The organism is Rhodococcus sp. Z6_132 (assembly GCF_058133635.1).
This window is the reverse complement of sequence record NZ_JBYUNP010000001.1, coordinates 736,933-791,938: the sequence shown is the minus strand read 5'-3', so window position 1 is coordinate 791,938 and position 55,006 is coordinate 736,933. Positions and strand designations below refer to the sequence as shown.

The following is a 55,006-nucleotide window of genomic DNA, read 5'->3' as shown; positions in this document are numbered from 1 at the left end:
CACACGCTGGTGGCCTTGGCGAGGGTGAGCGCGAGAGCCGCGCCGCCGGCCACTAGGCCCACGCCGGTCCAGCTGGTGGCGGCGGTGGCGGCGGCCTCGGCGGCGGCGGCGATGAGCAGGTCCAGCAGCGTGGAGAAGAGCCCGCTGATGGCGTTGGCGGTCTCGTACATGCCGGTGGCCATGGTGATGAGCTCGTTGCCCATGGCCTTGAGGTCCGGCGCCTGCGACTCGACCGCGTCGCCCAGGGTGGTGAAGTAGGTGCTGGCCGAGCCCGCCGCCTTCCCGTCCCAGGTGCCGGACAGGGTGCTCATCCCGTTGCGCAGGGCCACCCCGTACCCGGTGTTGAACTCACCCAGGTTCTCCAGGGCCTTGCCCGCCTTCTGCACCGCCTGCCAGTCGCCGGCGTACTGGTCGGCGATCCATTGCCAGGGGTTGGTGCCGGTGGCCTGCTCGGCCACCCAGCCGAGCCAGTAGGCCGGGCTCACGTAGTCGGAGACGCCGAGAATCTTCTCGACGAGGTCGGGCACCGGGTCGTGCGCGACCGGGGGCACCAGCTCGTCAACGGGTTGGGGGGTCATCGTCACTCCTGGAGGGGGGAGAAGTGCAGGGGAGGGTCGGGCTCAGTAGCGGGAGTCGAGGTCGGCGGCCGTGGCGGTGTCGGTGCTGGCGTAGAAGACGCTCGCCTTGTCCAGCTCCACGGCGGCGTCCGCGCTCAGCCGCTCCATGCTGGTGTAGTTGGGCGGCAGCTCGCGGCAGACCTCGTCGGCCGCGGCGACCACGGTGGCGAACATGCGGCCCTCGTTGGCCGTGAGCGACACGTGCTGGAGCAGGTAGGTGCCCGCCTGCTGGGCCTGGCTGGCGAGGTCGTCGAGCTGGGTGGCGTAGCTCTCCACGTCCTGGGGGACGACGGCGAAGGGCATGAGGACTCCTCTCGAGGGGGCGATCGCGGGGACGGTCGGGATTCTGACGCTGCCCACCCCGAAAGGGTTCCTGCGGCAAGATGATTCGTCATGACTGAGCTGAAGGTTCCCGTGGCCGTCCCCGCTGAGGGGCCGCCACGGCTGGACGCGACGCAGCTCCCGGTGTGCTCGCGCCACGGGGCGCCCGCGGCGCGGCGGGTGGACCTGGCCGCCAAGTGGCTGCCGGCGCCAGGAGAGCTCCCCGACCTGCCGGCCTCGCCGCGATGGATGCCGCTGACCCGCATGGGTGACCTCGCCGGCCGGATGGGCGCTGCCACCTACGTGCAGCTGGCCGGGTGGCCGCTGTGCGCGGACTGCGCCCGCACCCGCCGCAGGTGGAGCGCGCTGACCCGGGCGGTGCTCGGCCTCGGGGTGGTGCTGCTGCTCGCGGTGGTGGTGCTCCGGGTGTCGCTGGGCGAGCCCGTCGGGTGGCTGATGGCCCCGCTCCTGAGTGGCGCTGCCCTGGTGCTGCTGTCGGTGCTGCCGTTCTCCCGGGGCAGCCTGGCCACGCTCACCGGCACCACCTGCACCCGTGACACCTCCGCGGTGCTGGTGCAGGACCCGCACCCCGCGTTCGTCGCCGCACTGCAGGGCGACCTGCGGTAGAAAGACGGGCATGGCTGACGCGCGCACGGGCGAGGTACGAGGAAGCACCCAGAGTCTCGCCACCCGCACCTGGCCCAACCCCGACGCCACCTACGTCGCGGTGCTGGCCCACGGCTACGGCGAGCACGTGGGGCGGTACGAGCACGTGGCCGACGCGCTGGTGGCCCACGGCGCGGTGGTCGCCGGGCTGGACCACCAGGGCCACGGCCTCAGCGGCGGCGAGCGGGCGGTGATCACCGACTTCGAGTCCGTGGTGGCCGACCTCGACCAGCTGGTGCGCCAGGCCGGCGAGGACAACCCCGGCCTGCCCACCGTGCTCGTCGGCCACTCCATGGGCGGGTTGATCGCCGCGCGGTACGCCCAGCGCTACGGGCACTCCCTGGCCGCGCTCGTGCTGTCCGGACCGGTCCTCGGCAGCTGGCCCACCGTGGAGCACCTGCTCGGGCTGCCGGAGATCCCGGACGAGCCGCTGGACGTCACCACCCTCTCCCGCGACCCCGCCGTCGGAGCTGCCTACACCGAGGACCCGCTGGTGTGGCACGGACCCTTCAAGCGGCCGACGCTGGAGGCCCTCGCCACCGCCATCACCGCTGTCAACGACGGCCCCGACCTCGGCGGGCTGCCCACCCTGTGGCTGCACGGCGAGGACGACCAGCTGGTACCGCTGGCGGCCACCCGTTCCGGGGTGGAGGTGTTGCGCGGCACCCGCTTCGAGGCACTGGTCTACCGCGGTGCCCGGCACGAGATCTTCAACGAGACCAACCGCGACGAGGTGCTGGCCGACGTCACCGACTTCATCACTCGGGCGCTCAACCCCGGTGAGTGAGGCGGCGCACCAGGTACGGGTGGGGATCTCCGGGTGGCGCTACCCGCCGTGGCGCAAGGTGTTCTACCCCGAGGGGCTGGTCCAGCGCCGCGAGCTGTCCTACGCGGCCAGCAAGCTGCGCACCATCGAGATCAACGGGTCCTTCTACTCGCTGCAGCGACCCACCAGCTACCAGCAGTGGTACGCCGAGACCCCCCGACGACTTCGTCTTCTCGGTCAAGGGGCCGCGCTTCGTCACGCACATGAAGAAGCTGCGCGACGTGCAGACCCCGGTGGCGAACTTCCTGGCCTCGGGCGTGCTGGCGCTGGAGGACAAGCTCGGCCCGCTGCTGTGGCAGCTGCCCCCCAACCTCGGCTACCACGCCGATCGCCTCGCGGAGTTCTTCGCCCTGCTGCCCCGCACCACCTTCGCCGCCGCCGAGCTGGCCCAGCGGCACGACGAGCGGATGGACGGCCGCAGCTGGACCACGCCCAGCCAGGACCGGCCGCTGCGCCACGTGCTGGAGGTGCGCCACGCCAGCTTCACCACCCCCGAGCTGCCTGCGCTGCTGCAGGAGCACCAGGTGGGCCTGGTGGTGGCGGACACCGCGGGCAAGTGGCCGCTGCTGGAGACGGTGACCGCCGACGTGGTCTACGTGCGCCTGCACGGTGCCGAGGAGCTCTACACCAGCGGCTACACCGACGAGGCCCTGCAGGCGTGGGCGCGCAAGATCCGGCGCTGGGCCGAACAGGCCGACGTGTTCGTCTACTTCGACAACGACGTCAAGGTGCACGCCCCGTTCGACGCCATGGCGCTGGCCGAGCGGCTGGGCGTGGCGGCGGCTGCGGCCACCTGGGCCGAGCCCGGCTAGGCCTGCTCGCGCGAGCACCAGTAGGTGGTGCGCCCGCCCACGGTGGCCCGTTCCATCGGCGCCCCGCAGCGCGGACAGGTGCCGTCCCGCTTACGGGCGGCGACCACCTCACCGGTGTGCACCCCGCCCATCGCGATGGCGGACTCGATGGCCCGGCCCAGGGCCTCCCACAGCCGGTCCAGCTCGGGCGCGGTCACGTCCCTGGCCGGTCGGCTGGGCCGGATCATCGCCTGCCACAGCACCTCGTCGGCGAGCAGGTTGCCGATGCCCGCGACCACCGTCTGGTCCATGAGCCGCGCCTTGATCGGAGCCAGGCTGGCGCCCACCCGCTCGCGCAGCTCCTCCCGGCCGATCTGCTGGGCGTCCGGCCCCAGCAGGTGGATGTCCGGCTCCAGGCGCACCCGGCCCAGGCGGCGCTTGTCGAACAGGGTCAGCTCGCCGCCGTCGGCGAAGGTCATCCGGAAGCGGGTCCACACCGGCTTGTCGTTGTCGCCGGCGACCAGGAACGGCTCCCCGCCGCCGTAGCGGCCGCCGGAGACGTGCGGGCCCTCCGGGTCGAGCACGTAGATGCGCCCGCTCATGCCCAGGTGGATGCCCAGCCGAGGGCCGGCGTCGCCGTCGGCGGTCGTGGTCTCGCACCACAGCGACTTGCCCACGCGGTGGGCGGCGACGAGCTCGCCGCCGCGCAGGGCGGCTGCGATCTCGCCGGGGACGTGCGGGCGGCAGACGTAGGTATCGGTGTCGTCGACCTCGGTGATGCGCCGGTGCAGCGCACGCTCCAGGACCTGTCGGGCGCTCTCGACCTCGGGCAGCTCAGGCACCGGGTCAGTCTGGCAGCCCGCCGACTCCGCCAGGCCGCCGGTGTCAGGAGCCCTCGGCCCGGCCCAGCCGCCAGTAGCCCATGAACGCCACGTCGGTGCGGTCCACCCCGAGGTCGCGCACCAGGTGCCGGCGCAGGTCACGCACGGTGGCGGCCTCGCCGGCGATCCAGGCGTAGAACGACGACGAGCCGTCCTCGTCGTTGGCGGCCTCCCACAGGATGTCGCGGTCGATGTCCACCTCGGGCAGCACGTCGGCCGGCGGTGCGTCCCGGCTCGCGGTCGCGGGTGGGACGTCGGCCAGGGCGGCGCGCACCGCCGTGGCCAGCGCAGCGCCGTGCGGCCGGCCGTCCCGGGGCAGCCACACCACCTCCACCTGGGAGGGAGTGGTCACCGCGAAGGTGTCCTCGGCGCAGGGCACCTCCAGGATGGCCTGCCCGTGGTAGCCGGCGGGCAGCGTGGCCAGCACCGACGTCACCGCGGGCACCGCGGTCTCGTCGCCGGCCAGCAGCACCCGCACCGGGTGCTCCTCGCCGGCCCGCGGCGGGTGCCACTCGATGCCCCCGGGAACCCCGCCGGTGGCCTGGTTGGGACCGAGGATGGTGATCGGGTCGCCCACGGCGGCCGCGGCCGCCCACTGGGTGGCCGGGCCGCCGTGGCCGTCGGCGTCCAGGTGCAGCACGAAGTCCAGGTCGAGCTCGGGCACCGGCAGGTCCAGCCGCAGCCCACGGACGGTGTAGGTGCGCATGCATCCCCGCACCCGCGGGTCGGTGGCCAGCCAGCGCGGGTACCAGCCGGGCGAGAGGTCCAGCGGCGCCCACGGGTCGCCCAGCTCGCCGGGCACGATCACCTTCACCCGCAGGTCGCGGGTGCCCAGCGGTCCGCCGCGGTGGAACTGCGCCAGGTCAGCACCTCGGAAGGTGATGCGCAGGTAGCTGGGGGAGAGGCGCTGCACCGCGGCCACCGTCACCGGGAAGGCGAGCAGCGTGGGCACCTCGACCGGGGCGGTCATCGGCGCACCGGGGCGGTCGTCGCGCCGGAGCGGTGCCGGCCCAGCGGCACCACCATCGGCGTGCCGGTCACCGGGTCGGGCACCACGGTGGAGCGCAGCCCGAAGACGGTGCGCACCATGTCCTCGGTGACCACCTCCGCCGGGCTGCCGCTGGCCACCACCGCGCCCGCCTTCATGGCCACCAGGTGGTCGGCGTAGCGGGCGGCGAGGTTGAGGTCGTGGAGGACGATCGCCACGGTGGTGCCTCGTTCCTGGTTGAGGTCGGTCAGCAGGTCGAGCACCTCGACCTGGTGGGCCACGTCGAGGAACGTGGTGGGTTCGTCGAGCAGCAGTATGTCGGTGTGCTGGGCCAGCGCCATGGCGATCCACACCCGCTGGCGCTGTCCGCCGGAGAGCTCGTCCACGCTGCGCCCGGCCAGCTCCAGGGTGTCGGTGGTGGCCATCGCCTGGGCCACGGCCTCCTCGTCGGCGTCGGACCACTGCCGGAACCACCCCTGGTGCGGGTAGCGGCCACGGCCGACCAGGTCGGCGACGGTGATGCCCTCCGGCGCCACCGGCGACTGGGGCAGCAGGCCCAGCGAGCGGGCCACCGTGCGGGTGGAGAGCTGGTGGATGGCGCGGCCGTCCAGCAGCACCGCCCCCGAGGCCGGCTTCAGCAGTCGCGCCAGGCCGCGCAGCAGCGTCGACTTCCCGCAGGCGTTGGCTCCCACGATCATGGTGACCTGCCCCTGCGGCAGCGTCAGGGACAGGGCGTCCACCACCGTGCGCTGGTCGTAGGCCAGGGTCAGCGACCGCGCCTCGAGCGTGTGTTCGCGGTTCACGGTCATCCTCCTCGGCCCACCCGGTTGGCGGTGATCAGCAGGTACAGCAGGAACGGGGCACCCAGCGCACCGGTGACCACGCCGACCGGCACGGCCGCCCCGGGCAGCAGGTTGGCAGCCACGTAGTCGCCGGTCAGCACGATGAGCGCACCCACGGCGGCGGCGACCGGCAGTGCCACCCGGCCGCCCAGCAGCCGCCGGGCGATGGGGCCGGCGAGGAAGGCCACGAAGGCCACCGGCCCGGCTGCTGCGGTGGCCACCGCGGCCAGCGCCACGCCGATGAGCAGCAGCAGCAGGCGGGCGCGGGCCACCGGCACCCCCAGCCCGGCGGCGGTGTCGTCGCCCAGGGCCAGCCCGGTCAGGTAGCGCGCACCCAGCACCGCGGCCGGCAGCAGCACCACCAGGGCGACAGCCAGCGGTGCGGCGCGGTCCCAGCTGCTGTTGTTCAGCGACCCGTTGAGCCACCGCACCACGTCCGAGGCGGACTGGATGCTGGTGCGGGTGAGCAGGAACGAGGTGACCGCCTGCAGCACGGCGGCGATGCCGATGCCCACCAGCACCAGTCGCTGCCCGCCGAGGCCACCGGAGCGCGACAGTACGTGGATGGCCAGCGCCACGGCGCAGGTGCCGACGAACGCGGCCAGCGACACCGCGGTGCCGGTGGCGCCCAGCACCACCACCGCGAACACCGCCGACGCGCTGGCCCCGGCGGTCACGCCGATCACGTCGGGACTGGCCAGCGGGTTGCGCAGCATGGTCTGGAAGATGGTGCCGCTGATGCCGAAGGACGCGCCCACCAGCACGGCGATGACCGCGCGGGGCAGCTTGTCCTCCATCACGATGAAGGTGGCGCCGGGGATGGTCTCGCCGAGGAGGATGCGGAAGAAGTCCGGGATGGTGACGGTGTAGGAGCCCAGCAGCACGTCGACGAAGAACATCACCAGCACCGCCAGCGCCAGGGCGCCCGCGGTGAGGGTGGTGCGGCGCCGGTCACCGCGGCGGACCGCGCGCACCGTGGCGCGGGCCTCGGTCAGCGCCTGCTGGTCGGCTCCGGTGCCGGTGTGGAGGCTCACGAGGTGGCCACGGACTTGCGGCGACGGACCAGCCAGACGAACACCGGGCCGCCGATCACGGCGGTCATCACCCCGGCCGGCACCTCGCCAGGGGGCAGCGCCACCCGGCCGATGATGTCGGCGCCCACCACCAGCACCGCGCCGAGCAGCGCCGAGCCGGGCAGGATCCACCGGTAGTCCCCGGCGACGAAGCCCCGCAGGATGTGCGGCACCACCAGCCCGACGAAGCCGATGGGTCCGGCCAGCGCAGTGGCGCCGCCGCACAGCAGCACCACGCCCAGCCCGGTGACCACGCGGGTGAGCCCGACCCGTTGGCCGAGGCCCCGCGCCACGTCGTCGCCCAGTGCCAGGGCGTTGAGCACCCGGCCGGTGGCGAGGGTGAGCAGCAGACCCACCAGCAGGAAGGGCGCCACGGTGCGCACCTCGTCCCAGCCGCGGCCGGCGACGGCGCCGACCTGCCAGAACCGGAAGGTGTCCAGCGTCTGCCGGCTGCTCACCAGCACGGCGCTGGTGAGGGAGACGATGCCGGCGTTGAACGCGGCGCCGGCCAGGGCCAGCTTCACCGGGGTGGCGCCCTCGCGGCCGATGCTGGCGACGGTGTAGACCACCACCCCGGCGACGGCGGCCCCGGCCAGGGCGAACCAGATGTAGGCCTGCAGGGAGCTGAGGCCGAAGACGAAGAGGGCGATCACCACGGCCAGCGAGGCACCGGCGTTGATGCCGAGGATGCCGGGGTCGGCCAGGGGGTTGCGGGCCAGGCCCTGCATGGCCGCGCCGGCCAGGCCCAGTGCGGCGCCGACCGCGACGGCGACCACGGTGCGCGGCAGCCGCGCGCGGACCACGGTGTGGTCGGTGTCGGCCGGGTCGTGGTCGGTCCAGGCCTGCCAGACCGTGCTCCAGGCGACCGTGCGGGCGCCGTACTTCAGGGACAGGACGCAGACCACCGCCAGCACGAGCAGGGCCAGCACGAGCGCGGCCGAGCCGGCCACGCGGGATGCGCGTGGCCGGCTCGGGGTGCTCGCGGCGGTCGCCGCGCGGGTGGGGGTCTGCGTCACCGTCAGGAGGCCTTGCCGGCGGCGTCCGCCAGCAGCGGGAGGTACTGGTCCAGCGCCCACGGGATGCTCAGCACGCTGGCCGCCGAGAGCGACAGGGTCAGCGTGTTGTCGCTGGTGGTGACCAGGGCGCCGTTCTGCACCGCGGGGATCTGGCTCAGCAGCGGGTCGGCCTTGATGGTGTCCACGGTCTTGGCGTCGGCGACCCAGCTGACGAAGACGTCGGCGGCGAGCTGGTCGGCCCGCTCCGGGGACCAGCTGACGTAGAACTCCTCGCCCTTGGCGTTCTGGGCCACCACCGGGGCCAGGGTCATGCCCAGCGAGGAGAGGAAGCGCGGCCGGTTGTCCACGTCGGTGTAGAGGTAGATCTTCTCCGCCGCAGACGGGTCGAGGTTGCCGTAGATGAAGGTCTTGCCCTTCAGCTGCGGGTACTGCGCGACCTTCTCGGCGATGAGCTTCTCGTTGTCGGCGATCAGCGTGTCGGCCTCGCTGGACTTGCCCAGTGCCTGGCCGATCATCTTGGCGGAGTCCTGCCAGGAGGTGCCGTAGGCGACACCCGGCGGGGCGATCACGGGGGCGATCTTGCTCAGCTTGTCGTACTCCTCCTGGGTGATGCCGGAGTAGGCGGCCAGGATGACGTCCGGCTGGGCCTTGGCGACCTCGGTGAAGTTGATGCCGTCGGTCTCGGAGTACTGCGCCGGCGCCTTGCTGGTGCCGATCTCCGCGCCCGCCTTCTTCAGAGCCTCGTCCTTCCAGGGGGTCGAGCCCTTGTCGTTGCCACCGAACTCGTCCTTGGACATCCCTACGGGGACGACGCCCAGCGCCAGCGCCACGTCGGCGTTCACCCAGGAGACGGCGGCGACGCGGGTGGGCTGCTTGGCGAGGGTGGTCTCACCGAAGGAGTGCTTGATGGTGACCGGGTAGGCCGTGGACGAGCTGGTGGTGGGCTCGGTGGCGGCGCTGTCGTCGGAGGTTCCGGTCGAGCATCCAGCCAGGGCGAGTCCGAGCACCACGGACACGGCGGCGATCGCGCGTGTGCGGCTCCAAAGGGACATGGTTCTCCTCAGACGACGGTTAGGTAAGGGGAACCTAACAGCAGGGGTGGGTCGCTGCCTACCGGGGCGGCACCAGCGCTGCCTGCAGCGTTGCTGTGGACGGTGAGGGAGCCCACGGTCGGAGGAAGTGGGCGAAGACGGACAATGGACCCGTGGGTTCCTCGAGCAAGAAGCGTCCGGGTGCCCAGCGCACCTCCCGTCTGGCCCCCGAGCCGGCTGCCGACGCGTCGGTGGCCGAGCTGCTGCACGCCGCGGCGGCCCTGGTGGGCGGCACCCGCACCGAGACCCGTCGCCTCGACGGGTACGTGCAGCGCCTGGCGCGGCTGGATGCTGAGGCTGAGGGCGCCTGGCCGGTGCTGCAGCCGGTGCTGGAGACGCTGTGGGAGCACGGGTGGCAGCCCGCCGACGTGGCCCACGTGGTGCGGCGTGACTGGCCGGCCACCGTGGTCGACCTGGCCGTGGGGCTGGTGGCGCGCGACGTCCGGGCCCGGCCGGACCTGCCGGAGGAGTGGTCGGTGCAGCTGCACACGATCGGCGCCGAGACGGCTGCTGCGGACACCGCGGCGTGGAGCAGGCGCCACCTGCTCTCACCCACCGAGGCTTGGTACGACGTGGCGTGCCTGCTGCACCGCCTCACCACGCTGCCCACGCTGCAGGTGCTCAGCCCTCCGCCGTCACAGTGGTCCACCGGCCCGGTGCTCACCCCGGTGGCGGGCAGCGGAGGCGCTGGCGAGCCGAAGATGCTGGCCCGCATCCGGGCCCTGCTGGCCAAGGCGGAGTCCACCGACTATCCCGAGGAGGCTGAGGCGCTCAGCGCCAAGGCCCAGGACCTGATGACGCGCTACGCCATCGACGTGGCCGTGCTGCGGGCCGGTGCCGGCAGCGGGGTGCTCGGCCAGGTGCGCGCCCGCCGGGTGCACGTCGAGACCCCTTACCCCGACGGCAAGGCACAGCTGCTCAGCGTGGTGGCCGAGGCCAACGGGGCCCGGCTGATCTGGGCGGAGAGCCTGGGCGTGGCCACCCTGGTGGGTCTGCCCGAGGACCTCGACCTGGTGGAGCTGCTGTTCACCTCGCTGCTGCTGCAGGCCACCCGGGCGATGACCGAGCCGGGGCAGGGCAGCGAGAACCGCTCGCGCTCCTTCCGGCGGGCCTTCCTCATCGCCTACGCGGTGCGGGTGGGCGAGCTGCTCGAGCGCAGCAGCCGCCACGCCCAGGACGAGGCCGCGCAGGCCTACGGCGCGGAGCTGGTGCCGGTGCTGCGCGAGCGCGGCGAGGCGGTGGCGGAGGTGTTCACCCAGCTGTTTCCCGACGTGGTGGTGCGCCGCAGCCGGCCGGTGGACGCGCAGGGCTGGCACGCCGGTCGCGCGGCTGCCGACTCCGCTGACCTGGGCGCCAACCGCACCCGCCTGGCCCAGTAACCCACCGCGCTCGCCTGGACGGGCGCTGCCGGGCTGCGTAGCGTCGGGTCCTGGCCCCGGTCGGCGGCTGCGGGGAGGCGTGGGTGTCCACAGGTCGCTCCTACGCACAGCTCAGCGCGGCGCAGCGCCGCTCGCTGCTGCGTCGGGCGGTGGTGTGGCCCACCGGCACCGCGGTGGTGCTGGTGGTGGCGTACTTCGTGCTTCCACTGCGGCGGGTGGACGACGTGCGCACCTGGGTGCTGCTGGTCGCCGTGCTCGTCGTCGTCGTGGTGGTCGCGGCGTGGCAGGTCTACCGGATCACCCGGGACCGGTACCCGGTGGTGCAGGCGGCGGAGGCGCTGGCCGCGGTGGTGCCGACCTACCTCGTGGGGTTCGCGATGGTCTACCACCTGATGAGCGAGGCCAGCCCGACCAGCTTCGCCGAGCCGCTGTCCCGGATGGCCGCGCTGTACTTCACCGTCACGGTGGCCAGCACGGTCGGCTTCGGCGACATCACCGCTGACACCGACGCGGCCCGTGCGGTGGTGACGGTGCAGATGCTGGCCAACCTGGTGCTGCTGGGCCTGGGCGGGCGGTTGGTGCTGCTGGCGGTGCGCGCCGGGCGCAGCCGGTCCGCCGCCGGGGACGCCCCGCCGTCCTAGCGGAGCTGGCGCTGGATCTCCTCGGCCACCGCCGGTGAGAACGCCACCAGCGTCACCTCGTCCACCGTGGTGGGTGCGTTGCGGATCGCGGTGATCGCCTGGCTCACGGCGTCCTCCAGCGGCCAGCCGTAGGCCCCGGCGGAGATCAGCGGGAAGGCCACGCTCGTCGCGCCCAGCTCGTCGGCCACGGCGAGGCTGGCGGTGTAGGCCGAGCGCAGCACAGCTGAGCGGTCCTGGCTGCGGGAGTACACCGGGCCCACGGTGTGGATGACCCACCGGGCCGGCAGGCGACCCGCCGTGGTGGCCACCGCCTGCCCGGCCGGCAGCCCGTCGGGCAGGCTGCTCGCGCGCAGCTGCCGGCACGCCGCGAGGATCTCCGGTCCGCCGGCACGGTGGATCGCCCCGTCCACCCCGCCACCGCCGAGCAGCCCCGAGTTGGCTGCGTTCACCACGGCATCCACCGGCAGGGCGGTGATGTCGCCCTCGACCACCCGCAGCTCGGTCACGGCTGGTCCTCCGCCCCGGGGGCTCCGGTGGTGCCCACCGCCCGCCCGTCCAGCAGCCGGTGGCAGGCCAGCCGCAGGTCGTACTCCGCCTCCGCGGTGGTGAACCGGGCGTTCAGGCTGGACTGCAGGATGCCGAACCACATCATGATGAGGATGCGGATGACCGCGGCGGTGTCCTGGTCGGGGTCGTCGGTGCCCAGCACCCGGGCGAGCGCCTCCCGGATGGAGGTGTCGATGACGCGCACCTCGGGCACGGTCTCGGCGTTGGCCGACTGCACCGCCTGGATCATCGCCGACGCCAGCGTGGGGTTGTCCAACAGGTAGCCGTGGATGCCCCAGAGCGTGTCGAAGATGCGCGAGGCGGGGGTGCCGCCGGTGGGGGGGTTGCGGGCGAAGCCCTCGCTCAGGCCCTGCACCTGCCGGGCCATCACGCCGACGAACAGGTGGGTCTTGGACGGGAAGTAGCGGTACAGCGTGCCGATGGCGACCTCGGCGGCCTCGGCCACGTCGTGCATCTGCACCCGGTCGAAGTCCTTGGCCATGGCCTGCTCGGTCGCGGCCTGCAGGATGCGCACCCTGCGGGCACGTTGCGGCTGGGTGGTGGGAGCGGCCGCTGACCTGCTGTCGGCTACACGAGGCATCTGCCTACCCTTCCACCGTCCTGGGTGGTACACAATTAGAATACATACTAGTTTCCCTGCCCGTCCGGGCGAACAGCCCCGAGAGGCAGAATGCAGATGACCCAGGCAGACACCGGCTTCGGCTCGGCCAGCCCCAACGGCCAGAGCCCGACCGGCCACCCGGTGGCAGTGGTGGAGGCCACCCGGCGCGTGGGGGAGGCCCTGCTGCGCACCGACCTGCCGGCCGAGGAGCTGCAGGACATCGCCGCCCAGCTCGACGCCATCGCCGCCCGCCTGGCCGTGGGCGCCCCGAGCCACGAGCAGGTCGCTGACGAGCTGCGCGGGTGGAAGCGCCCGCCCGAGCACGACCCGGCCTCGGGGGCCCGCAACGTGGTGGCCCCACCGATGCGGCTGGTCGGCGACGGCCCCCGCACGATGATCGGCGAGGTCACCCTGAACTGGCTGCACCACGGGCCGCCGCACCACGCCCACGGTGGGGTGAGCGCGCTGATCCTGGATCACGCCCTCGGGGTGTGCAACGGCTGGGCGGGCAAGCCCGGAGTGACCGCGTCGCTGACCATGACCTACCACCGGATGACCCCGCTGAACGTCCCGCTGACGGTGCGCACCGAGTGCCTGAGCATCGAGGGCCGCAAGATCCGCACCGTCGGTAGCATCGAGCACGAGGGTCAGGTCTGCGTCTCCGCGGAGGGACTGTTCATCGCGCTGCCGGGCATGCAGCAGCCGGAGCAGGACTAGCGCCACGGCGGCCTATCCGGTGGCCGGGGCGGGCTGCTCACCGCCGGGCTCGGTCGCCCCGCCGCCCTCAGCCTCGGCGTTGCCGAACACCGCCACGGCCACCGCGCCCACCACCGCGAAGACGAAGCCCAGCGCCGCCAGCCACTGCAGCCCGGGCTTGGCGGCGTCGCCGAGCAGCCACACGCCCACCACCCCCGGGATCACCGTCTCGCCCACCACCAGCGCGGCGGTGGCCCCGGTGACCGAGCCCAGCTGCAGGGCGACGGTGAACAGGTAGTACCCGCCGATGCCGCCCAGGGCGATGGTCCAGGAGGCCGGGTCGCTGAGCAGCACGGGAACGTCCAGCGGGTCCAGCCCCTCGGTCACCCGCACCGCGATGGCCAGCACCCCGAACGCCAGCCCCGCGAACAAACCCGCGGCGATCGATCCACGGCTGCCCAGCCGGCGCACGGTGAGCTGGCCGATCACCAGCAGCGCCACGGCGATCCCCAGCAGGCTCCAGTGCAGCACCGGGTCGACGTCGCCGCCGCCCTCCTTGCCGGCCGAGACCCCCAGGGCCAGCAGCGAGGCCACGACCACCGCGATGGCCACCCAGTCCCGCCGGTGCAGCCGGGTGTGCAGCACCACCACGGCCAGCAGCGCCGTCACCACCAGGTTGGAGCTCATGATCGTCTGGGACAGGAACAGCGGGATCAGCCGGGCCGAGACGGCGTTGCTGGCGAAGCCCAGCACGTCGAGCAGGGTGCCGGCGACGTACCAGAAGCTGAGCACCGCGGCGAGCGTGGCGGCCAGGGTGGGGGCGCCGGAGCTGGTGGCCTGGTTGGTCGCACCCTGCGCCTTGGCCCGGGCGGCGGAGCGGCGGGCGGCGTAGGCCTGCAGCACCGACGAGGTGCCGTAGCTGATGCAGGCGAGCAGGGCGCAGAGCAGGCCGACCAGCATGGATGCCCCTGCCTCTCAGCGAGCGCGGCAGCGATGGTTCTGCTCACCGACGATAGAGGAACCAGACCGGTGGGGCGTGCGGTCTCATCGCCGGGGTGCGCGGGGCTCACCCAGGTTCAGGGATCAGGTCAGCCGTCGGGGAGCTCACCGCCGTGGAACAGCAGCTCGGTCAGCGTGTCGACGTAGGCGTGAAACTCGGCGGTCCGCATCGTCGCCGCGGTGCGGGGACGCGGCAGGTCGATCGGCACGACCTCGATCACCCGACCGGGCCGCGCGCTCATCACCGCCACGGCGTCGGACAGCAGCACGGCCTCGCTGATGCCGTGGGTGACCATGAGGGTGGTTGCCGGCTTCTCGGTCCAGATGCGCTGCAGCTCCAGGTTCAGCCGCTGGCGAGTCATGTCGTCGAGCGCACCGAAGGGTTCGTCCAGCAGCAGGACCGACGGACGGAGCACGAGGGCTCTGGCGATCGAGACCCGCTGGCGCATGCCGCCGGACAGCTGCGCCGGCTTGGCCTTCTCGAAGCCGCTGAGGCCGACCAGGTCGATCAGCTCCCGCACTAGCTCCGGTTCGGCTGCCAGACCAGCCGCCTGCCGCGGCAGCGCGATGTTCGCCTCGACGGTGCGCCAGGGCAGCAACGCCGAGTCCTGGAATGCGACCCCCAGCTCGTGCGCCGTGCGCAGCTCTCGCGGGCTCATGCCGTGGACGAGGGCCTGCCCCGCATCGGGCTGGTCCAGTCCCGCGAGGATGCGGAGAACGGTGGACTTGCCGCAGCCCGAGGGGCCCAACAAGGACAGGAACTGGCCCTCCGAGGTGCGTAGGTCCACGTTGTCGAGGGCCGCGACGGAGGTGCGCCCAGACTTGAAGGAACGGGTCAGGCCGGTCACGTCGAGGCCCGTGCCGAGCGGGCGCTGGGGACGGGCAGCGGCGGTGCTGTGCTCCGCGGGTGAGCGAGTGGCAATCACGTTGTCGGAGCTCCGATCGGTGGGCACGGAAGGGGGCTGGGAAGAATGGCCGAGACAGCATCCGGAAATGGTGACCTGGCGAAAGCACACGCTCCGGCAGATGATTGCGCTGCGCTTGCCGAGCGCTCACCGTGCCCGGCCGCAACATCTGCTGTCAAGCGGCAGTGGTGCGTTACGCACCGTTAACGCGACAGCAACCACGCCGTTGTTCGCCGCGCGTAGCTTCCTTTCTGCGAGGGCGTGAACCACTGGCCCGAGCAGTCCGTCCGGCTCAGCCGGCAACGAGCTGGAGCTCCCCTCCAGCGGAGGACGTCATCTCCAGTGATGGGCGCGAGGGCCATCGCAGACACACATTCGTCTGTCTGTGGGAGGTACCTCATGCACGACCTGGTCATTCGCGACATCGGCCACCTCGTCCTCGAGCCCGGGTCTGAGCTCAGCAACGCCTGGTTGGCGGTGACGTCCGGCCGTGTCGCGGCAGTGGGCGAGGCTGGCACGGAACCTGCTGCGGAACAAGTGGTTTCGGTGGGTGGGCGAACGGTCACGCCCGGCCTGGTGAACACCCACCACCACATGTACCAAAACCTCACTCGCTCCTACGGGCCGGTGGTGAACGGATCGCTCTTCGACTGGCTGACCGGGCTCTACCCGATCTGGGCGGGCCTGGACGAGGAAGCGGTCTACGTCTCCACCTACGTCGGGATTGCCGAGCTGCTGCTGGGCGGGTGCACGACGTCCACCGACCACCTCTACGTGCACCCCCGCCCCAATCTCGTCGACGCACAGATCCGAGCCGCCCGCGACATTGGTTTTCGCTTTTATCCGACCCGCGGCTCCATGTCATTGTCGGTGAAGGATGGCGGATTGCCGCCGGACAGCGTCACGCAAGACACCGACACCATTATTGCGGACAGCCAGCGACTCATCGATGCGTACCACGACCCCGCGCCTGGGGCGATGACCAGAATTGCGCTGGCGCCCTGCTCGCCATTCTCTGTGGACGACACGCTGATGCGGCAGACCGCGGAGCTCTCCGAACGGACGGGGGTGCGAATGCACACCCACCTCGCCGAGGACGTCGACGAGCACACCTTCTGCTTGGAGCGGTACGGACGGACCCCGGTCGAGCACTTCGAGGACGTCGGCTGGGCCGGTGACCGCTCGTGGGTCGCGCACTGCATCTACCCGTCCGCCGACGAGATCCAGCGGCTGGCGAACGCCGGCGTCGGTGTGGCGCACTGCCCGAGCTCCAACATGCTCATCGGCAGCGGGACGGCGGGCGTGGCAGCGATGCGCCGGGCCGGAGTGCCCGTCGGACTGGGGTGTGACGGCTCCGCCTCCACCGATCACGCGTCCCTGTGGCTGGAGGCGCGGACCGCACTGCTGCTGGGGCGCTTCGCCGGTGGTCCGACCGCCATGACTGCGCGCGACGCGCTGGAGATCGCCACCGTCGGCTCGGCACGGTGCCTCGGCTGGGAGGACGAGCTGGGCAAGCTCGTCCCGGGTTCGGTCGCTGACCTGGTCGCCTGGCACATGGACCCGGTCTCGCTCGCGGGTGCGCACAGCGACCCCGTGGAGGCGCTGCTGCGGTGCGGCCCTGCGCGCGCCTGGACGACCGTGGTGAACGGCCGGATCTTGGTCGACTCCGGTCAGCTGGTCCTGCCTGGCCTGGCGGATGCGCTGACCGACCACCGCCGCATCGCCACCCGCCTGCAGCACGCTCTCGTGCACTGACGTCTCGCCAGCCGAGCCAGATCGGAGGTTCTGCACGTGATGGTGATCAGCAAGAGTCACAAGCCCCGTGTTGTTCCCGCCCACCTGGCGGGTGCGCTGGAGAACCCGCCCCTGCGCGCGAAGGGGTGGGCGCGATGACCGCGGTACCGATGGCCGGCGCGGGCCGCACGGCGGCCCCCGGGGCGGCTGTCGGCCTGCTCCGTCAACGGGGCGGAGGGCTGCTGCGGCGGGCCGGCGGAGTCGTCGCGGTGCTCGTGGTGTGGCAGGTGCTTGCCGCCACGGTGTTCTCGTCCTACTACGCGTTGCCCGCTCCGACCGCGATTCTCACGCAAGCAGTGGCTGACTGGTCGCTGGTGCAGCCGAACCTGGTGCAAACGGCCAAGGAAGCCGGCCTGGGCTGGCTCTTCGGCAACGGCTTGGCGTTCGCGCTGGCGCTGGTGTTCCTCACCGTGCGTCCGGTCGAGAAGATTGCGACGCAGGTGGCCCTGGCCCTGTACTGCCTTCCGGTCATCGCGATCGCGCCGATCCTCACCGCCGTGCTCGACGGTGATCGCCCCCAGATCGCGATCGCCGCGCAGAGCGTGTTCTTCACGACGCTGGTGGCGCTGATGCTGGGCGCGAAGTCGGCAGATCGCTCGTCCCTGGACGTGGTGGACTGCGCCGGCGGCTCCCGGTGGCAGCAGTTCCGCCGAATCCGGTTGCCCGCGGCGCTGCCCGCGACGTTCGGCGGACTGAGGATTGCGGCTCCCGCAGCGGTGCTGGGGGCGATCATCGGCGAGTACCTGGGCGCGCAGTCCGGGCTGGGCGTCACCATGGTCTACGCCCAGCAGTCCCTCGACGTGGAGCGCACCTGGGCGCTGGCGCTGTACGCCACGCTCCTTGCCGGAGCCGCCTACGCCGCCACCGCCCTGGTCGAGCGGAAGGTCTGCTACTGGTCGGCGGACATGGCCAACGGCGCAGGGGCGGCCCCGGCGCCGCAGTCGATGCTGAAGCGGGTCGCCACGACCACCGTCACCGCGGTCGGTGCCACGGCGGGCGCAGCCGTGCTGTGGCAGCTGGCGATCGGGGGCCTGGACCCGTACTTCGCCAAGGGTCCCGCAGACGTGTGGACCTACCTGACCACGCCCGGGGAAGACCGGACGCAGCTGTTCGAAGCCCTCGAGACGACGGTGGTCCACGCCTTGGGCGGATACGTGCTCGGCACCGCTGCCGCGCTCGCCACTGCGGTGGCCATCCTCGTGTGGCCGGCGGTGGACGCCGCCGTGATGCCGTTGGCCATCGCGCTGCGGGCGGTACCCCTGGTGGCGATGACCCCGCTCATCGCGCTGGTCTTCGGCCGCGGTCTGGTCACGGTGCTGGTGATCGCCGGCATCGTGACCTTCTTCCCCTCGCTCGTCACCATCGTCACGGGCATGCGCACGGTCCCGCAGGGCGCGGTCGACCTGCTGACCGCGTACGGGGCCTCCACGCTCGGCGTCATGGCTCGGGCTCGAGTCCCCTACGCGCTGCCCAGCGTCTTCGCCGCCGCCCGGATCGCTGCTCCCTCGGCGGTGATGGGGGTGCTGCTCGCTGAGTGGCTGGCGACCGGGGACGGCATCGGTTTCCTCATGCTCCGCGCGTCCATGAATGCCAGCTACGACCGACTCTGGGCTGCGGTCGTGCTGATGACAGTCGTCTCCCTCACCGCTTACGCGCTCGCCGCCGCTGCCGAGAACGCGCTCACCCGCATCCGCTTTCACTAAGGAGCCATCAATGACCCCTGCAACATCTCCGCTCTCACGCCGCACCCTGCTTCGGGGCGCACTGGGGCTGGGCGCCCTCGCCCTCGGCGGCCCGGCCGTCCTGTCGGCGTGCGCGTCCGGCGCCACGAACCAGGTGGCCGCGGACGGCACCAGGGCGATGACCTACCAGCTCAGCTGGTTGCCGACCACTGAGCACTCGGGAAGCTGGATCGCCTCCGACCGTGGCTTCTACCGAGACGGCGGGCTGTCGGTGGAGTTCCTCAACGGTGGACCGAACACCAGCCGGGAGACGGTGGTGATGTCCGGCAAGGCGCTGGTCGGCGGCAGCGAGGCCGACGTGGTGGCCAAGGCGATCACGCAGGGTGCCGATCTCAAGATCATCGGCACCCGGTTCCAGAAGAGTCCGTTCTGCATCCTGTCGCTGGCGGACACCCCGATCAAGTCGCCACAGGAGATGGTCGGAAAGAAGATCGGTGTCGCGGCGGCGAACGAGACCGTGTTCAACCTGCTGCTGAAGATCAACAACATCGACCCGGCGTCGATCGACGTGGTTCCGGTGCAGTTCGACCCTGCCCCCGTCGCGAACCGCGAGGTGGATGGCCAGGTCGTCTTTGTCATCAACGAGCCGACCCAGCTCGAGGCAAAGGGCATCGACACCCACACCTTTCTGTTTGCAGACCACGGCTACACGCTGTTCTCCGGCGTCTACTTCGCGAAGACCCAGACCGTGCGCGAGAACCCCGAGCAACTCAGCGCGTTCTTGCTGGCGGAGCGCCGCGGCTGGGAGGCCAACATTGCCGATCCCCAGCTTGGCGCCGACCTGACGGTGAACGTGTTCGGCAAGGACCAGGGATTCGACCGCGCGCAGCAGCTCGTCGAGTCGCGCACCATCCCCCAGATCATGGTGACGCCGGACACGAACGCCGGGGGCTTGTTGACCCTCCCACCGGCGCTGATGGAGCAGAACATCAAGACGCTCAACACCGCTGGCATTGCTGTGGCGGCCGACCAGCTGTTCACCACGTCGATCCTCGACCGTCTCTGACGGCGCACCCCAGGAGGGAGAACATCTGATGACGGAGTGGATCCCGGTCGCGCTCGCGCGCGACATCGAGCCCGGATCGGCAACGGGCACCAGCATCGGCGGTGCGGCGGTCGCGCTGTGGCGCGGTGCTGACGGATCCGTGCACGCGTGGGCCGATCGCTGCCCCCACCGGGGCATGCGCCTGAGCCTGGGATTCGTGCGCGGCGAGCGACTGGTCTGCCTGTACCACGGCTGGCAGTTCGACCAGGCCGGTGCGTGTCGGCACATCCCCGCCCACCCCGACCTCGCTCCTCCAGCAGCCGTGCGCACGGTGCGCTACCGGGTGCGGGAGGAGTCGGCGATGGTGTGGGTGGCGTTGCCGGGTGACGACGAGGGCCCATTCTCCGCCGACCGCCGGGCAGAAGGAGAGTCAGTACCGGCGTGCTCGGTGTTCGTCGAGGCCGACGGGCACCGCGTCCTCGACGAGATGATCTCGTGCACGGGGGGCGGGGAGGTCGCCGGGACCACCGTGCGGGTAGTGGTCGGCGGCACGCCGGTGCTGGTGGGGACTCAGGCGATGGGCGACGAGGTGACCGCTCTGCACGTCGTCGCGCAGGCGGGAGCCGACACTGCCGCGGTCACTTCCGTCGTGCGGTGGGCCCACGAGCTCCGCGACCGTGTGCACGCGACGACGGAGCTGGTGACCGCGTGACCGGCACCCTGGTCCTGCACGACTTTGCGCTTGATCCACGGTGCTACGCGGTGCGGCTGGCGCTGTCGGTGCTGGGCATCGACCACCAAGTCCGGCCGGTCGACGTGTACCCGGGTGGTGAGCACCGCGGCGCCGTCTACCGGAGGCTGACCCCGACCGGAGAGCTGCCGGTGGTCGAGCACGACGGCACCGTCGTGGTGGGGACTGCGCGGGTCCTCCAGCACCTTGTGCAGCTGACCGATCACCGGCGGACGTGGGCCGGACCGGGCGTTGACACCTGGCTGGAGTTCTCGGACGGACCGCTGGCTGCGGTGTACGCGGCCAGGGACACCGCCATGTACACCACCGAACCGTTCCACCCCGGTGCTGCGGTGTCGGCGCTGCGCACGCTCGACGACCACCTCGCGCTACAACGACTCCAGGACCACTGGGTGGTGGGGAACCGTCCGACCATCGCCGACCTTGCCCTGTTCCCGGCCGCCGCACTGAGCCGCGACATCGGGGTTGACCACGACCGCTTCCCGGCCCTGCGGCACTGGATGCGCAAGGTCAAGTTGCTGCCCGGCTTCACCGAGATGCCCGGCATTCCGGTCTTTCCCTGAAGACCATTTCCCTCCAAGAGAAAGGGTCCAGCACGACAATGGACTCATCTACCGTTGCAGCGGTCATCCGCGGCCTCAAGCGGGCCGGTGTCAGCACCGTCTGCTACTTGCCTGACTCGCTGTTCAAGGAGCTCTACCCCGCGCTTGACGCCGACCCGGACATCCGCACCATCCAGGTGACCAACGAGGGGGAGGGTGCCGCCATCTGCGGCGGAATCTTCTTGTCCGGCAAGCGGGCAGCCCTCATCATGGAGAACTCGGGGCTGCGCGCCTCCGTCGAGCCCCTGGCTCGCATGGGCCTCGGCGCCGGGATACCCGTGATCATGCTGATGAGCTACCGCGGCGAGCTCGGCGAGAACAACTGGTGGGCTGTTCCGCACGGAATCACCATGGAGCCGATTCTCGATGCCCTCCGGATTCCGTACCGCATCGTCCGCGAGGTGGACTCCGTGGAACGCGCGATCACGGACGCGTTCGACTGGTCCTACGCGGCTTATCACCATTCCGCTGTGGCTCTGGGTGGAGGACTCGTCCGATGACCATGACCCGTTTCGACTGCATGACGCTGCTCGCCGAGAAGCTGTCCGACGAGCTGGTGATCGTCTCGCTCGGCGCCAGCGTCGATGAGTGGTACAACGCCGCGCCGCACATGCGGGAGGCGAGCCTGTTCCAGCAGCAGCTCGGCTGCGTGACGCCGCAGGCCTTCGGGCTGGCGACCGGTCTGCCCCACCGCAGGATCATCTCCCTCGACACCGACGGCGGGATGCTGTTCAACCTCGGCATCCTTGCGACCGTGGCCAACGAGCGGCCCCGCAACCTGTTCACCGTGGTGTGGGACAACGAGTGCTACCAGTCCATCGGCGGGCCTCCCACGCACACCGCCAAGGGCATCGTGAGCATCGCCGCCATCGCTCGGGGCGCGGGCATCGAGCACGCCTACACGGCCACCACCGTGGAGGAGTTCGACAAGCACTGCGTGGCTGGGCTGGCGGCGGACGAGCCCTACGTGCTGGTGGCGAAGGTGTCCAGCGCCGTTCAGCCGGGGATCAGGCGCAAGCACAGCGACGGACGGGAGGACAAGTACATCTTCGTCCGCCACGTGGAGGCGACGGAGGAGATCACCATCATGGGGCCCAGTGAGCACAACTGAGGTCTTCGACTACGTCATCGTGGGCGGCGGGTCAGCGGGGTGCGTTCTTGCCGCTCGGCTCTCCGAGGACCCCGGCACCCGGGTCCTGCTCGTGGAGGCGGGTCCGGGCCACGCTGGCGCCACGCAGCTGGAGAAGCCCGCCACGTGGGCAGCACTGCTCGGCGGTGCCTACGACTGGGGCCACACCTACGCGCCGAACCCTCGGCTCGGCGGCCGGGCGGTGCCGATTCCGCGCGGACGGGTGCTCGGCGGCTCCAGCAGCATCAACGCGATGCTGTGGTACCGCGGCTGTTCCGCCGACTACGACGCGTGGGAGGCGGCGGGGGCGAAGGGCTGGAACTTCGCGTCCCTGCTGCCCTACTTCCGACGAGCGGAGGACTGGGAGGGAGGTGCCACCGACCTGCGGGGTGCCGGTGGCCCGATACGCATAACCCGTCCCGTGGATCCGCACCCGGTCGCCCGCGCGCTGCTGGAGGCCGCCGCTGAGCTCGGCATGGCAGTGCTCGACGACTCCAACGGCCCCGACGTCGCGGGCGCGTCGCTGGCCAACCTCACGATCGCCGATGGCCAGCGCGTGAGCACTGCCCGTGCCTACCTTGACCCGGCGGCCCGCCGCGGCAACCTCACCGTGCGAGTGGGAGTGACCGTCAGAGAGCTGCTGTTCGAGGGGAACCGCTGCACGGGGGTGCGGGTCGACGGCCCGGACGGCGCCGCCGACATCCACGCGGACGTGGAGACGCTGCTGTGCGCGGGGGCCATCTCCAGCCCGCACCTGCTGCTGCTCGCTGGCATTGGCGACCCTGCTCAGCTGCGCCGCCACGGGCTCCCAGTGCGGCTGTCCCTGCCGGGCGTCGGGCGCAACCTGCAGGACCACCCGCTGCTGATGGGCGTGAACTTCCGCGCCCGTGCTCCGCTGGGCCCCGCGCGGGACAACGGCGGCGGGGCGATCCTCAACTGGCGGTCCGATCCGCAGCTGGAGCACCCGGACCTGCACGCGTTCGTGGTGCAGGGAGCGCACGCCACCCCGGAGGTGGCTGCCCGCCACGACCTCACCGGCGACGTCTTTGCGGTCTCGCCCGGCCTCATGCGCGCACACAGCGTGGGGGAGCTGACCCTGCGGTCGGCCGACCCGGGGGTGAGTCCGCACATCGATCCGCGCTACCTGTCCGATCCGCGGGACCTCGCTGCCCTGGTCGCGGGGCTCGACCGTGTCTTCGACCTCGCGGACACCGTGGCGTACCGGGCGCTCGTGGAACGCCCCGTGGCGCCGGAGCGGCGTCTCGGCCCGAGTGAAGCCGCGGAGTTCGTGCGGATGAGCTGCTCCACGTTCTTCCACACCGCAGGCACCTGCGCCATGGGCTACGGGGCGGAGGCGGTCGTCGACGCCGAGCTGCGCGTGCACGGCGCCGACGGCCTGCGGGTGGTGGACGCCTCGGTGATGCCAGCACTGCCGTCGTGCAACACCAACGCACCAGTGATCGCTCTCGCCGAGCGCGGCGCCGCGTTGATTCGTGGAGAGGAATGACGTCGTGCCCCAGCTGACCCTGCTGACCGCCGATGCGGTGGTGACGATGGACGCCGATCGAACCGTGGTCCCCGGCGGAGCCGTGGTGGTGTCGGGCGACCGGATCGTCGCGGTCGCCACCGCCACCGAGCTGCGGTCCCAGTTCCCCGACGCCACCGAGGTCGACCTGTCCGGGCGGCTGCTCATGCCGGGGCTCGTGAACACCCACTCGCACTCGGGGCTCCTGCGGGGAACTGCTGAGCACCTCCCGGTGTGGGAGTGGCTGCGGGTGCACATCGACCCGATGCACCGCGTCCTCACCGCGGACGAGGCCGAAGCCGCGTCATGGCTCTGCTACGCGGAGAGCGTGCTGGCGGGAACCACCACCGTCGTCGACATGTGGCGCTTCATGGAGCGCAGCGTGGCCGCTGCGGCGGAGATCGGAAACCGGCTAGTCACCGTCAGCTACGTCGGTGCCCACCCAGACCACGACTACTTCGACTCGCTCGACGACAACGAGCGCCTGCTGCAGCGCTGCCAGGGAGCGGCCGACGGACGGGTGACCGTGTGGGTCGGTCTCGAGCACGTGTTCTACGCCGACGACGCCGGCCAGCGGCGCGCCGTCGACCTGGCCCGCGACTACGACACCGGCTTCTACACGCACTGCAGCGAGTCAGAGATCGAGATCGCCGAGTTCGATCGGAGGTTCGGCGCGCGCCCGGTGTTCGCCCTCGAGCGGCTCGGGTTCCTGGACACGCCGCGGACCATGCTCGCGCACGCGGTGTGGCTGGACGACGCCGAGATCAGGCACCTCGCGCAACGCGGGGTTGGAGTCGCCCACAACCCGGTCAGCAACATGAAGCTGGCCAGCGGCATCGCGCCGATCACCGCGATGCTCGACGCGGGCGTCGCGGTGGGGCTGGGAACGGACGGCGAGAAGGAGAACAACAACCTCGACATGTTCGAGGAGATGAAGGTCGCGTCCCTGCTGGGCAAGCTCGTGAGGAACGACGCGGCCGCGATGGACAGCTGGACGGTCCTGGAGGCCGCCACCACGGGTGGTGCCCGCGCGCTCGGGATGGACGCTGACATCGGGTCCCTGGAACCAGGCAAGAAGGCGGACCTCATCGCGGTGCGCACGGACACGCCGCGCATGACGCCGCTGTTCGTGGACGGCCCCTTCGCGAACCTGCACCACAACCTGGTCCACGCCGTCCGGGGCGGCGACGTCGACCTGACGATGGTGGACGGCTGTGTCGTCGTCCGTGACGGGAAGCTGGTCGAGCACGACCTGCCGTCGATCATCGCCCGTGCCCGGGCGGCCGTGCCCGGCTTGTTCGCGCGCCGTGCCCAGTGGTTGGCGAGCACCCATGAAGGTGACCTGAAAGGCGTGTTCCATGCAGAAGTGTGACGACCCGGTGGTTCTGGACCAGTGGTACGCCGTGTGCGCCGAGGACGAGCTCGTCGACGGAGTGGTCAACACCCGGCTGCTCGGCGCGGAGCTCTGCTGCGGCCGTGAGCCCGGTGGCAATCCGGTAGTCACGGCTGACGGCAGTCCGGTGCCGGTTCGGCAGCGGTACGGCTTCGTGTGGACCACGCTGGGCACGCCGGCCCGCGACGTGTTCGACATTGAGGAGTCCCGTGAGCCCGACCGCCGCTACGTGCCCTGCGGCTGGATCACCCTGCGGACCTCGCCGGGGCGCGTGGTGGAGAACTTCCTGGACATGGCGCACTTCCCGTTCGTGCACACCGGGATCCTGGGTGGTGATGCGAACACCGAGGTCGCCAAGTACCAGGCGGAGATCCGGCACGACGTGGACGAGGTGTGGGCCACGAACTGCAGGTTCTTCCAGCCGCAGGTCTCCGCCGCGACCGAGGGCGCCTACGCCCAGCTGACCTACCGAGTCCCCGCGCCGTACATGGTCATGCTGTACCGGGTGTCGCCGGTGGATCCGAGCCGCAGGGACGCCATTGCCCTGTTCATCCAGCCGATCGCTGAGGACCTGTGCCGGGCGCAGCCGGTGATGTACCTCGTGGACCCGGACTCGGAGCACACCGATCTGCTGCACTTCGAGCAGATCATCTTCCTGCAGGACCGGATCATCGTCGAGAACCAGCGTCCGCTGCTGCTTCCGCTCGAACCTCGCGAAGAGATCCCCACCCGCGCAGACAGCTCCTCCGTCACCTACCGGCGCTGGCTCAAGTCCAAGGGGCTGCGCTGGGGTGCGCTCCCCTTCACCCAGGTTCACCCCAGCAAGGAGGGCTCCCGATGACCAGCCTGTCCGTGGCGCCAGCCGCCACCGTCCGGCACAGCGCCGACTTCTTGTCCGGGGCCGCGAAGAAGCTGCTCATCGATGGCGAGTGGCGCACCGGGGGCGGTCCGGAGCTCCTGTCGGTGGATCCGGCCACGGACCGCGTTCTGGCCGTGCTCGGGTCGGCGGACGCGACGGATGTCGACGCCGCGGTGGAGGCCGCGCGCGCGGCCCTTGACGGCAGCTGGACCGCCCTCACCCCGAGCGCACGAGCGCGGATCCTGTGGCGTCTTGGCGAGGTGATCGATGCGCATGCCGATGAGCTGGCCGAGCTGGAGACGCTGGACCAGGGCAAGGCCTGGGCGACGGCGCGGTTCGCGGAGATCCCCGCCGCCGCCGAGCAGTTTCGGTACTACGCGGGATGGGCCACCAAGATCACGGGCAGCACAGTGACGCCGTCGATCACCTACCAGCCGCAGGGTCGGAAGGTGCTCGCGCACACTGTGCACGAGCCCGTCGGTGTGGTGGCCGCGATCGTGCCGTGGAACTCTCCGCTGCTGATGGCCGCGATGAAGCTGGCCCCCGCGCTCGCTGCCGGGTGCACGGTGGTGCTGAAGCCGGCTGAGGACACCTCGCTCACGGCGCTGCGGTTCGGTGAGCTGCTCTCCGAGGTGGGGATGCCGGCAGGGGTGGTCAACATCGTGACCGGTGGCGGCGAGGTCGGACGCATGCTGGCCGAGCACCAGGGAGTCGACAAGGTGACGTTCACCGGTTCCACCGAGGTGGGGAAGAGGCTGGTGGCGGGGGCAGGGGCCGGCAACCTCACGCGGCTGACCTTGGAGCTGGGCGGGAAGTCCCCCGTGGTGGTGCTCGGCGACACCCATCTGGCCGAGACCATTCCGGGTGTCGCGCGCGGCATCTTCACCAACGGCGGGCAGGTGTGCGTCGCCGGGAGCCGCGTCTATGCCGAGCGCTCCGTCTACGCGGAGGTGGTCGACGGGCTCGCGCATGCTGCCGGGGCGCTGCGGCTCGGGCATGGGCTGGACAGCGGCACTGACCTCGGTCCGCTGGTGAGCCGGCGACACCGGGCAACGGTGGCCTCGTACGTCGATGACGGTGTGCGCCGCGGTGCCACGGTCGTGGCCGGGGGCCGGGAGGTGGGCGACGTGGGCAGCTTCTACGAGCCCACCGTCGTGGTGGACGCCGCGCCGGACCTGCCGATGATGCGGGAGGAGATCTTCGGCCCGGTGGTGACGGTGACCCCGTTCGACGACGTCGACGAGGTGGTCGCCTGGGCCAACGACACCGAGTACGGCCTCGCTGCGAGCGTCTGGACCTCTGACCTCTCCCGTGCCCACCGGCTAGCCGGCGCGATCCGCGCCGGCACCGTCTGGATCAACTGCCACTCCTACTTCTCACCCGAGCTGGTGAAGGGCGGCCACAAGCAGTCCGGCTGGGGATACGAGAACGGTGCGGCGGGGCTGCAGAGCTACCTCGAGACCAAGACGGTGTGCATGACCGTGTGAGGAACCAGGCCGGTGGGGCGTGCGGTCTCATCGCGAGTCCGTGCGGCGGGGTGGTGTGCCAGGCCGAGACGACAGCAGCTTGGCGTCGGGCAGCGGGAGGTTCGTAGGCTGGTGGTGGGTGCCCGGCCTCGGGCTCCGACGCCGGGCGAACCAACGCCACCCCCTGGTGAACGCGCCGCTGAGGCAGTCGCGCTCCGCAGACCGTAGAGGAGCAGCAGCTTTGTTCGTGGCGCACGGGTTGTGGTCGTCGGCGGCGGGACTCCTGCTGTGGACCGAGACCGACGAGCGTGCGGGTGCGCCCGTTCCGGCGGGACTGCACCCGCTGGCGGTGGCCGACCCCACGAGGCTGCCTCCTCCGCCCTCGGACTGGTCGGGGCCGCTCAAGGAGGCGCTCACCCCGTACGAGCTCGACCGGCTGCCCACCCTGCTGCTGCCCACCGGCACGATCGCCGGCCTGGCACCCGCCCCGCTGCCCTCGCCGGCGCTGCGGGCGCCCGACGCCGGTGCAGCCCGCGGCACGGACCTGGCGCCGTGGCAGGTCCCCGCCTGCGCGGTGGCCCGGGTGGACTCGGCTGACCTGCTGATGGAGGTTGCCTCGCTGCGCACCCCGAGCAACGGGGCCTGGGTCGTCGCTGACGAGCTGGCGTTCCTCGGCGACGTGGCCGCCGGCGTTGCCCGCTGGGTCTACTCCGGACGGGTGGTGCCGACCGTGGTGCGCGACGGCCAGCAGTGGCGGGCCCGGTGGGTGCTTGCCGACGACGGCCCGATCCGCACGTGGCGCACCCAGGTGGGCGCGGCCCTGCCCCCGGTGCTGCGCGCGGAGGTGGTCAACGGGTGCACCCCCAGCGGCACCGCGGTGGTGGACAGCCTCCTGGAGTCGTTGTGCGACAGCATCACCAGCGCCACGCTGTCGCTGGTGGAGCCCCGGGTGCGCCGGCCCGCGCACCCGCTGTTCGAGGCCCTGGACACCGGCGAGCCGCTGGCCGCGGGCGAGGCCCCGGACCCGGCCCGGCTGAGCAGCCGGCTGCACCGCTGGGCGACCAGCTCCACCCTGGACACCCCGGACGTGGTGTTCCGGCTGCTGGAGCCCCCGGACGACGAGGCGGAGGAGCCCTACCCGGGCGCCACCGAGGAGCCGAGCCCGCGCTGGATGCTGGAGGCCTGCGTGCGCACCGCCGACACGGCCCCGGTGCCGCTGCGGAGCCTGCCGCGCTCGGCCGCCCACGACAGCGCCGCCATGCACGCCCTGGGCCGGGCGATGGCCGCCTACCCGCCGCTGCGCGGGCACACCCCCAACCTGCACGAGCACGTGCTGATCCTGACCACCGCCGAGGCGCTCGACCTGGTCACCGCCGGGGCGGCCGCGCTGCGGTCGGCGGGGATCACGGTGCTGCTGCCGCGGGCGTGGGCCCGGCGCGACCCCACGCTGGCGCTGCGGGTAGTGGCGCCGGACGCCCACGTGGCGGCGGAGGAGGCAGCCCTGGGCATGGCGCAGCTGCTCGGCTACCGGTGGCGGATGGCGCTGGGGGAGGTGGAGCTGACCCGCGCCGAGCTGACCCGGCTGGCGCGGGCGCAGGCACCGCTGGTGCGGCTGCGCGGCGAGTGGGTGCAGGTCGATCCCGAGGTGGCCGGTCGCGCAGCCCGCTACGTCGCCGAGCACCAGGGCAGCGACGCCACGCTCGCGGAGCTGCTGGCGATGCTCGCCGGCGACGACCAGCCGCCCGCCCCGGTGACGGAGGTGGTGGCCGAGGGATGGTTCGGCGACCTGCTGGCGGGCCGGGTGCCCAGCGAGGCGCCCGAGGGGGTGGGCCTGCCGCCCGGCCTGCACGCCGAGCTGCGGCCCTACCAGCAGCGCGGGCTGGACTGGCTGGCGTTCATGAGCGGGCTGGGCCTGGGGGTGGTGCTGGCCGACGACATGGGCCTGGGCAAGACCCTGCAGCTGCTGGGCCTGCTGGTGCACGAGCAGGCCCAGCGCACCGAGCCGACGCTGGTGGTGTGCCCGATGTCGGTGGTGGGCAACTGGCAGCGGGAGGCCGAGCGCTTCGCCCCGGGGCTGCGGGTGGCGGTGCACCACGGGCCGGAGCGGGCGCGGGGGGCGGCCCTGGGGGCGCTCGCCCGGCGCAGCGACCTGGTGCTCACCACCTACCAGCTGCTGGCGCGCGACCGCGACGAGCTGGCCGCGGTGCAGTGGGACCGCGTGGTGCTCGACGAGGCGCAGCACGTGAAGAACAGCGCCACCGAGCAGGCCCGTGCCGCCCGCGCCCTGCCGGCCCGGCACCGCGTCGCCCTCACCGGCACTCCGGTGGAGAACCGGCTGGAGGAGCTGCGTGCCCTGCTGGACTTCGCCAACCCCGGCATGCTCGGCTCGCCGCAGGCCTTCCGGGCTCGCTTCGCGGTGCCCATCGAGCGCGAGCAGGACCCGGAGGCGCTGGCCCGGCTGCGCACGGCCACCGCGCCGTTCATGCTGCGCCGGGTGAAGTCCGACCCTGCGGTGATCGCCGACCTGCCCGACAAGCTGGAGATGACGGTGCGGGCCAACCTCACGGTGGAGCAGGCGGCGCTGTACCAGGCGGTGGTGGACGACATGCTGGCCACGATCAAGCAGTCGCGGGGGATGCAGCGCAAGGCGCTGGTGCTGTCCACGCTCACCCGGCTCAAGCAGGTGTGCAACCACCCGGCGCACTTCCTGGCCGACGGCAGCGGCGTGCTGCGCGACGGTGAGCACCGCTCGGGCAAGCTCGAGCTGGTGGAGGACCTGCTGTACTCGGTGCTGGCCCAGGCCGCCGGTCAGCACCCGGACTGTCCGCCGTCGAAGGTGCTGCTGTTCACCCAGTTCACCCAGTTCGGGGAGCTGCTCGCGCCGTGGCTGGGCCGCGAGCTGGGCGTGCCGGTGCCCTTCCTGCACGGCGGCGTGAGCAAGGGGCGCCGCGACCGGATGGTGGAGGCGTTCCAGCGCCCAGCGGGCCCGCCGGTGATGCTGTTGTCGCTGAAGGCCGGTGGCACCGGGCTCAACCTCACTGCGGCCAACCACGTGGTGCACCTGGACCGCTGGTGGAACCCGGCGGTGGAGAACCAGGCCACCGACCGGGCGTTCCGCATCGGTCAGCAGCGCGACGTGCAGGTGCGCAAGCTGGTGTGCGTGGGCACCGTGGAGGAGCGGATCGACGCGCTGCTCACCGGAAAGCAGGAGCTGGCCGACGTGGTGGTGGGCGCGGGGGAGACCTGGCTGACCGAGCTCGGCACGGACGAGCTGCGCGCGCTGATGACCCTGGGCGAGGAGGCCGTCGGTGAGTGAGCGTGCGAACGAACCCAAGGGCACCGTGAGTAAGCGTGCGAACGAACCCAAGGGCACCGTGAGTGAGCGTGCGAGCGCACCGGTGGGCCCGCTGGACACGGACCTGGCCGACTGCCTGGACCGCTACTACCAGCCCAGCGCACGCGTCCCGGTGCCGCCGGTGCGGTTCCGGCCGGTGGTGGACGAGCTCGACCCGGCGCTGCTGCGCACCGCGCTGGGCAGCGACCGGGCCGTGGCCTACCTGCGGGACTGCTACCGGCGCCTGGGCTAGACCTCCTGCAGCGGCGGGAACAGCGGTCCGCCCCCGAAGAACGGCCGGTGGGTGGGCGGCTGGCGCCCGTCGGAGTTGGTCAGGCCCTGCTCGCGCCCGTACTCGGCGGTGATGATGGTGTGGCCGTTGTAGGCGCGCAGCTTCTCGTCGTGGGCGAGGGCGTTGATCACCTGGCCGATGTACTCCGGCTCCTCGGCGTCGGCGATGGAGAACCCCTCGAAGCTGTCGCCCATGGACTTCACCCGCTCGGTCTGCACCAGGCCGAGCCACAGCGACACTGCGGTCACCCCGGTGCCGGCCAGCTCGACGGCCATGTCCGCGGCCATCTTGTCCAGTGCGGTCTTGGACATCCCGTAGAGCACCGAGTGCAGGTAGCCGCGGGAGCCGAAGGAGGAGATGTTGGCCATCAGCCCGGAGCCCTGCGGCACCATGATCTTGGCCGCCTCGACACACGCAACGTAGTGGGCGCGCAGCCCGATGCCGATGAGGCTGTCCCAGTCCTGCACCGGCCGCTTCCAGAACGGCTGGGTGAACCCGGCGTATCCATCGGGGTTGGCCCACGCGTTGTTCACCAGCAGGTCCAGCTGGCCCTGCTCGTCGGCGATGCGCGCGAACACCTCCGCCACCTGGTCGTCCTGGTGGTGGTCGCAGGCCATGGCGTGGCCGGCTCCACCGGCGGCGGTGATGGCCTCGGCAGTGCTCGCGAGCCGGTCGGCGTGCCGGCCGGTGACGTAGACGGTCCAGCCTTCCGCGCCCAGCGCGCTGGCCACCCCCTTGCCAACGCCTCGTCCGCCTCCGGTGACCAGGGCGACCTTGTGCGCGCTCACGGCTGCTCCACCACGGTGTCGTCGGTGAGCGGGCGGGTGATCGACCAGCCCCGGGTGAAGTGGCAGCGGTCCATCTTCCAGTCGCCGTCCTCGATGACGTAGTGGTCGTCGTACTCGCCGCTGAGCACCGTCTCGGTGCGTGCGTGCAGGTCGACCTGGCGGAACTGCAGGGTCCAGCGACCGGTGGCCTCGGCGGGGCCGACGATGGTGACGTCGGGGTGGAAGCCGTGGTGCATGTCCAGCACCCGGTGGCCGCCACCGTCCTGGGCCAGCGCGATGCGCTCGAACACCGCGGCCATGCCGTCGGCGTCGGTCGCGCCGAGCGTCCCGTAGTCGATGGACGAGCCCGTTCGAGTGAAGCAGCTGCGAAACCCCTTGGGGTCCTTGGCATCACAGGCTCGCCAGTAGTCGTGCTTGAGCTTCTTGATGCGCTCCACCTGCACCAGCTGCTCCAGTTGTGTCACCGTCACCACGGCTCCCCTCGCCGGCGACCTCCGTGGTCGCCGGCGCCAACCTAGGGCAGATGAGGCGTGATGTCTCTCACAGTGTCCGTTCACCGGAACGGTCGTTCGTCTATCCCGCTCACCTGCGTGCCGTCGAGCCAGGTATCCAGAGTTATTGACCTATCACTAGATGGGCGCATAAAGCGCGAGCGGCGCCGGACGCAGCCCCGCCGGCGAGGCCGTGGGCAATGCTGTCGAGGGCCCACGACGCGGTGGTGAACGAGGCGTCGTCCGGCAGGGAGAATGGGGGGGTGCACCCAGTCCCGCAAGAGCTCGCCGATCGTGTCCGCCGCCCCATTCCTGAAGGGTGCTCGGTGATCCCGCGCAGCCTGCCCATCGTGGCGCAGGGCGACCCCAGCGTGGCCGCGGTGGCCACCCTGACGGTCAACCCGAGCAAGCTCGAGCTGACCACTCCCACGGGGACCTGGCTGGCCGGGGAGTACCGCCGGGTGGAGTCGTTGCGCTCGTTGGACGTCACCGACGCCGCGACGCTGACCGACGAGCAGGTCGCCGCGGTGGTGGCGCGTTGCTACGGCTACTTCCAGGCCAACCCGCACCGCCCTGCCTTCGCCGCGCTGGAGGAGCTGCTCGGCGCGGTGGGAGCGGGCAGCTACTACGACGGCACCGCCTGCCACCTGCACCTGGTCCAGTGGGCGACCAACCCGGTCTGGCACGGGCTCCCTCCGGCCGTCCGGGAGCAGCTGGTGGCGGCGGACGCGGACTTCCTGCGCTGGCAGCTGCGCAGCTCCGGCGTGCGCCGAGTCCTGGTCAACGGCGGCAACGCCCTGGAGTGGCTCGTCCGCGCAGGGCTCGTCGCCGCGTTCGAGACCGAGGAGGTGGAGTACCGCAACGCCAAGGGCAACCTGCGCACCATGACGCTGTCCTCGGCCGAGGTCGACGGTGTGCGCTGGCAGGGCTGGCCCACCCCCGTGGAGGACACGCTCAGCGCGGACGGCCAGGCCGCGCGGTCGGAGTGGTTGCGCGCCTGAGCTTCACCGCTCGATCATGCTCTCTTCGGGAGTGTTGGGCCGACGCTAGACAGCTCTAGGCGCCGGTAGCGAGCGCTACTGGTCGATCACGGTGACGCCCGGTCCGGCGAAGCGGCCCGCCACCGGCCGGGGCAGGAACAGCGTGCGGGCGGAGCGGGCCGTGGTGGTGATGCCCACCATGTTCACCCCGGCCCCCACCCCGCCGCCGACGAACGGCACCAGCTTCACCAGGTTGACCGCGCCCCGCTGGCCGAACTTGGCCACCAGCTGGTACCCCACCGACCGGTTCAGCTCGCTCAGCTCGGCGGTCGACAACCCGCTCAGCGCGGTGAGGACGTCCTTGCCGTCGGTGCTCACCCCGTGCTGGGCGAGCAGGCCGGTGCCCTCCTCGCCGAGCAGGGTGATCAGCACCAGGCTGCGCACCTGCGGCGCGGCCAGGTCGTAGCCGCGCAGGTGCGCGATCGCCGCCGAGAGCCGGGCGGCAGCCACGTGGTAGCTGGTGACGTCGGCGGGCAGGCCCACCACCAGGGCGAGCGCGCCGCCGATGCTGGTGGCGAACCCGGTGGCGCCCACCATCCTGCGGTGCGCCACCAGCAGCCGCTGGATCGCCGGCTCGGGATCCCCCTCGGCCGCGAGCGCCTCGGTGGCCACGGCCTCGGCGCTGCGCCACGGACCGAGCCCGTCCACCCCGGCGGTGAGCACCCGCTCCACCAGCTGGTCGCCGGTGGCGCGCAGGGCCGGGTTGTCGGAGAGCTCGCTCATGGCCCCACCGTAGCGACGTCAGCCGCAGAAGTGCCTGCCGCGCTCAGCGGTCGGCTCTCTGCCTCAGCGGTCGGCCCGCGGGTCAGAGGTCGATGACGACGACGGTGACGTTGTCACGCCCGCCGGCCTGCACTGCTGCCTGGACCAGCTCGGTGGCCGCCTGCGCCGGGTCCTCGGTCGCCAGGCCGGCCGCGATCTGCTCGTCGGTCAGCTCGCTGTTGAGCCCGTCGGAGCACAGCAGCAGCCGGCCGGCGTGGGCGGGCAGGTGGTGCACGGCCGGCACGGGGGGAGTGGGCTGGCCACCGCCGAGGGACGCGGTGAGCAGGTACTGGCCGGGGTGCACCCGGGCCTCCTCCGCGGTGATGTCGCCGTGGGCGAGCAGCACCTCGGCCTGGTTGTCGTCGGTGGTGACCTGCTGCAGCGCGCCGTCGGCGAGCAGGTAGGCCCGGCTGTCGCCCACGTTGCCCACCAGCACCTCGCCATCGGCGTCGCGGCAGGCGAGCACCATGGTGGTGCCCATCCCGGCCAGCTCGCCGTGGGCGGCGTCGCGCACCCGGCCGTGCGCGGTGGCGAAGGCAGTGGCGACCAGGTCGGCGTCGGCGGGCAGGTCACCGAGCACCTCGGCGGCCGCCTCGACCGCCATCCGGCTGGCCACCTCGCCGCCCGCGTGGCCGCCCATGCCGTCGGCGACGATCCACACGGTGTCGGTGGTGAGGGCGGCGTCCTCGTTGTTCTCCCGCACCTGCCCCACGTCGCTGGCGGCGGCGTACCGGCTGGTGTTCACGCGTGCTCCTGTACTAAGCGGTGGGCCTGCATTGCTCCACAGTGCATCACGCGGGTCCGGTCGATGGTGAATTGAGCGCCGCTGGGCGGAGCTTGGTCGTCAGCCGACGGGCGGGACGATCCCGTAGTCGTGGATCTTGCGGTAGATGGTGGCGCGGGACATGCCCAGGGCGTGGGCGGTGGCGACCTTGTTCCCCCGGGCGTCGTTGAGCGCCTGCACGATCGCGTCGCGCTCCATCGACTCCAGCGGGCTCAGCAACCGGCGGCTCACGGTTTGGGCCGCCGGTGGCAGGTCCTCGGGCTGGATGACGCCGCTGCGCCGGCGCTGCGCCACCTGCCGCAGCACCTGCAGCACCTGCGCGGCGTTGCCCGGCCAGGACGACCGCATCAGCAGCCGCATCGTCTCCGGCGCACAGGTCAGGTCGGCGCCGTGCTGGAGGCGGCTGAGGAACAGCGCCACCAGCTGGGGAAGGTCCTCCATGTGCAGGCGCAGCGGCGGAACCTCCACCGTGCGGGGGAACAGGCCCAGCAGGCGGTTGAGCTCGCGGCCCTCGCTCACCCGCTCCAAGGTCAGCCCGACCCACAGCGGCTGGGCGCGCTCCACCGTGGCGGCTTCGCGCAGCAACGCGCCGAGCTCGCGCAGCTGCGCCGGCCGGAGCCGGTCCACGTGGCGCACCACGAGGCTGTGGTCCCTGCGCAGCAAGGCTTGGCTCGCCCCGGCGAACCACTCCAGGTTGGTCGAGGCGTCGGCGGCGTCCAGCAGCACCAGGCGGCGGTCGGGCTGCTGGCGGGACTGTGCGGCCCGGAGCAGGGCCGTCTTGCCCACGCCCGGCTCGCCCTCCAGCGCGAGCCACTCGCCCGAGCGGACGACCCGCTCGGTCTCGTGACAGGCCCGCAGCCACAGCGGTGCGTACCCGACCAGTCCGGGCAGCGGCATCCGCACCGGGTCGCTGCTGGTCAGGTTGTGCCTGTGGTCGGGCTCGCCGAGCTTCGCGTGCGCCACCAGCCCGGCGACCTTGCCGTTCTCCCGCACCGGGCGGCAGTGCATCCGGGCGGTGATGCCGGTGGGCAGCTCCACCACGGTGGACACCCGGCTGCCGTTGCCCAGCAGCTCCGCGGCGTGGCTCAGCAGCGCGGCCTGGTCGGCCGGGTCGAGGGTGGCTCGGGCGTAGTCGTTGAGCATGGCCATGTTGTGGTTCACCGCGAAGACCACGCCGGACGTGCGGTGGCAGGTGCGCATGTACTCGTGGAACAGCTCCAGGTGGTTGGACCCGGTCTCGGTCAGCATCTGCTGGCGGATCTGCTCCGCCGTGGTCTTGGCCAGGGTGAGCAGCAGCGGCCCGGCATCCTTGCGCCAGCACGTGAGGTCGATGGCGCCCACGGTGCGACCGGAGACGGGGTGGCGGACGGGCACGCCGGCGCACGCCAGGTTCTCCAGGCTCTCGACGTAGTGCTCGGGCCCGATCACCTCGGTGGGCTCACCCGTCGCCAGGGCGGTGCCGATGCCGTTGGTGCCGGCGTAGTGCTCGCCGTAGGAGAACCCGGGGGCGAGCTGGACGTGGTCGAGGTGACGCTGCAGCTGGGAGTCGGCGGTCAGCCGCAGGAGCACCAAGCCGCTGGGATCGGTGAGCACGACGCTCACCGGTTGTCCGTCCAGCTGGTCGCACAGGTGGCGCAGCACCGGCTCGGCGCTGCGCGTCAGCGGAGTGTCGGTGTCCGGGTCCTGCAGGTAGGGCAGCTCGATCTGGTCGGCAGCGAGGTCACGGTCGCGTGATCGGCGCCACGAGGCCAGGATCGGCCCCCGCACCTCCGGCTCCGCGGAGAGCCGGCTGACCCGCTGTGCTGCGCGGCTGCTCCGCGCCGTCCCTGGCCTGGTCGGCGCTGAACTCGGTGGTGTTGGCCTCATTGCCTCGCCCAACTCATCACGCGGTCGGGCAGCCTCTTCTCGGCTGCGCACCGACCTCGGCTCCCCGCCCGCGGCGGTGGGTCTCGTCCCACTCACGGTAGCCACCACCGCTGCGGTGCGCCTGTCGAAGCGTGGTGCTGGACGGGCCCGTGCGAGCGGTGGTTCCTGGACACGCCCGACCAGCGCGGGGCCGGTCTCAATGTGAGAAGTCCCGGCCCGGCGCGGCCTCCGCAGGGTGAGGGTCAACCAGGAAGTCCTGACCCCCTGACCCCACCGCACGCCCACCCACGAGGAGCCCAGCCAGGGCCGACACCAGAGGACCACGCATGAACATTCCCGACCGTGTAGCCAAGGCGGTATTCACCGGACTCGAGCCACGTCCGGCACGGGCCGGAGCCAGAGAACCGCAGGTGAGCCCCTACCCCGACCACGCCGAGGGCGGCCCGAGCTGGTGGAATGCCTCGGCCGAGGGCGGAGTCGGGCTGCCGCTGGACTGGACCGTGCTGCGTGCCTGGGGGCACGCGCCGCCACGCGCCACCACCCGAGGCGCAGGTTCCCGCAGCGCCCCCGGGTGGCAGGAGTTCCACGACGGCAACCTGGCGGGGGAGGCGATCGTCCACCAGGACACCGCGGCGGTCGGGGCAGCAGTGGCGCGGCAGGTGCACGTCGCCAGGTCCACCGGCGACCTCGGTCGCTGGGACCCCCGGTGGTCACGGTTCGTGGCCAACAACGTCGGCGCGTGGATGCACGTGGAGCGCAACCTCGGGCGCGGGCTCTTCGCCGAGGCCAACCGGCGCAGCCCCACGCCCGCGCACCGCAACGCCATCGCGCTGAACAGCATGCACCGCATCCGCTTCGGCCAGAACCTGGCGCTGCTGCTGCACACCCTGGCCGAGGAGGTCCCGCACTTCGAGGGCGGAGCCCACGTGCGGGTGTGGCAGCACGACCCGGCCTGGGCGGGGGTGCGGCGAGTCACCGAGCAGCTCGCGGCCGTGACCGACTGGGCGGAGGCGGTGTTCGTGGCCAACATCGTCTTCGAGCCGCTGGTGGGGGAGCTCTTCCGCAACCACCTGGTGCAGCAGGCCTGCCTGCGCAACGGGGACAACATCACCTCGACGGTGCTGCGCACCGGCCAGCGCTGCTACGCCGGCCGCGACCTCCGCTACACCACGACGATGTTCGGCCAGCTCGCCGCGGACCGGGAGTTCGCGATGCACAACCTGGCGCTGATGGACCTCTGGCTGGCGGTGTGGGTGCCGCCCTGCCTGGACGCCGCCCGACAGCTGCAGACCCTCTGGTCCCAACCGCCGGTGGCCCCACCACGGTTCGAGGACGGCCTGGACCGCGCCCGGACCCGGCTCGCCCTGGTGCTCACCGACCTCGGGCTCGACCGTCCCGAGGAGCTGAACCGCTGAGCGGTGCTCGTTGCCGGCGGGCACCGGGTTGCGGGCGCGGCCAACCGGTGGTGCCGTGGTGCACAGCAGGACCACCACCAGCAGCACGCCAGGAGGACACGCCATGGACAGCACGCCACGATGCCTGCCGAGCGCTGGTGGCCGAGCCTGGGTGCGGGCGTGAGCGCCCCTGAGGAGGGCGGGCCCCAGCTCTTGCGGCGGCTGGACTCCGAGGGCGCTGCGATCCTGGCCGGGCACACCGCCACCTTCGACGATCTGCGGATGGTGCTGCAGTGCTGCGAGCGGCTGGTGGTTGCTCTCGGCGGCGCCGAGGGCAGCGAGGAGCAGACCGATCAGCAGGCGGCAGACGCCGAGCGCGCCGCGGACCGGGTGCTGGTGGAGTCGTTGTGGACCACGGCGCTGCTGTCCTACGCCCGCTGCTTCAGCCCCTCGGCGCTGGGCACCCGGCTCACCGAGCACGACCTGGCCAAGACGGAGCTGGAGGGGGAGCTGCTGGAGTGGCACCGGGCGCTGATGGAGCTGGCGGAGCACTACAGCAGCCCGGTGGACAACCCGCGCGAGCGGTTCTTCGTCGCCATCTCCGAGAACGAGGACGGCCTGGCCGGTGGGCTGGCCCTCACCTCGCTGCAGCAACCCTTGGTGGACCTGATGACGGTGCGACAGACCGGGGCGATCGTGTTCGCGCTGACCGAGCTGGTGAACGACCGGATCGGCGCCCAGCAGGACGTGGTGCTGGCCGAGCTCGGCGAGCTCAGCGCCGACGAGCTGGACCAGCTGGAGACGCTCGAGGTGAGCCCCGAGTAGCTGAGCGTCCACCGCCGGTGCCCGCTGGTCCGTCTCCGGACCGCCGGGATCCAGAGCTGTCGGGGGGCCCGGCCAAGATGTGGTCATGGCCCAGCACCGCGTCGACGCCCGGTACCGGCACTTCACGCACCCCTCCGGCGGCCACGCCCGCCGCAGGCCCGGACCGGGGCCGGTGGGGCCGGAGCTGGTGGAGCAGGTGATCGACGAGGGCGCCCAGCGCGCCTTCGGGCCGTGGGCCGACGCTGCGGCGCTGGAGCAGGCGGCCATCGTGCTCACCGAGCTGGACGGCGAGCAGGGTGCCGCGTCCGGACGGGCGGCCCAGGCGCTGGTCGAGCAGGTGGCGCGGCTGTGGGAGAGCGGCTGGCAGCCGGCCGACGTGGTGCACGTGGCGCGCCGGCAGTGGACCCAGCGCGTGGGGCGCCTGGCCGCGGCCGTGGTGACGCGCGAGGCCCGGACGAGTCACGCCGAGGAGCGGGCCCCCGCGGAGTGGCGCGAGCAGCTGGCGGCCCTGCCCACGGTGCCGGCGGCAGGACCAGCGGTGCTGAGTGCCTGGCGCGGGTCCGAGGAGCTCACGGCCGTGCAGGCCTGGCAGGACGCGTTGCGGCTGCTGGGCTACCTGCGCTCGCTGCGGGGCGGGCTGCAGCCGCTGTGCCCGCCCCCGTCGCAGTGGGGTCGCGCCGCCGCCGCGCCTCGCCTGGCCCCCAGCGCGGCGGTCGACGCCAAGGTCCTGGGCCGGGTGCGCGCGCTGCTCGCCAAGGCCGAGTCCACCGACTTTCCGGAGGAGGCCGAGGCGCTCACCGCCAAGGCGCAGGACCTGATGACCAGGCACGCCATCGACGCTGCGGTGGTCGGAGCCGCGGCCGGTGCCCGGCTCGCCGAGCAGGTCCGCGCTCGGCGGCTGCACGTGGACAACCCGTACGGCGAGGCCAAGGTGCACCTGCTGGACGGCGTGGGCGCCGCCAACGGTGTGCGAGTGGTGTGGACCTCCGCCTACGGGATCGCCACGGTGATCGGCCTGCCCACCGACCTGCAGCTGGTGGAGGTGCTGTTCACGTCGCTGCTGGTCCAGGCCACCCGCGCGGTGTCGGCCGCGGCGCCGGGACACCCCGGGGTGAAGGCCTTTCGGCGGGCGTTCCTGCTGTCCTACGCGGTGCGCATCCGGGAGCGGCTGGCCGACTCCCAGCAGCAGGCGCACGCCGCGGCTGCCGACGTGTACGGCACCGCCCTCGTCCCGGTGCTGCAGCAGCGCTCCGAGGCGGTCCGTGAGGTGTTCACCGAGCTGTTCCCACAGGTGATGACCAAGCGGACCAGTCCGGTCGACCCGCAGGGCTGGCGCGCGGGGCGTGCCGCAGCCGACGAGGCCGACCTCGGAACGGGCGGTCTCCGGCGGCGGTAGCACCCTGCAGCGTCGTACGGTGTGGCCATGGCTGAGCCCGTCGCGGAGATGCCGTACATGCCCGACTACGGCGTGCAGGCGCAGGGCTGGCGCCCGTTGCCCTGGAGCTGGGCGGCCGAGCGGCTCGGCGCCGGGCGCAGCTACTGGGTGGTCACCGTCTCCGGCGCCGGAGCGCCGCACACCATGCCGGTGTGGGGCGTGTGGGACGACGACGAGCAGCGCTTCGCGTTCTCCTGCGGGCCACGCTCGCGCAAGGCCCGCAACCTCGCGGCGAACCCGCGGGTGGCCGTTGCCCTGGACGACACCGTGGAGTGCCTGTCCCTGCAGGGCAGCGCCGAGGTGGTCACCCATGACGCCCGGCGGCAGGAGTGGGCCCGCCGGTACGTGGGCAAGTACCAGCCCCTCTCCGCCGACCTCGACGCCGCGTTCGTCCTGGCGCACCTCGTGTTCGAGGTGACCCCGGCCCGAGCCGTGGCCGTGATCGAGCGGGAGGAGGACTTCGCCAGCCGGCCCACCCGGTGGCGGTTCGTCGACTAAGCCACGACAGTCCCGCTGCGACCTGCGGAACGGGGCGAACCGGCGAGCTCCCGCGTAGCGTCCGCGGGGTGATGACTGCTACCGAAACTGCTGCGGCCGTGCGCGAGGGATCGTTGACCGCTCGAGCGGCCACCGAGGCGGCGCTGGCGCGGATAGCCGAGCAGGACAGCGAGCTCGGCGCCTTCCAGGTGGTCCGCACCGAGCGGGCCCTTGCCGAGGCTGACGCCGTGGACGCCCGGGCCGACCGCTACGCGCTGCCGCTGGCCGGGGTGCCGGTGGCGGTCAAGGACAACGTGGCGGTGTCCGGCGAGCCGATGCGGGAGGGGTCGCTGGGCAGCGACGCCACCCCCCAGCCGCGCAACCACCCGGTGGTTTCTCGACTGCGGGCGGCGGGCGCCGTCGTGGTGGGGCTGACCCGGGTGCCTGAGCTGTGCGTGTTCGGCACCACCGACTCCGCCTTCGGCGTCACCCGCAACCCCTGGAACACCACCCGCAGCCCCGGGGGATCCTCGGGTGGGTCCGCCGCCGCGGTGGCCGCGGGCATGGTGCCCGTTGCGCACGGCAACGACGGCATGGGGTCCATCCGCATCCCCGCGGCGTGCTGTGGCCTGGTCGGGCTCAAGCCCGGCCTCGGCGTGGTGCCCGCCCAGCTGGGCGACGGCGCGTGGTTCGACATGGCCGAGAACGGCCCGCTGGCCACCACCGTCGCCGACTGCGCCACGGTGCTCTCGGTGCTGGCCAAGCAGCCCGAGCTGGCCCAGGTGCGCGAGCCCACGGCCCTGCGGATCGCGGTCTCCACCCGCTCTCCAGTGCCGGGAGTGCGGGTCGACCGGCACTACGCCGAGGCCGCCCGCCGCTCTGGCGAGCTGCTCGCCCAGGAGGGCCACCGGGTGGCCCAGGCCCACCCGTCCTACCCGGTCTCGGTGGGACAGTCGGAGCTGGTGCGCTGGCTCGTCGGCACCGAGCTGGAGGCGCGAGCGCTCAGCGATCGGTCGCTGCTGGAGGCCCGCACCGCCAGGCACGCCGCAGTGGGCCGAGCACTGCTGCGGGCAGGGCTGCCCAAGCCCGCTGGTCGGGACAAGTGGCAGCACAAGGCCGAGGCGTTCTTCGCCGACCACGACGTGCTGCTCACGCCCGCACTGGCGCAGCCTCCGCTGCCGGCCGACCGCTGGGGCGAGAAGAGCTGGCTGTCCAACCTGTGGGCGAACATCCGCTACGCCCCGTTCGCTGCACCGTGGAACCTGGCTGGCTGGCCGGCGATGGTGGTGCCCGCCGGTACCCACCCCAACGGCCTGCCGCTGTCGGTGCAGCTGGTGGCCCGGCCTGGTGGCGAGGCCACCCTGCTGGGGCTGGCGCTGCAGCTGGAGCGGATGCGGCCCTGGACCCGCACCGCCCCGACCCGCTAGGGCTGCTGCTGGTCGAGCGTGACGGCCACTCCGACGGTGCCGCTGCGACCCCGCCGCAGCCGGCTGCCGAGGATCGCCACCCGGCCGGCGATGCCGTACTTGCGCTGGATGAGCTGGCGGACCCGCTCGGTGGCGTCGGCGTCGAGCACGGTGGCGGTGCCACTGACGGCGGAGCCCCGGGGCTTGCCCCGGGCGTCGCACGGGGCGACCGTGACGGCCGGGTCGCGGCGGATGCGCTTGACCTTGCCCGCGTCGGTGGCGGTCCAGATCACCAGCGCGGCGCCGTCGCGGGCCACCCACACCGGGGTCGGCACGGTGGTGCCGTCGCGGCGCCGGGTGGTGAGCAGCACGTACTTGGCGGTGCCCAGCCGGTCGAGCTCGCCTGCGTGGGTGGTCATGGGTTCCCCTCGGTTGGTGTGTAGCCGGTGCTGCCCTCGCTGAGAGCCTTGGTCAGGGCCCAGATCGCCTGGTTCAGCGGGGCCGGCACGTCGTGCTCCCGAGCGGCGCGCACCACGGCCCCGCAGAGCAGGTCGTGCTCCAGCGGCCGGCCGGCCACCCGGTCGTAGTACATGCTCGTGCCGTTGTCGTCGGGGTAGGAGCGAAACAGCTCCAGCACCTCCTCCACGTCGGCGCCGCTGAGCCGGGCGCCCACGGACGAGCCCACCGCGGCGGTCTCGATGAGCAGCGACCGGCAGAGCTCGGCCACCTCGGGCTCGCGCAGCACCTCGCAGCGGCGCAGGGTGAGCGCGGTCAGCGGGTTGGAGCCGATGTTGACCATCAGCTTGTGCCAGGCGGCGGTGCGGAAGTCGGGGTCCTGGCGCACCGAGGCGCCGCCGTCCAGCAGCGCGGCCAGCGACTTGCCGGCGGGCTCCTCCGGCACGATCAGCTGGTTGCCGAGGTGATGGGTGACGGCGCCGCTGCCGGTGCGCTCGGCGGAGGCGCGCACCAGGGCGGGCAGCACCGTCGCCGTGCCCACCAGCGGCTGTACCCGCTCCACGTGGTCCACACCGTTCTGCAGCACCACCACCACCGTGTCCGGCCCCACCAGCGCGTCCAGCCACGGCTGGGTGGCGGCGGTGTCCTGGGCCTTGACGGTGAGCATCACCCAGTCCACCGGCTCGGCGTCGGCCGGGCCGGGCACCGGGGTCACCGGCACGGTGCGCGTGCCTCGTCCGCCCCGGCCGTCGCCGGTGATGGTGAGCTGCTCGACCGGCGTGCGGGTGCACAGCAGCGGGGTGGGCGCGCCAGCCAGCTCCAGCCAGGACGCCACCAGGCCGGCCACGGCACCGGCTCCGACGAGGGCGATGCGCGGCTCGTCCACCGACCGCTCAGCGCGCACGCAGCAGCTTCGCCATCTCCGGGAGGTTGAAGAACTCAGCGATGGCGACCGCCGACTTCGGCCCCTCCTCGGGGTCGGCCCCAGCCTCGAGCAGCGCCGTGACGATGGGCTCGGACTGCCGGAAGACGGCCGCGGCGAGGGCGGTCTGACCCATGTCGTTCACCCTCGAGGTGTCCGCGCCGCGCTCCAGCAGAGCCTGCACGGTGTCCAGGTGCACGTGGTAGGCCGCCAGGATCAGCAGCGTGTCGCCCTTGGTGTTGGTGAGGTTGACCGGAACGCCGGCGTCGAGGGCCTCGGTCAGCGGACCGGTGCGCCCCTCCCGGGCGTGCTCGAACAGGGACTGGACGAACTGCAGTTCTTCCTCGGTGAGCTCGGATGCCATGACAGCAACCTTAGGGCGATGGCGAGGTGTGTGCAGTCAGACTCGCCGCTTTTCTTGACTCATTCCAGAGTTTGCGGTCTCATGGGCACATGACACCAGCAGCCAGCTCCGCCGCCGCTCGGGTGCGCGCTGCCGGCCTGCGGGTGACCAAGCCCCGCGTGGCCGTGCTCGAGGCGCTGGAGCAGGCGCGGCTGGACCGACAGCACCTGCCGGCCGGGGCCATCCTGGAGCAGGTCCGCCCCGTGCTCGGCTCGGTGTCCACGCAAACCGTCTACGACTGCCTGGACGCGCTCACCCGCGCCGGGCTGCTGCGCTCGATCGAGCCGGCTGGACACCCCGTGCGGTACGAGACGCACGTGCCCGACGACCACCACCACCTGGTCTGCCGCGGGTGCGGACAGACCAGCGACGTCCCGGCCCTGGCCGGCAGCGACGCCTGCGTGCGCACCGCACCGGTCGACGGCTTTCGGGTCGAGGCCACCGAAGTTATCTTTTGGGGGTGGTGCCCCAGCTGCGCGGCGACCACGCAGCCGGGCCAGCCCCTAGAGCGGCACGATTCCCCCTGAACCGCACGGCCCCCCTGAACTGCACAATCGCGGCACCTGAGAACACCGAACGAAAGGTCTCCACCGATGACTGACCAAGCCAGGACTCTTACCAACCGACAGGGACACCCTGTCTACGACAACCAGAACTCGCGCACGGTCGGCTCGCGTGGCCCGGCGACCCTGGAGAACTACCAGTTCCTCGAGAAGATCAGCCACTTCGACCGCGAGCGAGTCCCGGAGCGCGTCGTGCACGCCCGTGGCGCCACCGCGTTCGGCTACTTCGAGGCTGACGGCACTTGCGGCGACGAGCCCATCTCCAAGTACACACGCGCCAAGCTGTTCCAGGAGAAGGGCAAGCAGACCGAGCTCGCTGTCCGCTTCTCCACCGTGGCCGGCGGCAAGGACTCCTCCGAGACGGCCCGCGACCCCCGCGGCTTCGCGGTGAAGTTCTACACCGAGGACGGCAACTGGGACCTGGTCGGCAACAACCTGGGTGTCTTCTTCATCCGGGACGCCATCAAGTTCCCCGACTTCATCCACTCGCAGAAGCCCGACCCGGTCACCTTCGAGCGTCAGGTCGCCAACCGCGTCTTCGACTTCGCCTCGCAGACTCCCGAGTCGCTGCACATGTTCAACCTGGTCCTGAGCCCCCGCGGCATCCCGGCCAGCTACCGCACCATGCAGGGCTTCGGCGTCAACACCTACAAGTGGGTCAACGAGCAGGGCGAGACCCAGCTGGTCAAGTACCACTGGGTGCCCAAGCAGGGCGTGAAGAGCTGGACCGAGGAGGACGCTGCCGTGGTGCAGGGTCGCGAGCTCGGCGTGCACACCCGTGACCTCTACGAGGCCATCGACAACGGCGAGTACCCCGAGTGGGAGCTGTACGTCCAGCTCATGGACGACCACGACCACCCCGAGCTGGACTGGGACCCGCTGGACGACACCAAGACCTGGCCGGAGAACGACTTCCCGCTGCGCAAGGTCGGCAAGATGGTGCTCAACCGCAAGCCGGTGAACTTCTTCGCCGAGAGCGAGCAGATCGCCTTCGGCACCGGCGTGCTGGTGGACGGCCTGGACTTCTCCGACGACAAGATGCTCGTCGGCCGCACGTTCAGCTACTCCGACACCCAGCGCCACCGCGTCGGCCCGAACTACCTGCAGCTGCCGGTCAACTCGGCCAAGAACGCCAAGGTCGCCACCAACCAGCGTGACGGCCAGATGACCTTCGGCGTCGACCTGGCGGAGGGGCAGAACCCGAGCGTCAACTACGAGCCGTCCATCACCGGCGGCCTGCAGGAGGCGCCCAAGCCCGCCCACAGCGAGCAGGGCCCGGAGATCAGCGGACGCCTCACCCGCGCCCGCATCGAGCGGACCAACGACTACCAGCAGGCTGGTGAGCGCTACCTGCTCTCCATGGACTGGGAGAAGGACGAGCTGGTCAGCAACTGGATCGGCAACCTGTCGCAGTGCGACAAGCCCATCCAGGAGCGCATGCTGTGGCACCTGTTCATGGCCGAGGACGAGCTGGGCCAGCGCGTCGGCGAGGGCCTGGGCATGACGGCGGACGACGTTCGCCACCTCGAGCCCCTGGCCACGCAGACCCTCAGCGAGGCCGAGCTCAAGCGGGCCGCGAACCTGGGCAAGAACGGTCGTCGCGACGTCACCGGCGTCGTCATGACCCACTGCGTCCCCGTCGAGCGGGACGTCCAGACCAGCTGATGCTGCGCACGGGGCCACTCGCCCCGTGACGGTCAGCAGCACTCCAGCGGGGGTGGGAGCACATCGTGCTCCCGCCCCCGCTGTGCTGTCTCCGGTGTCGGCCCATCCTGCAGTCGATACCGTGGTGCTCCGCTCACGCCGTACTAGCTGAAGGAGCCCCACCGTGGCTGTCGACCGCCTGCTGCCCACCGCCGAGGCTGCGGACCTCATCGCGCTCACCCGCGAGCTGGCGGACAAGGAGCTGGCGCCGGTGGTGGAGCAGCACGAGCGCGACGCCACCTGTCCCGAGGGCCTGTTCGCCACGCTGGGCGAGGCCGGCCTGCTGGGCCTGCCCTACCCCGAGGAGCTCGGTGGCGGCGGTCAGCCCTACGAGGTCTACCTGCAGGTGCTCGAGGAGCTGGCCTCCCGCTGGGCCGCCGTCGCGGTGGCCACCAGCGTGCACGGGCTGTCCTGCTTTCCCCTGGCCACCTACGGCACTGCCGAGCAGCAGCAGGCGTGGTTGCCGGAGATGCTCGGTGGACGGCTGCTGGGTGCCTACAGCCTGTCGGAGCCGCAGGCCGGCTCCGACGCCGCGGCGCTGACCTGCCGGGCCCGCCGCACCGACGCCGGGTACGTCCTCAACGGCAGCAAGGCCTGGATCACCAGTGGGTCCAGGGCCGACTTCTACACGTTGTTCGCCCGCACCGGCGAGGGCTCCAAGGGCATCTCCTGCTTCCTGGTGCCGGCGGACACGCCGGGGCTCAGCTTCGGCCGGCCGGAGGACAAGATGGGGCTGCGCGGGGTGCCCACCACCGCTGCCAGCTACGACGACGCCGTCATCGACGCCGGTCGGCTGATCGGCGCCGAGGGGGACGGCCTGCGCATCGCGTTCAGCGCGCTGGACTCCGGGCGGCTGGGCATCGCCGCGGTCGCCACCGGGCTGGCCCAGCGCGCGCTGGACGACGCCGTCGCCTACGCCAAGGAGCGCAAGACCTTCGGCAAGGCGATCATCGACCACCAGGGCCTGGGCTTCCTGCTGGCCGACATGGCGGCGGCGGTGGACTCCGCCCGCGCCACCTACCTCGACGCGGCCCGGCGTCGCGACCTGGGTCGCCCCTACGGCCGGCAGGCCAGCGTGGCCAAGCTGGTGGCCACCGACGCGGCCATGAAGGTGACCACCGACGCCGTGCAGGTGCTGGGCGGCTACGGCTACGTGCGGGACTTCCCGGTGGAGCGCTACATGCGCGAGGCCAAGGTGATGCAGATCTTCGAGGGCACCAACCAGATCCAGCGCCTGGTGATCAGTCGGGGGCTGGCGGCGGGCTAGCGCCGGCACTCGGGCGGGTCAGCCGGCGTCGGACTCGCGCTGGCGGTCCAGCTCGGGCAGGTCCTGCTGCACCACCCGGAGGTAGGCCCAGCCACCGGCGCGATCTTCCAGGCGGTGGTGCTGGAAGCGGAAGGTGTCCCGCCCGTCGTCGCGGAAGGTGACGCTGGGGCCACACACGCAGTCGTCGGTGTGGTGCGCGACAGCGTCCTCCAGCGGCACCACGTGCAGGGCGAACATTTTCTCGGCCTTGGCCATGGGGGTCACTCCTTCAGTGGCGCCCGAGCTGGCGGCCCGAGCGCCTGGTGCTTCGTGCTCACAACAAAGATAAGCCGCCTGGACCGGACGTTGCACCGATTAATGAGCAACCAGACACCGCTGGGCGCCAGGTGCTGGGCGCCCCGTCGGGGCGGCCGGGCAGACTTGGGCGCATGTGCGGCCGATTCGCCACCACCCAGACCGATGACGAGCTCCTCCAGGTGTTCGGCGCCGCCGAGGCGGTCGGTGAGCCGCTCCCGCCGTCCTACAACGTCGCACCCACCGACCCGGTGCGCACGGTGCTGGAGCGGGTGCCCAAGGACCACCCCGACTCCGCCGCGGTGCGCCAGCTGCGCACCGCCCGCTGGGGTCTCATCCCCTCGTGGGCCAAGGACCGCAAGATCGGCGCGAAGCTGATCAACGCGCGGATGGAGACCGTCACCGAGAAGCCGTCCTTCAAGGCAGCCGCGAGTCGCCGGCGCTGCCTGGTGCCGGCCAACGGCTACTACGAGTGGGAGAAGCAGGGCGCCACAAAGGTCCCGCACTTCCTGCACGGCGACGGGGTGCTGGCCATGGCCGGCCTCTACGAGCTGTGGCGTGACCCGCAGGCGGCCGCGGACGACCCGGACCGGTGGGTGCTGTCGGTGACGGTGCTGACCACCACCGCCAGCGACACCCTGGGCCACATCCACGACCGCAGCCCGGTGCTCGTGCCCGGGGAGCTCCGCGACGCGTGGTTGGACCCGACGATCACCAACCCGCACGAGGTGCAGCAGCTGCTGGCCGAGGTCGGAGAGCCGCACCTGGAGCCCTACGTGGTGAGCACCGCGGTGAACAACGTCGCCAACAACAGCCCCGAGCTGCTGCGCCCGGTCTGAGCACCGCTAGCTCCAGTGCTGCTCGCGGTCGCGCACGGCCCGCAGGTCCGTCCGCTGGCGCGCGGCGTCGCGGTCCCGGTGATCGGTGGGCAGCAGGCCCACCAGCGGGACGGCGGGGGCGAACAGGCGCAGCAGGCGCGGGGTGGGCCGCCAGGCCACAGCTGTCCTGCTCCAGCGGACCCAGCTCCGGTGCGGCGTGGACTGCCGCCCGAGCAGTAGCGGCAGCGAACTGGGGGCGATAGCGCTATCGTTGCGTCTCATGTTTGACGATAGCAGTGTGGGTCGGGTTGCGCGAGAGGTGTTTCGGCGCATCGAGGGCGCCCCGGCAGGGACACGGCTGCCTAGCACCCGGGCGCTGGTGGACGAGCTCGGCGTCAGCGCCACCACCGTCGCGCAGGCGGTGGCCCGGCTGGTGGCCGACGGTGCGGTGGTCACTCGACCGGGCCGAGGCAGCTTCACCGCACCGCGTCGTCGCTCGGTGGCCCGCGACACCACCTGGCAGGAGGTCACGCTCGGGGCCAGCCCGGTGCAGACCGCCGGGCTGCCCGAGGCGCTGGGCACCGTGGACCCCGACGTGCTGCAGATGTCGGCGGCCTACCTCGGTGCCGAGCTGCGCCCGGACCACCGCCTCTCCGCGGCGCTGGCCCGGGCGGCCCGCCGGCCGGACGTGTGGGCCCGGCCCCCGGTGGCGGGTGTGCCCGAGCTGCGGTCGTGGTTCGCCGCCCAGGTGGGCGGGCAGCCCGACGAGGTGCTGGTGACCCCGGGCGGGCAGGGCGCGGTGTCGGCCATCATGCGGGCGATCGTGCCGGCGGGCGAGCCGGTGCTGTTCGCCACGCCCACCTACCCGGGGGCAGTGGCCATCGCCCGCAGCGCCGGGCTCACCCCGGTCCCGGTGCCCACCGACGGCGACGGCGTGCGCCCCGAGCTGCTGGAGCGGGCGCTGCAGCTGAGCGGGGCGCGGCTGGTGTACCTGCAGCCGGCCTACGCCAACCCGGACGGCAGCGTGCTGGCCGCGGAGCGGCGCAGCGAGGTGCTCGAGCTGGCCCGGCGCTTCGGCGCGTTCATCCTGGAGGACGACTGGGCCCGCTGGCTCGGGCACGGCACCCCGCCGCCGCCGGCGCTGAGCCGCGACGACGAGCACGGCCACGTGCTCACGGTGAGCTCGCTGACCAAGGCCACCGGGCCTGGCCTGCGGATCGGCGCGATCCTGGCCCGCGGCCCGGTGGCCGAGCGGGTGATGGGCATGCGGCTGGTCGACGACCTGTTCGTCTCCGGCCCGCTGCAGCACGCGGCGGTGGAGATCGTCACCGCCCCGGCGTGGTCCAGCCACCTGCGGGCCCTCGGAGCCGGGCTGGCCAGCCGCTGCGCCACCCTCGCCGCCGCGCTGGCGGCGGAGCTGCCCGACTGCCACTTCACCCCACCGCGGGGCGGGGTGTCGCTGTGGCTGGAGCTACCCGAGGGCATCGACGAGACCGACGCGGCCCGGGCTGCGCTCGCCGAGGGGGTGACGGTTGTCCCCGGCCGGCACTACACGCTGGGCGAGCAGGCTCGAGCACACCTGCGGCTGTCCTTCGCCAGCCTCACCGAGGCGCAGATCGTCACCGCGGTGGGACGGCTGGCGCGTGCGCTGGACCCGCTGCGGTCCTGACCGCACGACGTGGCTCCTAGGATGGGGTGGTGGCCAGCACGGGGAGTCGCAACCTGGTGGCCGACTGCAGCAGCTGCTTCGGCCTCTGCTGCGTGGCGCTGCCCTTCGCTGCGTCGGCCGACTTCGCCATCGACAAGGACGCCGGCGATCCCTGCCCCAACCTGCAGCCGGATTTCGGCTGTGGCATCCACGACCACCTGCGCCCCGCCGGGTTCAGGGGCTGCACCGTGTTCGACTGCTTCGGCGCCGGCCAGCACGTCGCGCAGCACACCTTCGGCGGACACGACTGGCGGCAGGCGCCCCACACGGCGGGGCAGATGTTCGCGGTGCTGCCCGTGGTCCGGCAGCTGCACGAGCTGCTCTGGTACCTGGCCGAGGCGCAGACCCTGCCCGCAGCGCAGCCGCTGCGGACCGAGCTGGCCCAGGCCGCTGCGCTGATCGAGCGCCTCAGCAACGGCGACGCAGCGGCGCTGCTCGCGCTGGACGTGGCCGCGCACCGTGCCGAGGTCAGCGCGCTGCTGCTGCAGGCCAGCGAGCTGGCGCGGGCCGAGGTGCCGCTGTCCCGGAAGGCCCGCAGCAGGCGCAACCACCGGGGCGCCGACCTCGTCGGTGCGGCGCTGGCCGGTGCCGACCTGCGGGCAGCGAACCTGCGGGGCGCGTACCTGGTGGCGGCCACGCTGCGCGGGGCGGACCTGCGGCTGGCGGACCTCATCGGTGCCGACCTGCGCGACGCCGACCTCTCCGGGGCGGACCTGCGCGGAGCCCTGTTCCTCACCGCGTCACAGCTGCGCGCCGCCCGCGGTGATGCAGCCACCAGGCTGCCTGCCACCCTGGAACGGCCAGCGCACTGGCTGCCCTAGCCGGTGCGGGCGGGCTAGGCCTGGTGGGGCCGGGTGGCGGGGCCGTCCGGGGTGGGGTCCGTCCGCACCGGACCGGCCTCGTCCTCGTCGTCCTCGATCTTCTGCTCCCCGCGCTTGCGGAAGAACTTGAAGCCGGGAATGCCCACCGCGGCCTCGCGCACGTCCTTGGCCACCTCGAGCAGGTCGCTGACGTCCGGGCCCACCCGGTCCAGCGTCTCCAAGATGGGCAGGATGTCGCTCTCCATGTGCTCGACCAGCACCGGCGCGTGGTCGACGAACCGGATGATCGCCTGCAGCTCCTTCTCGGAGAGCGAGTCGAGGAAGCTGCGCAGCTTGGGTGCGGCCTGCTGGGCGAGGGGCCGGTACAGGTCCAGCAGCTCCTGGGCCACCCCGGAGAGCTGCTCGGCGGAGAGCACCAGCTCACCGGCGCCCCCGGCCACCCCCTGCGCGGTGGACAGCGTGTCTGCAGCCTCCAGCGTCAGCCCACGGGCCGAGCCCAGCACGTCGCCGGTCTGCACCACCAACCCGCGGGCGGCGCCCACCGCCTCCCCGGCGTCCAGTGCCACCACCCGGGCCGTGCCCACCACGTCAGCGGCGTCCAGTGCCACGGCGCGGGCGGTTCCCACCACGTCCCCGGCCTCCAGCGCCACCACCCTGGCCGTGCCCACCACGTCAGCGGCGTCCAGCGCCACGGCGCGGGCGGTTCCCACCACGTCCCCGGCCTCCAGTGCCACCACCCGGGCCGTGCCCACCACGGCCTGGGCCTGGGTGGCCACCAGCTCGACGATCCCGACCACCGCCTTGGCGTCCATGGCCACCGTGCGCACCTCGCCGACCGTGGCCTCGGCCTCGTCGACCACCTTGGAGACCCGTTGCAGCAGCAGCTCGACGTCGGTGAGTGCGGCCCCGACCCGGCCGGGCAGCGTCACGGCCAGTGCCGCCGTCTCCAGGGACCAGTCGGCGACCCCGCGGGCAGCACCGAGGAGCTCGCGCGGGGACGGGATGAGCCAAGCCATCCGTTGATAGTGCCTCACCGGTCGGCGTGACGTGGATCATGGGCGGCGGTCCTGCGGGACTCGCTGACCCGCAGGCCGTCTCGCGGTTGGCAGACTGCGGGGCATGGCGGTGCTCGGGTTGGACGTGGGCGGGACCAAGCTCGCGGCGGCGCTGCTCGACGAGGACGGCACCGTGCTCAGCTCCGCCACGGTGGCCACCCCGGAGCGGGACGTGTGGCAGGCCGTCGACCAGGTCCTGCGGCGGGCGGCGGGCACGCAGCAGCCCACCGGCATCGGTATCGGGTCCGCGGGGCCCATCGACCGAGCGGCGGGCACGGTCAGCCCGTTGAACATCCCGACCTGGCGTCGGTTTCCCCTGGTGGCGGCGGTCGAGGACGCGTGGCCCGGCCGACCGGTGCGCCTGGCTGGCGACGGCGGCTGCATGGCCATTGCCGAGCAGCGCTTCGGGGCCGGCCGCGGCATCGAGGACCTGCTGGGGGTGGTCGCCTCCACGGGGGTCGGCGGCGGCGTGGTCCGCTCCGGGGCGGTGGTGCACGGTCACACCGGCAACGCCGGCCACATCGGGCACGTCGTGGTGGAGCCCGACGGGGATCCCTGCGCCTGCGGCGGCGTCGGGTGCCTGGAGACGGTGGCCAGCGGGCCGGCGGCGGTGCGGTGGGCGCGGGCCCGCGGCTGGGCGGGGGCGGACGGTCGGGCGCTGGCGGCCGCCGCGGCTGCGGACGACCCGGTGGCGGTGGCAGCCCTGGCCAGGGCCGGTACCGGCCTCGGTCAGGCGCTCGCCTCCAGCGCCGCGCTGCTGGAGGTGGGCCTGGTGGTGCTGGGCGGCGGATTCTCCCTCGCCGGGGAGCCGCTCTGGCAGCCGCTGCGGGAGGCGGTGCAGCGGTACGCCCGGTTGGGCTTCACACGTGACCTCCGGGTGGTGCCCGCTCAGCTCGGCGCCGCAGCAGGGGTGGTCGGCGCCGCTGCTCTGCACCTCTGAGTGCTGCCTTGGTCACAAGGAGTGCCTAGGTCGGTTGACTGATTTTGCCTGGTGGTTACCTTCGATATTGCCTTCGTTGACACGGCCGGGATCGAGCTGGGCCGCGCGAATGCCCAGGTCGGACGGCCGGAGCAAGGTGACCCTGTCCCCGACCCAGAGAGGGAGCAATGTTCTCCGTCCCAGCGACTGAGTCTCGTCGCAAGGCGCGTCGGATGATGCTCGCGACCGTCGCCGGTGCTGCTGCTGCGATGACCTTGGCGCCCACCGCAACCGCTCAGGCCCAGGTGCCGACGGGTGCGGCCACCACGACCAAGTCCACGACGGCGACCGTCAAGCAGGTCGCCCCCAAGGCCTACAAGGCGACGACGAGCAAGATCACCGTCAGCAACGCGGCTCAGCGTGCCGTCAACGTCGCGCTGGCGCAGGTGGGCAAGCCCTACGTGTGGGGCGCCACCGGCCCGAGCTCCTTCGACTGCTCCGGCCTGGTGCAGTACGCCTACAAGCAGGCGGGTGTCTCGCTGCCCCGCACCACCAGCCAGCAGGTGAAGGTTGGTGTCGCGGTGACGGCCTCGCAGATGCAGCCCGGTGACCTGGTGTTCGCCTACGGCGGCGGCCACGTCGGCATCTACGTCGGCAACGGCAAGTACGTGCACGCGCCCACCTCGGGCGACGTCGTCAAGGTCGCCTCGGTGCCCTACGGGCAGATCACCGCGATCCGGCACGTCACCTAGCGCACCCCGACCGGTGCGGTGCCGCGCACCGCACCGGTCACCACAGTGCGGTATGTCACGGCTTGAGCCGAGGCTGTTGACCTTCGTGACCATTTCGTTACCGTTAGAGTCACTTCCCGCCCAGCCCGGTTCACCCCGTGCGATGCGCGCCACGTCGGGCGCACGTGGGCGGGGTTCGACGCAACCGTCCCCGAACCCCCAAGGAAACATGCCTTCCGAGATCGCGACCAAGCCCCGTCACTCCTTCCGCCGCCTGGTGCTGGCGGCCGCCGCCGGCGCCTCCGTGCTGGCGATGGCTCCGACCGCCGCCGCGCAGGCCGCGCCGGCACCGGCCAGTGCCAGCGTCGTCAGCCCGTCCGTGCTCGCCATGGACGTGGCACTGGCCCAGGTGGGCAAGCCCTACGTCTACGGCGCCACTGGCCCCGGCGCGTTCGACTGCTCCGGCCTGGTGCAGTTCTCCTACGGTCAGGTGGGGATCTCGCTGCCCCGCACCACAGGGGAGCAGGCCGGCGTCGGTTTCCCGGTCGCCTACGACCAGCTGGCCCCCGGTGACCTGGTGTTCGTCTACGGCGGCGGACACGTCGGCATCTACGTCGGCAACGGCCAGTACGTCTACGCGCCCACCTCCGGCGACGTGGTCAAGGTCGGGGCCGTGCCCTACGGCGAGCTGACGGGCGCGCGCCGCATCTAGCCAGCAGCCGCTAGAACCACGCCGGGTCGGCGTCCAGCACCGTGGTGTCCAACGACGCCAGCAGGTCGAGCTGGGCGCCGACCTTCGGCAGCTCGAACCGGAAGAAGTAGCGGCCAGCCTGTCGCTTGCCCGCGTAGAAGTCCCCGGTGCCCGGCTGGGCCGCGAGCAGCTGCTCCAGCCACATCCAGGCGATCACCGTGTGACCCACCGCCTCCAGGTAGACCGAGGCGTTGGCCAGGGTCACCGCGGGGTCGCCGGCGGCGAACAGCGCGGCGGTCACCGCCCCCACTCGCTCCACCACCACGCGCAGCTGCGCGCCCAGCTCCGCCAGCTCGCCGCCGGCCTGGTCCGCCCGTTGCACGGTGGCGGCCACCGACTCGCCCAGCAGCCGCAGGCCCGCCCCACCGCGCATGCTCATCTTGCGCCCCAGCAGGTCCAGGCCCTGGATCCCGTGGGTGCCCTCGTGGATGGGGTTCAGCCGGTTGTCGCGGTACATCTGCTCGACGTCGTAGTCGCGGGTGTAGCCGTAGCCCCCGTGCACCTGGATGGCCAGGCTGTTGGCCTCCAGGCACCACTGCGACGGCCAGCTCTTG

The 55,006-nt window shown here is 72.2% G+C and carries 57 protein-coding genes and 1 pseudogene (2 of these 58 running past the window's edge); 34 read left to right on the top strand and 24 right to left on the bottom strand.

Features of this window, described 5'->3' with window-relative positions; all coding sequences use genetic code 11:
* Together AC3YO9_RS03715 and AC3YO9_RS03710 are read right to left on the bottom strand one after the other, a co-directional pair.
* Positions 1-578, bottom strand: partial view of a hypothetical protein gene (locus AC3YO9_RS03715; RefSeq protein WP_489982177.1) — the 5' portion only. 142 nt of this gene lie to the left of the window's left edge; only the first 578 of its 720 coding nucleotides appear in the window; its start codon is at positions 576-578; its stop codon lies off the left edge, out of view.
* Positions 579-620: 42 nt separating this feature from the next.
* Complete coding sequence (locus tag AC3YO9_RS03710; RefSeq protein ID WP_164860683.1) at positions 621-920, bottom strand: type VII secretion target; 300 nt, start codon at positions 918-920, stop codon at positions 621-623.
* Positions 921-1,010: 90 nt separating this feature from the next.
* Here AC3YO9_RS03710 and AC3YO9_RS03705 point away from each other — a divergent pair, with 90 nt between their 5' ends.
* From AC3YO9_RS03705 to AC3YO9_RS03695, 3 genes and pseudogenes are all read left to right on the top strand, one after another.
* Entirely contained in the window at positions 1,011-1,565 is a 555-nt protein-coding gene (locus AC3YO9_RS03705) for a hypothetical protein (protein WP_489982176.1), read from the top strand.
* A 10-nt stretch (positions 1,566-1,575) separates the two neighbouring features.
* On the top strand, positions 1,576-2,391 hold the full coding sequence (locus AC3YO9_RS03700; protein ID WP_489982175.1) for an alpha/beta hydrolase: 816 nt from the start codon (positions 1,576-1,578) through the stop codon (positions 2,389-2,391).
* Positions 2,384-3,242 (top strand): annotated as a pseudogene (locus AC3YO9_RS03695) (DUF72 domain-containing protein). The gene AC3YO9_RS03700 and the pseudogene AC3YO9_RS03695 overlap by 8 nt, the downstream one beginning before the upstream one ends.
* Here AC3YO9_RS03695 and AC3YO9_RS03690 read toward each other — a convergent pair.
* Genes AC3YO9_RS03690 through AC3YO9_RS03665 form a run of 6 tightly spaced genes read right to left on the bottom strand, consistent with a single transcriptional unit; the run spans position 3,239 to position 9,073 of the window.
* Positions 3,239-4,063 carry an Fpg/Nei family DNA glycosylase gene (locus tag AC3YO9_RS03690; RefSeq protein WP_489982174.1) on the bottom strand — a complete coding sequence of 275 codons (825 nt, stop codon included), beginning with the start codon at positions 4,061-4,063 and terminating at the stop codon, positions 3,239-3,241. The pseudogene AC3YO9_RS03695 and the gene AC3YO9_RS03690 sit on opposite strands and share 4 nt — an antisense overlap.
* Before the next feature lie 43 nt (positions 4,064-4,106).
* On the bottom strand, positions 4,107-5,072 hold the full coding sequence (locus AC3YO9_RS03685; protein WP_489982173.1) for a siderophore-interacting protein: 966 nt from the start codon (positions 5,070-5,072) through the stop codon (positions 4,107-4,109).
* Complete coding sequence (locus AC3YO9_RS03680) at positions 5,069-5,893, bottom strand: ABC transporter ATP-binding protein (RefSeq protein ID WP_489982172.1); 825 nt, start codon at positions 5,891-5,893, stop codon at positions 5,069-5,071. The genes AC3YO9_RS03685 and AC3YO9_RS03680 overlap by 4 nt, the downstream gene beginning before the upstream one ends.
* 2 nt (positions 5,894-5,895) lie before the next feature.
* The gene (locus AC3YO9_RS03675; protein WP_489982171.1) at positions 5,896-6,966 is read right to left on the bottom strand and encodes a FecCD family ABC transporter permease; all 1,071 of its coding nucleotides are present in this window, start codon (positions 6,964-6,966) and stop codon (positions 5,896-5,898) included.
* On the bottom strand, positions 6,963-8,021 hold the full coding sequence (locus tag AC3YO9_RS03670; protein WP_489982170.1) for a FecCD family ABC transporter permease: 1,059 nt from the start codon (positions 8,019-8,021) through the stop codon (positions 6,963-6,965). The genes AC3YO9_RS03675 and AC3YO9_RS03670 overlap by 4 nt, the downstream gene beginning before the upstream one ends.
* Before the next feature lie 2 nt (positions 8,022-8,023).
* On the bottom strand, positions 8,024-9,073 hold the full coding sequence (locus AC3YO9_RS03665; protein ID WP_489982169.1) for an iron-siderophore ABC transporter substrate-binding protein: 1,050 nt from the start codon (positions 9,071-9,073) through the stop codon (positions 8,024-8,026).
* A 152-nt stretch (positions 9,074-9,225) separates the two neighbouring features.
* Here AC3YO9_RS03665 and AC3YO9_RS03660 point away from each other — a divergent pair, with 152 nt between their 5' ends.
* Positions 9,226-10,491: a DUF2786 domain-containing protein gene (locus AC3YO9_RS03660; RefSeq protein WP_489982168.1), complete on the top strand. Its 1,266-nt coding sequence runs from the start codon at positions 9,226-9,228 to the stop codon at positions 10,489-10,491.
* Positions 10,492-10,574: 83 nt separating this feature from the next.
* Positions 10,575-11,132, top strand: a complete 558-nt coding sequence (locus AC3YO9_RS03655) for a potassium channel family protein (protein ID WP_489982167.1) — start codon at positions 10,575-10,577, stop codon at positions 11,130-11,132.
* Here the strand turns inward: AC3YO9_RS03655 and AC3YO9_RS03650 are convergent.
* Complete coding sequence (locus AC3YO9_RS03650; RefSeq protein ID WP_489982166.1) at positions 11,129-11,638, bottom strand: O-acetyl-ADP-ribose deacetylase; 510 nt, start codon at positions 11,636-11,638, stop codon at positions 11,129-11,131. The genes AC3YO9_RS03655 and AC3YO9_RS03650 overlap by 4 nt on opposite strands.
* Complete coding sequence (locus AC3YO9_RS03645) at positions 11,635-12,213, bottom strand: TetR/AcrR family transcriptional regulator (RefSeq protein ID WP_489982165.1); 579 nt, start codon at positions 12,211-12,213, stop codon at positions 11,635-11,637. Before AC3YO9_RS03645 ends, AC3YO9_RS03650 begins: the two co-directional genes overlap by 4 nt.
* A gap of 162 nt (positions 12,214-12,375) precedes the next feature.
* Here AC3YO9_RS03645 and AC3YO9_RS03640 point away from each other — a divergent pair, with 162 nt between their 5' ends.
* Positions 12,376-13,017 carry a hotdog domain-containing protein gene (locus tag AC3YO9_RS03640; protein WP_489982164.1) on the top strand — a complete coding sequence of 214 codons (642 nt, stop codon included), beginning with the start codon at positions 12,376-12,378 and terminating at the stop codon, positions 13,015-13,017.
* Between the two features lie 12 nt (positions 13,018-13,029).
* Here AC3YO9_RS03640 and AC3YO9_RS03635 read toward each other — a convergent pair whose 3' ends face one another.
* Both AC3YO9_RS03635 and AC3YO9_RS03630 read right to left on the bottom strand, forming a co-directional pair.
* Positions 13,030-13,956, bottom strand: coding sequence for a hypothetical protein (locus tag AC3YO9_RS03635; protein WP_489982163.1), 927 nt, complete (start codon positions 13,954-13,956; stop codon positions 13,030-13,032).
* 128 nt (positions 13,957-14,084) lie between these two features.
* Positions 14,085-14,921: an ABC transporter ATP-binding protein gene (locus AC3YO9_RS03630; protein WP_489982566.1), complete on the bottom strand. Its 837-nt coding sequence runs from the start codon at positions 14,919-14,921 to the stop codon at positions 14,085-14,087.
* A gap of 324 nt (positions 14,922-15,245) precedes the next feature.
* Between AC3YO9_RS03630 and AC3YO9_RS03625 the strand changes: the two genes are divergently transcribed.
* The 13 genes from AC3YO9_RS03625 (at position 15,246) to AC3YO9_RS03565 (ending at position 30,733) form a co-directional block, all read left to right on the top strand.
* Entirely contained in the window at positions 15,246-16,655 is a 1,410-nt protein-coding gene (locus AC3YO9_RS03625; RefSeq protein WP_489982162.1) for an 8-oxoguanine deaminase, read from the top strand.
* A gap of 134 nt (positions 16,656-16,789) precedes the next feature.
* Positions 16,790-18,397 (top strand): ABC transporter permease, encoded by a 1,608-nt coding sequence (locus AC3YO9_RS03620; protein WP_489982161.1) that lies wholly within the window; start codon positions 16,790-16,792, stop codon positions 18,395-18,397.
* Between the two features lie 10 nt (positions 18,398-18,407).
* A complete protein-coding gene (locus AC3YO9_RS03615; protein ID WP_489982160.1) occupies positions 18,408-19,442 on the top strand; it encodes an ABC transporter substrate-binding protein in 1,035 nt (344 codons plus the stop codon).
* 28 nt (positions 19,443-19,470) lie between these two features.
* Entirely contained in the window at positions 19,471-20,133 is a 663-nt protein-coding gene (locus tag AC3YO9_RS03610) for a Rieske 2Fe-2S domain-containing protein (protein ID WP_489982159.1), read from the top strand.
* Positions 20,076-20,735: a glutathione S-transferase family protein gene (locus tag AC3YO9_RS03605; protein WP_489982158.1), complete on the top strand. Its 660-nt coding sequence runs from the start codon at positions 20,076-20,078 to the stop codon at positions 20,733-20,735. Before AC3YO9_RS03610 ends, AC3YO9_RS03605 begins: the two co-directional genes overlap by 58 nt.
* A gap of 38 nt (positions 20,736-20,773) precedes the next feature.
* Positions 20,774-21,274 carry a thiamine pyrophosphate-binding protein gene (locus AC3YO9_RS03600; protein WP_127784356.1) on the top strand — a complete coding sequence of 167 codons (501 nt, stop codon included), beginning with the start codon at positions 20,774-20,776 and terminating at the stop codon, positions 21,272-21,274.
* Positions 21,271-21,885 (top strand): thiamine pyrophosphate-dependent enzyme, encoded by a 615-nt coding sequence (locus AC3YO9_RS03595; protein WP_206518043.1) that lies wholly within the window; start codon positions 21,271-21,273, stop codon positions 21,883-21,885. Before AC3YO9_RS03600 ends, AC3YO9_RS03595 begins: the two co-directional genes overlap by 4 nt.
* Positions 21,872-23,410 (top strand): GMC family oxidoreductase, encoded by a 1,539-nt coding sequence (locus tag AC3YO9_RS03590; RefSeq protein WP_489982157.1) that lies wholly within the window; start codon positions 21,872-21,874, stop codon positions 23,408-23,410. Before AC3YO9_RS03595 ends, AC3YO9_RS03590 begins: the two co-directional genes overlap by 14 nt.
* A 4-nt stretch (positions 23,411-23,414) precedes the next feature.
* The gene (locus AC3YO9_RS03585) at positions 23,415-24,800 is read left to right on the top strand and encodes an amidohydrolase family protein (RefSeq protein WP_206518042.1); all 1,386 of its coding nucleotides are present in this window, start codon (positions 23,415-23,417) and stop codon (positions 24,798-24,800) included.
* Positions 24,787-25,662, top strand: a complete 876-nt coding sequence (locus AC3YO9_RS03580; protein ID WP_489982156.1) for an aromatic ring-hydroxylating dioxygenase subunit alpha — start codon at positions 24,787-24,789, stop codon at positions 25,660-25,662. The genes AC3YO9_RS03585 and AC3YO9_RS03580 overlap by 14 nt, the downstream gene beginning before the upstream one ends.
* The gene (locus tag AC3YO9_RS03575; RefSeq protein WP_489982155.1) at positions 25,659-27,167 is read left to right on the top strand and encodes an aldehyde dehydrogenase family protein; all 1,509 of its coding nucleotides are present in this window, start codon (positions 25,659-25,661) and stop codon (positions 27,165-27,167) included. The genes AC3YO9_RS03580 and AC3YO9_RS03575 overlap by 4 nt, the downstream gene beginning before the upstream one ends.
* Before the next feature lie 226 nt (positions 27,168-27,393).
* The gene (locus AC3YO9_RS03570; RefSeq protein WP_489982154.1) at positions 27,394-30,462 is read left to right on the top strand and encodes a DEAD/DEAH box helicase; all 3,069 of its coding nucleotides are present in this window, start codon (positions 27,394-27,396) and stop codon (positions 30,460-30,462) included.
* A gap of 58 nt (positions 30,463-30,520) precedes the next feature.
* Positions 30,521-30,733 (top strand): hypothetical protein, encoded by a 213-nt coding sequence (locus tag AC3YO9_RS03565; protein WP_127784352.1) that lies wholly within the window; start codon positions 30,521-30,523, stop codon positions 30,731-30,733.
* On the opposite strand, the gene AC3YO9_RS03560 is transcribed toward AC3YO9_RS03565, so the two are convergent.
* Entirely contained in the window at positions 30,730-31,560 is an 831-nt protein-coding gene (locus AC3YO9_RS03560; RefSeq protein WP_489982153.1) for an SDR family NAD(P)-dependent oxidoreductase, read from the bottom strand. The genes AC3YO9_RS03565 and AC3YO9_RS03560 overlap by 4 nt on opposite strands.
* Complete coding sequence (locus tag AC3YO9_RS03555) at positions 31,557-32,030, bottom strand: nuclear transport factor 2 family protein (protein WP_127784350.1); 474 nt, start codon at positions 32,028-32,030, stop codon at positions 31,557-31,559. The genes AC3YO9_RS03560 and AC3YO9_RS03555 overlap by 4 nt, the downstream gene beginning before the upstream one ends.
* Before the next feature lie 347 nt (positions 32,031-32,377).
* On the opposite strand from AC3YO9_RS03555, the gene AC3YO9_RS03550 reads away from it, so the two are divergent.
* Complete coding sequence (locus AC3YO9_RS03550) at positions 32,378-33,052, top strand: hypothetical protein (RefSeq protein WP_489982152.1); 675 nt, start codon at positions 32,378-32,380, stop codon at positions 33,050-33,052.
* A gap of 75 nt (positions 33,053-33,127) precedes the next feature.
* Here the strand turns inward: AC3YO9_RS03550 and AC3YO9_RS03545 are convergent, their stop codons facing one another.
* From AC3YO9_RS03545 to AC3YO9_RS03535, 3 genes are all read right to left on the bottom strand, one after another.
* The gene (locus AC3YO9_RS03545) at positions 33,128-33,814 is read right to left on the bottom strand and encodes an EcsC family protein (RefSeq protein ID WP_489982151.1); all 687 of its coding nucleotides are present in this window, start codon (positions 33,812-33,814) and stop codon (positions 33,128-33,130) included.
* Between the two features lie 82 nt (positions 33,815-33,896).
* Entirely contained in the window at positions 33,897-34,598 is a 702-nt protein-coding gene (locus tag AC3YO9_RS03540; RefSeq protein ID WP_489982150.1) for a PP2C family protein-serine/threonine phosphatase, read from the bottom strand.
* 99 nt (positions 34,599-34,697) lie between these two features.
* Positions 34,698-36,404, bottom strand: a complete 1,707-nt coding sequence (locus AC3YO9_RS03535; RefSeq protein WP_489982149.1) for a sigma-54-dependent Fis family transcriptional regulator — start codon at positions 36,402-36,404, stop codon at positions 34,698-34,700.
* Positions 36,405-36,913: 509 nt separating this feature from the next.
* On the opposite strand from AC3YO9_RS03535, the gene AC3YO9_RS03530 reads away from it, so the two are divergent.
* The 5 genes from AC3YO9_RS03530 to AC3YO9_RS03510 all read left to right on the top strand — a co-directional run bounded on the left by AC3YO9_RS03530 (position 36,914) and on the right by AC3YO9_RS03510 (position 42,061).
* Positions 36,914-37,918: a ferritin family protein gene (locus tag AC3YO9_RS03530; RefSeq protein ID WP_489982148.1), complete on the top strand. Its 1,005-nt coding sequence runs from the start codon at positions 36,914-36,916 to the stop codon at positions 37,916-37,918.
* Positions 37,919-38,077: 159 nt separating this feature from the next.
* On the top strand, positions 38,078-38,722 hold the full coding sequence (locus AC3YO9_RS03525; protein ID WP_489982147.1) for a hypothetical protein: 645 nt from the start codon (positions 38,078-38,080) through the stop codon (positions 38,720-38,722).
* 85 nt (positions 38,723-38,807) lie between these two features.
* Complete coding sequence (locus AC3YO9_RS03520; protein WP_489982146.1) at positions 38,808-40,118, top strand: DUF2786 domain-containing protein; 1,311 nt, start codon at positions 38,808-38,810, stop codon at positions 40,116-40,118.
* A gap of 27 nt (positions 40,119-40,145) precedes the next feature.
* Positions 40,146-40,655, top strand: coding sequence for a pyridoxamine 5'-phosphate oxidase family protein (locus tag AC3YO9_RS03515; RefSeq protein ID WP_489982145.1), 510 nt, complete (start codon positions 40,146-40,148; stop codon positions 40,653-40,655).
* A gap of 71 nt (positions 40,656-40,726) precedes the next feature.
* Positions 40,727-42,061: an amidase gene (locus AC3YO9_RS03510; RefSeq protein WP_489982144.1), complete on the top strand. Its 1,335-nt coding sequence runs from the start codon at positions 40,727-40,729 to the stop codon at positions 42,059-42,061.
* On the opposite strand, the gene AC3YO9_RS03505 is transcribed toward AC3YO9_RS03510, so the two are convergent.
* The 3 genes from AC3YO9_RS03505 to AC3YO9_RS03495 are packed head-to-tail and all read right to left on the bottom strand — an operon-like array spanning position 42,058 to position 43,782.
* Entirely contained in the window at positions 42,058-42,459 is a 402-nt protein-coding gene (locus AC3YO9_RS03505) for a PPOX class F420-dependent oxidoreductase (protein ID WP_489982143.1), read from the bottom strand. The genes AC3YO9_RS03510 and AC3YO9_RS03505 overlap by 4 nt on opposite strands.
* Positions 42,456-43,400: a 2-dehydropantoate 2-reductase gene (locus AC3YO9_RS03500; protein ID WP_489982142.1), complete on the bottom strand. Its 945-nt coding sequence runs from the start codon at positions 43,398-43,400 to the stop codon at positions 42,456-42,458. Before AC3YO9_RS03500 ends, AC3YO9_RS03505 begins: the two co-directional genes overlap by 4 nt.
* Positions 43,390-43,782 carry an ankyrin repeat domain-containing protein gene (locus AC3YO9_RS03495; protein ID WP_489982141.1) on the bottom strand — a complete coding sequence of 131 codons (393 nt, stop codon included), beginning with the start codon at positions 43,780-43,782 and terminating at the stop codon, positions 43,390-43,392. The genes AC3YO9_RS03500 and AC3YO9_RS03495 overlap by 11 nt, the downstream gene beginning before the upstream one ends.
* 89 nt (positions 43,783-43,871) lie before the next feature.
* Between AC3YO9_RS03495 and AC3YO9_RS03490 the strand changes: the two genes are divergently transcribed.
* The 3 genes from AC3YO9_RS03490 (at position 43,872) to AC3YO9_RS03480 (ending at position 47,355) form a co-directional block, all read left to right on the top strand.
* Positions 43,872-44,348: a Fur family transcriptional regulator gene (locus AC3YO9_RS03490; RefSeq protein ID WP_127784338.1), complete on the top strand. Its 477-nt coding sequence runs from the start codon at positions 43,872-43,874 to the stop codon at positions 44,346-44,348.
* Positions 44,349-44,414: 66 nt separating this feature from the next.
* Complete coding sequence (locus AC3YO9_RS03485) at positions 44,415-46,049, top strand: catalase (protein WP_489982140.1); 1,635 nt, start codon at positions 44,415-44,417, stop codon at positions 46,047-46,049.
* 163 nt (positions 46,050-46,212) lie between these two features.
* Positions 46,213-47,355: an acyl-CoA dehydrogenase family protein gene (locus AC3YO9_RS03480; protein WP_127784336.1), complete on the top strand. Its 1,143-nt coding sequence runs from the start codon at positions 46,213-46,215 to the stop codon at positions 47,353-47,355.
* A gap of 18 nt (positions 47,356-47,373) precedes the next feature.
* Here the strand turns inward: AC3YO9_RS03480 and AC3YO9_RS03475 are convergent, their stop codons facing one another.
* Positions 47,374-47,610, bottom strand: a complete 237-nt coding sequence (locus tag AC3YO9_RS03475; protein WP_127784335.1) for a hypothetical protein — start codon at positions 47,608-47,610, stop codon at positions 47,374-47,376.
* 173 nt (positions 47,611-47,783) lie between these two features.
* Between AC3YO9_RS03475 and AC3YO9_RS03470 the strand changes: the two genes are divergently transcribed.
* Positions 47,784-48,488, top strand: coding sequence for an SOS response-associated peptidase (locus tag AC3YO9_RS03470; protein WP_489982139.1), 705 nt, complete (start codon positions 47,784-47,786; stop codon positions 48,486-48,488).
* Positions 48,489-48,494: 6 nt separating this feature from the next.
* On the opposite strand, the gene AC3YO9_RS03465 is transcribed toward AC3YO9_RS03470, so the two are convergent.
* A complete protein-coding gene (locus tag AC3YO9_RS03465) occupies positions 48,495-48,647 on the bottom strand; it encodes a hypothetical protein (protein WP_164860677.1) in 153 nt (50 codons plus the stop codon).
* A gap of 100 nt (positions 48,648-48,747) precedes the next feature.
* On the opposite strand from AC3YO9_RS03465, the gene AC3YO9_RS03460 reads away from it, so the two are divergent.
* On the top strand, positions 48,748-50,136 hold the full coding sequence (locus AC3YO9_RS03460) for an aminotransferase-like domain-containing protein (RefSeq protein WP_489982138.1): 1,389 nt from the start codon (positions 48,748-48,750) through the stop codon (positions 50,134-50,136).
* 92 nt (positions 50,137-50,228) lie between these two features.
* Entirely contained in the window at positions 50,229-50,996 is a 768-nt protein-coding gene (locus AC3YO9_RS03455) for a pentapeptide repeat-containing protein (RefSeq protein ID WP_489982565.1), read from the top strand.
* 14 nt (positions 50,997-51,010) lie between these two features.
* Here the strand turns inward: AC3YO9_RS03455 and AC3YO9_RS03450 are convergent, their stop codons facing one another.
* Positions 51,011-52,012, bottom strand: coding sequence for a hypothetical protein (locus AC3YO9_RS03450; protein WP_489982137.1), 1,002 nt, complete (start codon positions 52,010-52,012; stop codon positions 51,011-51,013).
* 103 nt (positions 52,013-52,115) lie between these two features.
* On the opposite strand from AC3YO9_RS03450, the gene AC3YO9_RS03445 reads away from it, so the two are divergent.
* The 3 genes from AC3YO9_RS03445 (at position 52,116) to AC3YO9_RS03435 (ending at position 54,413) form a co-directional block, all read left to right on the top strand.
* Positions 52,116-52,991: an ROK family protein gene (locus AC3YO9_RS03445; protein ID WP_489982136.1), complete on the top strand. Its 876-nt coding sequence runs from the start codon at positions 52,116-52,118 to the stop codon at positions 52,989-52,991.
* Positions 52,992-53,203: 212 nt separating this feature from the next.
* A complete protein-coding gene (locus tag AC3YO9_RS03440; protein ID WP_241249330.1) occupies positions 53,204-53,722 on the top strand; it encodes a C40 family peptidase in 519 nt (172 codons plus the stop codon).
* A 208-nt stretch (positions 53,723-53,930) separates the two neighbouring features.
* Positions 53,931-54,413 carry a C40 family peptidase gene (locus AC3YO9_RS03435; protein ID WP_127784328.1) on the top strand — a complete coding sequence of 161 codons (483 nt, stop codon included), beginning with the start codon at positions 53,931-53,933 and terminating at the stop codon, positions 54,411-54,413.
* A gap of 10 nt (positions 54,414-54,423) precedes the next feature.
* Here AC3YO9_RS03435 and AC3YO9_RS03430 read toward each other — a convergent pair whose 3' ends face one another.
* Positions 54,424-55,006, bottom strand: partial view of an acyl-CoA dehydrogenase gene (locus tag AC3YO9_RS03430; protein ID WP_489982135.1) — the final stretch only. It continues 1,223 nt past the right edge of the window; the window shows 583 of its 1,806 coding nt (coding positions 1,224-1,806); the start codon falls outside the window, past its right edge — the gene reads right to left on this strand; the stop codon is at positions 54,424-54,426.

What these genes read in the sequence shown, in the direction of transcription:
- AC3YO9_RS03510 (WP_489982144.1), top strand. Translation starts at nt 40,727, where the DNA reads ATGACTGCTACCGAAACTGCTGCGGCCGTGCGCGAGGGATCGTTGACC.
- AC3YO9_RS03600 (WP_127784356.1), top strand. Translation starts at nt 20,774, where the DNA reads ATGGACTCATCTACCGTTGCAGCGGTCATCCGCGGCCTCAAGCGGGCC.
- AC3YO9_RS03580 (WP_489982156.1), top strand. Translation starts at nt 24,787, where the DNA reads ATGCAGAAGTGTGACGACCCGGTGGTTCTGGACCAGTGGTACGCCGTG.
- AC3YO9_RS03620 (WP_489982161.1), top strand. Translation starts at nt 16,790, where the DNA reads ATGACCGCGGTACCGATGGCCGGCGCGGGCCGCACGGCGGCCCCCGGG.
- AC3YO9_RS03475 (WP_127784335.1), bottom strand. Translation starts at nt 47,610, where the DNA reads ATGGCCAAGGCCGAGAAAATGTTCGCCCTGCACGTGGTGCCGCTGGAG.
- AC3YO9_RS03700 (WP_489982175.1), top strand. Translation starts at nt 1,576, where the DNA reads ATGGCTGACGCGCGCACGGGCGAGGTACGAGGAAGCACCCAGAGTCTC.
- AC3YO9_RS03495 (WP_489982141.1), bottom strand. Translation starts at nt 43,782, where the DNA reads ATGGCATCCGAGCTCACCGAGGAAGAACTGCAGTTCGTCCAGTCCCTG.
- AC3YO9_RS03490 (WP_127784338.1), top strand. Translation starts at nt 43,872, where the DNA reads ATGACACCAGCAGCCAGCTCCGCCGCCGCTCGGGTGCGCGCTGCCGGC.
- AC3YO9_RS03635 (WP_489982163.1), bottom strand. Translation starts at nt 13,956, where the DNA reads ATGCTGGTCGGCCTGCTCTGCGCCCTGCTCGCCTGCATCAGCTACGGC.
- AC3YO9_RS03445 (WP_489982136.1), top strand. Translation starts at nt 52,116, where the DNA reads ATGGCGGTGCTCGGGTTGGACGTGGGCGGGACCAAGCTCGCGGCGGCG.
- AC3YO9_RS03610 (WP_489982159.1), top strand. Translation starts at nt 19,471, where the DNA reads ATGACGGAGTGGATCCCGGTCGCGCTCGCGCGCGACATCGAGCCCGGA.
- AC3YO9_RS03710 (WP_164860683.1), bottom strand. Translation starts at nt 920, where the DNA reads ATGCCCTTCGCCGTCGTCCCCCAGGACGTGGAGAGCTACGCCACCCAG.
- AC3YO9_RS03515 (WP_489982145.1), top strand. Translation starts at nt 40,146, where the DNA reads ATGGCTGAGCCCGTCGCGGAGATGCCGTACATGCCCGACTACGGCGTG.
- AC3YO9_RS03705 (WP_489982176.1), top strand. Translation starts at nt 1,011, where the DNA reads ATGACTGAGCTGAAGGTTCCCGTGGCCGTCCCCGCTGAGGGGCCGCCA.
- AC3YO9_RS03485 (WP_489982140.1), top strand. Translation starts at nt 44,415, where the DNA reads ATGACTGACCAAGCCAGGACTCTTACCAACCGACAGGGACACCCTGTC.
- AC3YO9_RS03665 (WP_489982169.1), bottom strand. Translation starts at nt 9,073, where the DNA reads ATGTCCCTTTGGAGCCGCACACGCGCGATCGCCGCCGTGTCCGTGGTG.
- AC3YO9_RS03435 (WP_127784328.1), top strand. Translation starts at nt 53,931, where the DNA reads ATGCCTTCCGAGATCGCGACCAAGCCCCGTCACTCCTTCCGCCGCCTG.
- AC3YO9_RS03685 (WP_489982173.1), bottom strand. Translation starts at nt 5,072, where the DNA reads ATGACCGCCCCGGTCGAGGTGCCCACGCTGCTCGCCTTCCCGGTGACG.
- AC3YO9_RS03575 (WP_489982155.1), top strand. Translation starts at nt 25,659, where the DNA reads ATGACCAGCCTGTCCGTGGCGCCAGCCGCCACCGTCCGGCACAGCGCC.
- AC3YO9_RS03450 (WP_489982137.1), bottom strand. Translation starts at nt 52,012, where the DNA reads ATGGCTTGGCTCATCCCGTCCCCGCGCGAGCTCCTCGGTGCTGCCCGC.
- AC3YO9_RS03520 (WP_489982146.1), top strand. Translation starts at nt 38,808, where the DNA reads ATGGCCCAGCACCGCGTCGACGCCCGGTACCGGCACTTCACGCACCCC.
- AC3YO9_RS03615 (WP_489982160.1), top strand. Translation starts at nt 18,408, where the DNA reads ATGACCCCTGCAACATCTCCGCTCTCACGCCGCACCCTGCTTCGGGGC.
- AC3YO9_RS03640 (WP_489982164.1), top strand. Translation starts at nt 12,376, where the DNA reads ATGACCCAGGCAGACACCGGCTTCGGCTCGGCCAGCCCCAACGGCCAG.
- AC3YO9_RS03505 (WP_489982143.1), bottom strand. Translation starts at nt 42,459, where the DNA reads ATGACCACCCACGCAGGCGAGCTCGACCGGCTGGGCACCGCCAAGTAC.
- AC3YO9_RS03595 (WP_206518043.1), top strand. Translation starts at nt 21,271, where the DNA reads ATGACCATGACCCGTTTCGACTGCATGACGCTGCTCGCCGAGAAGCTG.
- AC3YO9_RS03470 (WP_489982139.1), top strand. Translation starts at nt 47,784, where the DNA reads ATGTGCGGCCGATTCGCCACCACCCAGACCGATGACGAGCTCCTCCAG.
- AC3YO9_RS03545 (WP_489982151.1), bottom strand. Translation starts at nt 33,814, where the DNA reads ATGAGCGAGCTCTCCGACAACCCGGCCCTGCGCGCCACCGGCGACCAG.
- AC3YO9_RS03460 (WP_489982138.1), top strand. Translation starts at nt 48,748, where the DNA reads ATGTTTGACGATAGCAGTGTGGGTCGGGTTGCGCGAGAGGTGTTTCGG.
- AC3YO9_RS03440 (WP_241249330.1), top strand. Translation starts at nt 53,204, where the DNA reads ATGATGCTCGCGACCGTCGCCGGTGCTGCTGCTGCGATGACCTTGGCG.
- AC3YO9_RS03625 (WP_489982162.1), top strand. Translation starts at nt 15,246, where the DNA reads ATGGGCGCGAGGGCCATCGCAGACACACATTCGTCTGTCTGTGGGAGG.